40 protein-coding genes (1 of these 40 cut by a window edge) are annotated in these 42,889 nt (G+C 38.7%); 12 read left to right on the top strand and 28 right to left on the bottom strand.

Features of this window, described 5'->3' with window-relative positions; translation table 11 throughout:
• The 4 genes from BTO23_RS02645 to fabB all read right to left on the bottom strand — a co-directional run.
• Positions 1-2,356: FimV/HubP family polar landmark protein (locus BTO23_RS02645; protein WP_281260236.1), on the bottom strand; the 2,356-nt coding region annotated here is incomplete at its 3' end.
• 208 nt (positions 2,357-2,564) lie between these two features.
• Positions 2,565-3,578, bottom strand: coding sequence for an aspartate-semialdehyde dehydrogenase (locus tag BTO23_RS02640; RefSeq protein WP_061002867.1), 1,014 nt, complete (start codon positions 3,576-3,578; stop codon positions 2,565-2,567).
• Positions 3,578-4,708, bottom strand: coding sequence for a 4-phosphoerythronate dehydrogenase (locus tag BTO23_RS02635; RefSeq protein ID WP_105062887.1), 1,131 nt, complete (start codon positions 4,706-4,708; stop codon positions 3,578-3,580). The genes BTO23_RS02640 and BTO23_RS02635 overlap by 1 nt, the downstream gene beginning before the upstream one ends.
• Before the next feature lie 147 nt (positions 4,709-4,855).
• Positions 4,856-6,067 carry a beta-ketoacyl-ACP synthase I gene (gene fabB, locus BTO23_RS02630; protein WP_060991413.1) on the bottom strand — a complete coding sequence of 404 codons (1,212 nt, stop codon included), beginning with the start codon at positions 6,065-6,067 and terminating at the stop codon, positions 4,856-4,858.
• 120 nt (positions 6,068-6,187) lie between these two features.
• Between fabB and mnmC the strand changes: the two genes are divergently transcribed.
• Complete coding sequence (mnmC, locus tag BTO23_RS02625) at positions 6,188-8,230, top strand: bifunctional tRNA (5-methylaminomethyl-2-thiouridine)(34)-methyltransferase MnmC2/FAD-dependent 5-carboxymethylaminomethyl-2-thiouridine(34) oxidoreductase MnmC1 (RefSeq protein ID WP_060991414.1); 2,043 nt, start codon at positions 6,188-6,190, stop codon at positions 8,228-8,230.
• Between the two features lie 129 nt (positions 8,231-8,359).
• Here mnmC and BTO23_RS02620 read toward each other — a convergent pair whose 3' ends face one another.
• Together BTO23_RS02620 and BTO23_RS02615 are read right to left on the bottom strand one after the other, a co-directional pair.
• Positions 8,360-9,334, bottom strand: a complete 975-nt coding sequence (locus tag BTO23_RS02620) for a lytic murein transglycosylase (protein ID WP_060991415.1) — start codon at positions 9,332-9,334, stop codon at positions 8,360-8,362.
• Positions 9,334-9,618 (bottom strand): YcgL domain-containing protein, encoded by a 285-nt coding sequence (locus BTO23_RS02615; protein ID WP_060991416.1) that lies wholly within the window; start codon positions 9,616-9,618, stop codon positions 9,334-9,336. Before BTO23_RS02615 ends, BTO23_RS02620 begins: the two co-directional genes overlap by 1 nt.
• A gap of 183 nt (positions 9,619-9,801) precedes the next feature.
• On the opposite strand from BTO23_RS02615, the gene minC reads away from it, so the two are divergent.
• From minC to minE, 3 genes are read left to right on the top strand one after another with little or no spacing between them, the layout of a single operon-like run.
• A complete protein-coding gene (gene minC / locus BTO23_RS02610; protein ID WP_060991417.1) occupies positions 9,802-10,467 on the top strand; it encodes a septum site-determining protein MinC in 666 nt (221 codons plus the stop codon).
• Between the two features lie 24 nt (positions 10,468-10,491).
• A complete protein-coding gene (gene minD / locus BTO23_RS02605; protein ID WP_060991418.1) occupies positions 10,492-11,304 on the top strand; it encodes a septum site-determining protein MinD in 813 nt (270 codons plus the stop codon).
• Positions 11,305-11,306: 2 nt separating this feature from the next.
• Positions 11,307-11,567: a cell division topological specificity factor MinE gene (minE, locus tag BTO23_RS02600; protein WP_060991419.1), complete on the top strand. Its 261-nt coding sequence runs from the start codon at positions 11,307-11,309 to the stop codon at positions 11,565-11,567.
• A gap of 77 nt (positions 11,568-11,644) precedes the next feature.
• On the opposite strand, the gene rnd is transcribed toward minE, so the two are convergent.
• The 7 genes from rnd to yoaA all read right to left on the bottom strand — a co-directional run bounded on the left by rnd (position 11,645) and on the right by yoaA (position 19,257).
• Complete coding sequence (gene rnd / locus BTO23_RS02595) at positions 11,645-12,766, bottom strand: ribonuclease D (RefSeq protein ID WP_061030141.1); 1,122 nt, start codon at positions 12,764-12,766, stop codon at positions 11,645-11,647.
• 143 nt (positions 12,767-12,909) lie between these two features.
• Positions 12,910-14,592 (bottom strand): long-chain-fatty-acid--CoA ligase FadD, encoded by a 1,683-nt coding sequence (fadD, locus tag BTO23_RS02590; protein WP_105062886.1) that lies wholly within the window; start codon positions 14,590-14,592, stop codon positions 12,910-12,912.
• Positions 14,593-14,774: 182 nt separating this feature from the next.
• Positions 14,775-15,644: an alpha/beta fold hydrolase gene (locus tag BTO23_RS02585; protein ID WP_105062885.1), complete on the bottom strand. Its 870-nt coding sequence runs from the start codon at positions 15,642-15,644 to the stop codon at positions 14,775-14,777.
• Between the two features lie 5 nt (positions 15,645-15,649).
• Positions 15,650-16,198, bottom strand: coding sequence for a Slp family lipoprotein (locus BTO23_RS02580; RefSeq protein ID WP_060991423.1), 549 nt, complete (start codon positions 16,196-16,198; stop codon positions 15,650-15,652).
• 20 nt (positions 16,199-16,218) lie between these two features.
• Positions 16,219-16,533: a hypothetical protein gene (locus BTO23_RS02575; RefSeq protein ID WP_060991424.1), complete on the bottom strand. Its 315-nt coding sequence runs from the start codon at positions 16,531-16,533 to the stop codon at positions 16,219-16,221.
• A 53-nt stretch (positions 16,534-16,586) separates the two neighbouring features.
• A complete protein-coding gene (gene tsaB / locus BTO23_RS02570; RefSeq protein ID WP_060991425.1) occupies positions 16,587-17,288 on the bottom strand; it encodes a tRNA (adenosine(37)-N6)-threonylcarbamoyltransferase complex dimerization subunit type 1 TsaB in 702 nt (233 codons plus the stop codon).
• A 7-nt stretch (positions 17,289-17,295) separates the two neighbouring features.
• The gene (gene yoaA / locus BTO23_RS02565) at positions 17,296-19,257 is read right to left on the bottom strand and encodes a DNA repair helicase YoaA (protein ID WP_061002879.1); all 1,962 of its coding nucleotides are present in this window, start codon (positions 19,255-19,257) and stop codon (positions 17,296-17,298) included.
• A gap of 247 nt (positions 19,258-19,504) precedes the next feature.
• Here yoaA and purU point away from each other — a divergent pair, with 247 nt between their 5' ends.
• Positions 19,505-20,338 carry a formyltetrahydrofolate deformylase gene (gene purU / locus BTO23_RS02560; RefSeq protein ID WP_060991427.1) on the top strand — a complete coding sequence of 278 codons (834 nt, stop codon included), beginning with the start codon at positions 19,505-19,507 and terminating at the stop codon, positions 20,336-20,338.
• A gap of 66 nt (positions 20,339-20,404) precedes the next feature.
• Here purU and BTO23_RS02555 read toward each other — a convergent pair whose 3' ends face one another.
• From BTO23_RS02555 to BTO23_RS02510, 10 genes are all read right to left on the bottom strand, one after another.
• Positions 20,405-21,202 carry an alpha/beta fold hydrolase gene (locus BTO23_RS02555; protein ID WP_060991428.1) on the bottom strand — a complete coding sequence of 266 codons (798 nt, stop codon included), beginning with the start codon at positions 21,200-21,202 and terminating at the stop codon, positions 20,405-20,407.
• A gap of 132 nt (positions 21,203-21,334) precedes the next feature.
• The gene (locus BTO23_RS02550; protein WP_105062884.1) at positions 21,335-22,138 is read right to left on the bottom strand and encodes a hypothetical protein; all 804 of its coding nucleotides are present in this window, start codon (positions 22,136-22,138) and stop codon (positions 21,335-21,337) included.
• Positions 22,139-22,185: 47 nt separating this feature from the next.
• Positions 22,186-23,328 (bottom strand): beta-ketoacyl synthase N-terminal-like domain-containing protein, encoded by a 1,143-nt coding sequence (locus tag BTO23_RS02545; protein WP_105062883.1) that lies wholly within the window; start codon positions 23,326-23,328, stop codon positions 22,186-22,188.
• Positions 23,329-23,333: 5 nt separating this feature from the next.
• Positions 23,334-23,603, bottom strand: coding sequence for an acyl carrier protein (locus BTO23_RS02540; RefSeq protein ID WP_060991431.1), 270 nt, complete (start codon positions 23,601-23,603; stop codon positions 23,334-23,336).
• The gene (locus BTO23_RS02535; protein ID WP_060991432.1) at positions 23,600-24,766 is read right to left on the bottom strand and encodes an ABC transporter permease; all 1,167 of its coding nucleotides are present in this window, start codon (positions 24,764-24,766) and stop codon (positions 23,600-23,602) included. Before BTO23_RS02535 ends, BTO23_RS02540 begins: the two co-directional genes overlap by 4 nt.
• Complete coding sequence (locus BTO23_RS02530; protein ID WP_060991433.1) at positions 24,759-25,682, bottom strand: ABC transporter ATP-binding protein; 924 nt, start codon at positions 25,680-25,682, stop codon at positions 24,759-24,761. Before BTO23_RS02530 ends, BTO23_RS02535 begins: the two co-directional genes overlap by 8 nt.
• Positions 25,682-26,683 (bottom strand): BtrH-related acyltransferase DarH, encoded by a 1,002-nt coding sequence (gene darH, locus BTO23_RS02525; RefSeq protein ID WP_060991434.1) that lies wholly within the window; start codon positions 26,681-26,683, stop codon positions 25,682-25,684. The genes BTO23_RS02530 and darH overlap by 1 nt, the downstream gene beginning before the upstream one ends.
• Before the next feature lie 9 nt (positions 26,684-26,692).
• Positions 26,693-27,109: a DarG family dialkylresorcinol biosynthesis protein gene (locus BTO23_RS02520; protein WP_060991435.1), complete on the bottom strand. Its 417-nt coding sequence runs from the start codon at positions 27,107-27,109 to the stop codon at positions 26,693-26,695.
• Entirely contained in the window at positions 27,109-28,257 is a 1,149-nt protein-coding gene (locus BTO23_RS02515) for a beta-ketoacyl-ACP synthase III (protein WP_105062882.1), read from the bottom strand. The genes BTO23_RS02520 and BTO23_RS02515 overlap by 1 nt, the downstream gene beginning before the upstream one ends.
• A gap of 1 nt (position 28,258) precedes the next feature.
• Positions 28,259-29,173, bottom strand: a complete 915-nt coding sequence (locus BTO23_RS02510) for a hypothetical protein (RefSeq protein WP_060991437.1) — start codon at positions 29,171-29,173, stop codon at positions 28,259-28,261.
• Between the two features lie 241 nt (positions 29,174-29,414).
• On the opposite strand from BTO23_RS02510, the gene BTO23_RS02505 reads away from it, so the two are divergent.
• Positions 29,415-29,573: a YqaE/Pmp3 family membrane protein gene (locus BTO23_RS02505; RefSeq protein WP_081091588.1), complete on the top strand. Its 159-nt coding sequence runs from the start codon at positions 29,415-29,417 to the stop codon at positions 29,571-29,573.
• A gap of 94 nt (positions 29,574-29,667) precedes the next feature.
• On the opposite strand, the gene metE is transcribed toward BTO23_RS02505, so the two are convergent.
• Positions 29,668-31,992, bottom strand: coding sequence for a 5-methyltetrahydropteroyltriglutamate--homocysteine S-methyltransferase (gene metE, locus BTO23_RS02500; protein WP_105063506.1), 2,325 nt, complete (start codon positions 31,990-31,992; stop codon positions 29,668-29,670).
• Between the two features lie 221 nt (positions 31,993-32,213).
• On the opposite strand from metE, the gene BTO23_RS02495 reads away from it, so the two are divergent.
• Positions 32,214-33,125: a LysR substrate-binding domain-containing protein gene (locus BTO23_RS02495; RefSeq protein WP_060991438.1), complete on the top strand. Its 912-nt coding sequence runs from the start codon at positions 32,214-32,216 to the stop codon at positions 33,123-33,125.
• Between the two features lie 36 nt (positions 33,126-33,161).
• Here the strand turns inward: BTO23_RS02495 and BTO23_RS02490 are convergent, their stop codons facing one another.
• Together BTO23_RS02490 and BTO23_RS02485 are read right to left on the bottom strand one after the other, a co-directional pair.
• Positions 33,162-33,356 (bottom strand): DUF4250 domain-containing protein, encoded by a 195-nt coding sequence (locus tag BTO23_RS02490; protein ID WP_060991439.1) that lies wholly within the window; start codon positions 33,354-33,356, stop codon positions 33,162-33,164.
• A gap of 67 nt (positions 33,357-33,423) precedes the next feature.
• Complete coding sequence (locus BTO23_RS02485) at positions 33,424-34,131, bottom strand: hypothetical protein (RefSeq protein ID WP_060991440.1); 708 nt, start codon at positions 34,129-34,131, stop codon at positions 33,424-33,426.
• Between the two features lie 324 nt (positions 34,132-34,455).
• Here BTO23_RS02485 and dcuC point away from each other — a divergent pair, with 324 nt between their 5' ends.
• The gene (dcuC, locus tag BTO23_RS02480) at positions 34,456-35,823 is read left to right on the top strand and encodes an anaerobic C4-dicarboxylate transporter DcuC (RefSeq protein WP_060991441.1); all 1,368 of its coding nucleotides are present in this window, start codon (positions 34,456-34,458) and stop codon (positions 35,821-35,823) included.
• A gap of 340 nt (positions 35,824-36,163) precedes the next feature.
• Complete coding sequence (locus BTO23_RS02475; RefSeq protein WP_105062881.1) at positions 36,164-38,584, top strand: YgiQ family radical SAM protein; 2,421 nt, start codon at positions 36,164-36,166, stop codon at positions 38,582-38,584.
• A gap of 113 nt (positions 38,585-38,697) precedes the next feature.
• Here the strand turns inward: BTO23_RS02475 and tyrS are convergent, their stop codons facing one another.
• Positions 38,698-39,978 (bottom strand): tyrosine--tRNA ligase, encoded by a 1,281-nt coding sequence (gene tyrS, locus BTO23_RS02470; protein ID WP_105062880.1) that lies wholly within the window; start codon positions 39,976-39,978, stop codon positions 38,698-38,700.
• A 357-nt stretch (positions 39,979-40,335) separates the two neighbouring features.
• Here tyrS and BTO23_RS02465 point away from each other — a divergent pair, with 357 nt between their 5' ends.
• Positions 40,336-41,106 carry a nucleotidyltransferase family protein gene (locus BTO23_RS02465; RefSeq protein ID WP_060991444.1) on the top strand — a complete coding sequence of 257 codons (771 nt, stop codon included), beginning with the start codon at positions 40,336-40,338 and terminating at the stop codon, positions 41,104-41,106.
• A 61-nt stretch (positions 41,107-41,167) separates the two neighbouring features.
• Here BTO23_RS02465 and cydH read toward each other — a convergent pair whose 3' ends face one another.
• Positions 41,168-41,257, bottom strand: a complete 90-nt coding sequence (gene cydH, locus BTO23_RS02460; RefSeq protein ID WP_105062879.1) for a cytochrome bd-I oxidase subunit CydH — start codon at positions 41,255-41,257, stop codon at positions 41,168-41,170.
• Between the two features lie 161 nt (positions 41,258-41,418).
• Between cydH and BTO23_RS02455 the strand changes: the two genes are divergently transcribed.
• Together BTO23_RS02455 and BTO23_RS02450 are read left to right on the top strand one after the other, a co-directional pair.
• Positions 41,419-42,000: a porin family protein gene (locus tag BTO23_RS02455; RefSeq protein WP_061002905.1), complete on the top strand. Its 582-nt coding sequence runs from the start codon at positions 41,419-41,421 to the stop codon at positions 41,998-42,000.
• A gap of 356 nt (positions 42,001-42,356) precedes the next feature.
• Positions 42,357-42,889, top strand: the 5' end (the start) of a protein-coding gene (locus tag BTO23_RS02450; protein WP_060991446.1) for a sodium-dependent transporter. It continues 934 nt past the right edge of the window; the window shows 533 of its 1,467 coding nt (coding positions 1-533); it begins with the start codon at positions 42,357-42,359; its stop codon lies beyond the right edge, outside the window.

The following is a 42,889-nucleotide window of genomic DNA, read 5'->3' as shown; positions in this document are numbered from 1 at the left end:
GAGAAACATCATCTTGTTTTGTATCAGATTCAAATAATGGAATGTCATCATCTTCATCTTCGTCTGCTTCAATTAACCAATCTTCATCACGAGGTGCGTCTTCTGAAAGTGTCTCTGATACTGCTACACCTTCAGTATCATCGCCACTCTTTCCCGAGGTAGTTTCTTCCTCTTCAACATCATCGCCAAGCAATTCATCTAAAAGTACTGTGCTATCTTCACCTAATTCAATTGTTTCTTCTTCGTCCTCATCAGCTAAAAGCTCATCAAGAAGCGCTGTGCTGTCTTCATCTAGTTCAATATCATTATCGTCTTCACTCAGCTCTTCATCATCACCAAGTAATTCGTCAAGTAATGCGGTACTGTCATCTTCGATGTCTAAATCAATGCTATCTTCTTCGTTATCAGATTCATCTAATAGCTCATCAAGTAACGCTGTACTATCATCTTCAATATCGAGCTCAATACTCTCTTCATCATCAGATTCCTCAAGTACTTCATCTAACAATGTAGTGGCATCTTCTTCAGGCTCTAAATTGACGCTGTCTTCGTTTTGCTCACCAAACAAAGCGGCATCAATATCATCATTATCTAACTCGATGCTTTCTCCTTTATTTGGTTCTTCATCAAGTTTATTAGTGTCTTCTATTCCTGATAATAAAGTATCAAAATCCAACTCGTCTTCTACAGAATTAGACATAGGCTCAGGCGCTAGCTTAGTTTCTTCTTTTTCGTCTAGATCCCAACCTTGATCTAATTCAGAATCTTCTGAATCATCTTCCATATCCATTGACGAGAATAGATCATCTAACATTGATTGATCGAGCTCTCCACCTTCAAGATCTTCGTTATCATCAAGTTCTGGAGCCGATTTATCTAACGCGGATAATTCTGAATCATCTATAAGCGACAAATCAAAATCATCATCTTCTTCTTCTAAATCGCTTGCTGAGAATAAATCACTGTCAAAATCATTCAGTGCTTTTTCCATTTCCTCAAGGCCTAGTGCTTTTTCTTCTGCATCAACAGTTAACGCACTTGAAGACATATCAATATCGTCATCTAAACCATCAAGGTCTAAATCAAGATCAAGCTCTTCACCAGATAACATTGAATCTAGATCATCATTGTCTTCATCATCTAACGAAGCAAATGGGTCGTCGTTATCTGACGTGCTTTTCTCTGTTTCAAACTCAGCAAATAAGTCATCATTTGAATCAGAATCATCGTCACCAAATAAGAATTCATCATCATTTAAATCACCTAAAAGGTCATCATCGTCATCTAAGCTAATTTCAGGAATATCATCATCCATATTGAAATTATCATCAGGCATGATTAGTGCTGAAGGTTGCTCTGTTGCTGCACTTTCTGAGCTCTCTTCGTCTTCTTCTTTCTTACGGCGGAATAAGAAGAAAGCAATAAGACCAGCAATTAAAGCGCCAGGGATTAGAGCAAGCAAAGCAATTAAACCAGGGCTTGAGGCTAGATTATCCATTGCACTTGGTTCTGCTTTTTTCTCAGCGGCTGCAAGTTGCTTTTGTTCATTAATGAATTTTTCGACTTCACTTCGAATTCGATCTTCATCCCCTAATGAATTTTTTAGGTTGTCGACTTCATTTTGAACTTCAGCCAATCGAACACGCAATTGGTGGTTGTTTTCTTGTAATGCAGAGAACTCTTGCTCTGTAGTTTCTAATTCAGATTTCAATTCCACAGCAGAGGCAGAAGGCGTCGCCACTTTAATGATATCTTTAGTTGGTTTTGCCTCTACTGCCGATGGTTTTACTTTATTTACCGTCGGGGCTACTTCTTTTTTAACTGAAACAGGCGCTTTCTCTGTTGTCGTAGACCTTACTGTTTTTTGAGCTGATGCATGTTGAGCTGCTTGCTTCTTTTTATGAGCGATAAGTAGCTGTTTTGCATCATCTGTATTTTCACGACGAACTTGTTCTAGTGTCGGTAATCGCAAACGGCTATTTGGCTCTAATCCATGAATATTATTATTTTCAAAGGCTTGTGGATTTAAGCGATAAATGGCAAGTAAAGTTTGTTGAACCGATGTGGTATTCGATGGGTTAACACGGCTTGCAATAGACCATAAGGTTTCATCTTCCCTTGTTGGGCCGTAAACCTTTGTCGGAGCCGTCTTTCTTTCTTTTATTACCGTTGCTGTAGTCGTTGTGGCTCTCGCTGGTTGTGATTGTGTCACGACCTGTGAACTGACTGTTTGATCCTTTCCTTCTGGGCCTACGATTTGAATTGTACCTGCGGCATTAGCAACAGAACATTGTGATGCGACGAATAAGGCTAAAGGAGTTAGCGTTTTTAACAATTTTTTGGATGCGTCAGACACTAGAGATGCCTCTTTAATAAAATGAAAAATTAATATCTGTATAACTATATCGGATAATAATAAGAAAACTGTAGCTTTTAAGTAAAAACTGTGTGGTTTATGGAAGAAAAAAGCCTTAGCTTTCACTAAGGCTTTAAATTTCAGAGTTTATAACGTCCATTTATCAACGAATAATACCCTCTTAAATTATCAAGATTAATCGCTACTGTTAGTAATAATCGCGAATTAATACTTCTGCAATTTGAACTGCATTCGTTGCAGCGCCTTTACGTACGTTATCAGCAACAACCCACATATTTAGGCCCATTGAGTGACTGATATCTTCACGAATACGAGCAACCATTACATGATCTTTACCTGTCGCATCACTTACTTGTGTTGGGTAATCATTACCATGAAATACTTCAATTCCATCCGTTTCTTCAAGTAAACGAGTCGCTTCTGCTGCATCAATAGGTGCACGAGTTTCAACATGAACCGCTTCAGCATGGCCATAGAATACAGGAACACGTACACACGTTGGGTTTACTGTAATAGTATCGTCAGCAAAAATTTTCTGCGTTTCCCACACCATTTTCATTTCTTCTTTGGTGTAGCCGTTATCCATAAACTCATCAATGTGTGGTAAGCAGTTAAATGCGATTTGTTTATCGTATGCTTTGTTCTCTGCTGGTAGGCCATTTAATAACTTAGCCGTTTGACCTGCAAGCTCATCAATACCAGCTTTGCCTGAGCCAGACACTGATTGGTATGTTGATACGTTAATTCGGTCAATACCCACAGCATCATGAATTGGTTTTAATGCAACTAACATTTGAATCGTTGAACAGTTAGGGTTCGCGATAATGTTACGGTTACGGAAATCAACAAGTGCTTCTGGGTTTACTTCAGGGATCACTAATGGAATATCGTGATCGTAACGGAAGTGTGATGTGTTATCGATAACAACAACACCTGATTCCGCTGCAATTGGTGCCCATTTTGCAGAAAGTTCACTACCTGCAGAAAATAGACCAATTTGTACTTGGCTCCAATCGAACTCTTCTACGTTTTCAACGGTTAATGTTTTACCATTAAAACGAACTGTTTTGCCTTCGCTACGTTCAGAAGCTAAAAGATATAAATTACGTACAGGAAACTTACGCTCTTGTAATACACTTATAATTGCTTCGCCAACGGCACCAGTTGCGCCAAGAATGGCAACATCAAATTCTTGAGTCATTAGACTTCCTCGATTGTAAATCCAAGTTGTTGTAACGGGGTAAGACCACAGTTTTTATCGCCAGTGATCGTGATAGCACTGTATTCTCTTCTATCCCAATAATCCTTACGCATTTTATCAAATGCGCCGACAGTTGAGATCTCTTTTCTAAATACGGCATCATCTTTTCGCACATCATAGACTAACTGAATCAAATTGTGCAGTGTTGAATGATCCCATTGCTGATTTAGTGTCACATTAGGGATTGGGGCTACTGGCAATAAACTCTGTGGATCTGCTCGTTCTTCGCGATTTAAAAACTCACAATAAGAGTTAAAGATCATCGTCGTACCACGAGCTTTCCCCTCTAAACCATAGCCTGCAATATGTGGCGTTGCAAAAGAGAGTAATGGCAATAAATCCATATCTACTTGCGGCTCAAACTCGAAAACATCTAATACCGCTTTAAAACCGTCTTGCTTTAATAGACGCTGTTTTAATGCTTGATTATCAACAACTGGCCCACGAGCTGCATTAATTAAGATTTGATTATCTCGAAGTACTGATAATTGAGTTTTATCGATAAGATGATGAGTTGGAAATTCACCATCTTGGGTAATTGGTGTATGAAGAGTAATAACGTCTGAATGTTCCAATAGCTTATCTAAAGAAACAAATGCACGAGTATCTCCTTCTTGCTCTTTAATCGGATCATTCAATAAATAAGAAATGTCTAATGCACCTAGGCATTGTGCAAGATAAGAACCAACCTGCCCCGCACCAATAATCCCAAATGTTTTATCAAAGATAGAAAAACCATGCTGCTGAGCCAATACCATAATGCAACTTAGTACGTATTCAGCAACACCTACTTTGTTACAACCAGGCGCGGCTGTAAAATAAATTCCTTTATCTTTTAATAAAACCTGATCAACATGATCCATACCTGCGGTTGCTGTACCAACAAATTTCAGTTTATTGGCTTTACTTAATAACTCCGCATTCACTTTAGTCACAGAGCGGATCATTAACGCATCAACATCAATTAAATCATCAGCAGTTAACGTTCGCCCAGACTTAGCGATAACCTCACCTAATTCACTAAAGAGATCGGCCGCATAAGGCATATTTTCATCAATCAATATTTTCATATTTTCAATACCTGTCCTTTAGGTTTATAAATTCAGTGTATCACTGCGCTCTATTAAGCAACATCAGTATCGTCATAAAAAATAGATATAAAAAAACCCAGTCAATTGAATTAACTGGGTTTTTATTACTTATGCTTTACGCAAATATTACGCTTCGTATTTCTTAATTACTAGCGTTGCGTTTGTGCCACCAAAGCCAAAGCTGTTAGACATAACAGTTGTTAGTTTTTGATCACGTTTTTCAGTAACGATATCAAGACCTTCAGCTGCAGGATCTAATGTTTCAACGTTGATGCTTGGCGCGATAAAACCGTGCTCTAGCATTAGCGTTGAGTAAATAGCTTCATGAACACCAGCGGCACCTAGTGCGTGGCCTGTCATTGCTTTAGTTGCAGAGATTGCTGGGCTGTTCGCACCAAATACTTCTTGGATAGCACCTAGCTCTTTTGCATCACCAACAGGTGTTGATGTACCGTGAGTATTCACGTAATCAACGCTGTCTACATTTTGCATTGCCATCTTCATACAACGAACTGCGCCTTCACCTGACGGTGCTACCATATCGTAGCCATCTGATGTTGCACCGTAACCTACGATTTCACCGTAGATTTTAGCGCCACGAGCAAGTGCGTGTTCAAGTTCTTCGATAACAACCATACCGCCGCCACCAGAGATAACGAAACCGTCACGATCGGCATCGTAAGTACGAGATGCTTTTTCTGGTGTGTCATTGTATTTCGATGATAGTGCGCCCATCGCATCAAACATCATCGTTAATGACCAATCTAGCTCTTCACCACCACCAGCAAACATTACGTCTTGTTTACCTAATTGGATAAGCTCTACTGCGTGACCAATACAGTGTGCTGAAGTTGCACATGCAGAACTCATCGAGTAGTTAACACCGCGAATTTTAAACGGAGTTGCAAGACATGCAGAAACCGTAGACGCCATTGTACGTGGAACCATATATGGACCAACACGCTTAACGCCTTTTTCACGCAAGATATCTACTGCATTTACTTGGTTTAGTGATGATGCACCACCAGAACCAGCAACGATACCTGTACGGTCATTTGAAACTTGATCTTCTGTTAAGCCAGAATCTGCTACTGCTTGCTCCATTGAAATGTAAGCAAACGCAGCCGCATCACCCATGAAACGCATTTTTTTGCGATCGATGTGTTCTGCAGGGTTCATTTTCAAATCGCCCCAAACATTACTGCGCAGACCCTTTTCAGCGAACTGTTCAGAGAAGTTAATACCTGATTTACCAGCTTTCAGAGACTCTAATACTTCTTCTGCATTGTTACCGATACTTGAAACAATGCCCATGCCTGTAATTACGGCTCTTTTCATGATTCTTTCCTAATAAGTCATAAATCTTGGTAGATAATAGCGAAGATAGCACAACAAAGTGGTCAGCTTTCCTATAAGTCGTTAAAATCCGACGTAGATTATCTTTAATGGTACAAATTTATGTCACGTAACCACACTTTACCACAAAACAGCATCACAAATGCAGTCCTTGATTGGAATGAGTCTGGCACGCCGGTCTCTAATGATTTTGGTGATGTCTATTTTTCTAACGATAATGGGTTAGAAGAAACACGATATGTTTTCTTGCAACAAAATCATCTACCACAAAGATGGCAAGAATATGACCAACGTCGTTTTGTTATTGGTGAAACTGGATTTGGTACAGGATTAAACTTTCTTGCCGTGTGGCAATGGTTTAAAACCTTTAGAGAACAAAATCCTGATGCTCTACTTAAAGAACTTCATTTCGTTAGTTTTGAAAAATTCCCAGTGACCAAAGCAGATTTAATTAAGGCACATCAAGCGTGGCCTGAACTGGCCGAATTAGCGGAGCAGCTACAAGAGCATTATCCTGCTGCTGTGCCTGACTGTCATCGTTTAGTACTGGAAGGTGGCATGATAACACTCGATCTCTGGTTTGGTGACATAAAAGATTGCATGCCACAAATCTGGATGGACGATAATGGTGTGATTGATGCGTGGTTCTTAGATGGCTTTGCACCAAGTAAAAACCCAGAAATGTGGAATCAAGATTTGTTTAATAATATGGCAAGCCTTGCTAAAGAAAACTGTACATGTGCGACATTTACTGCTGCGGGTTTTGTTCGACGAGGCCTTATTGAAGCTGGCTTTGAGATGAAAAAAGTCAAAGGTTTCGCCCATAAGCGTGAAATGATCGCAGGCACATTAACTGAACGTAAAACAAAAGCAAATCACGCCGTTTGGTATGCCCGTTCAACTCCTGAAAATATTACTGATGTCGCTATCATTGGTGGTGGTGTTGCCAGTGCGACACTAGCAACAACATTACTTCGTCGTGGTGTTAGCGTGACCGTATATTGCAAAGATGAAAAAGCGGCACAAGGTGCTTCAGGAAACCAACAAGGAGCGGTATATCCTTTATTAAATGAGAAATATAATTCACTGTCTCGCTTCTTTGCTCCCGGTTTTATCTTCGCTCGCCAATTTATCGACCAAGTAGCACAACAGTTCCAGTTTGATCATGATTGGTGTGGTGTAACACAGCTAAAATGGGATGATAAATCAGAAAATAAACTCAATAAAATGCTAACAGCGAATTTTCCTAATGAGTTAGTTACTGCATTTAATAAAGAAGAAACCGCTCAACATGTTGGCTTACCAATCAATATGGAAAGCGTACATTACCCTCTTGGTGGTTGGTTATGCCCAAAACAATTGACTCGTGGTCTTTTTACTCACTTATCGAAAAATCCATTATTCACTCTGAATAATAACGCTGAAGTTACTCAATTAACTCAAATGGATGATAAGCAATGGAACCTTATTCTTGGTGAGAAAATAAATAAACATCAGGCCGTGGTTGTTGCAAACGGACACCGCTTCACTGATTTTGAACAAACTAAAGACATCCCTGCAACACCCGTTCGTGGACAGGTAAGTCATATCCCTACAACAGAATCATTAAAACAATTAAAAACCGTGCTGTGTTATGACGGGTACTTAACGCCTGAAAATACTAAGCATCAAACTCACTGTATTGGCGCGAGTTATGATCGTCGTGATTTAGACTTAGCGTTTAAAGAGTCTGACCAAATTGAAAATGGCGAACGCTTACATAAATGCATCCCTAATGAAGCTTGGGTAAAAGAAGCTGATACATCAAGTAATCAAGCCCGTGTAGGTATTCGCTGTGCCAGTCGTGATCATCTGCCATTTCTTGGTAATGTGGTTCGCTTTGAAGATATGCAAGAAGAATATAAATATATCTATAAAAAACGCCACTGGTTACGTGAAGCGAAAGATATTCCTGTTTATGAAGGTTTATTCTGTATGCTGACTTTAGGTTCAAGAGGATTAAGTTCTGCACCATTATTGGCAGAGACCTTAGCATCACAGATCATGGGTGACCCAATTCCATTACCAAATTCAGTACTTGAAGGCTTGCATCCGGGGAGATTATGGGTGAGAAGATTACTGAAAGGGAAACCGTTGGATATTTAAGAGAAAGTAAGAATAGGGACTAGGTCGATCGCCAACTCCCTTTCAGGTTTCAGGGGGTTCGTTGTAAGCGATAAACTCACAGCAAACTCCCCTGAATCCTTTAAGCGAAGCGATCTGAACTCTTATCTGTTACTTAATCGAATCTGCCAAATGGCTCACCGCTAACGCAAAGTAATGCGAACGGTTCCAATCCATTAAGACTTGGTAATTATTGTAAACAAGGTAAGCACGGCCGTCTTTGTCATCGGGTTGCACCAACCATGCTTCGATATCTACATCAGGTAACGCTTTACCAGTCAGACGACGAACACCAAGTTCTTGCCATTGAGCTAACGTCTTACCTTTTTCTTCAGACAACCCTTTTAGGCTCTCTGTATCCAAAGATTCAGGTAATTGAACTTGACGACCCCAAGTATAAGTATCATCCCAGCCCACTTGTTTTAAATAATTTGCAGCTGAAGCAAATACATCTGCTTCGGTAGTCCAAATATCTTTACGCCCATCATCATTACCATCAACGGCATAAGCTAAAAACGACGTCGGCATAAATTGACACTGTCCCATTGCTCCGGCCCATGAACCTTTCATGTTTTCAGGCGTAATATGACCTTGCTGTAAAATGGTTAATGCGGCCATCGTTTGTTTTTTGAAAAATTCTTCACGGCGACCGTCATAAGCTAGCGTCGTCAATGCTTCTATCACATTATATCCACCAGTTAACTTACCAAAGTTACTTTCAACCCCCCATAATGCAACAATAAAACGAGGTTGAACGCCATACTCGTTTCCAATACGGTTCAATTCTTTATAGTGTTTTTGATATAAATCGTTTGCTTGTTTGATTTTCCACTTCGGCACAGCGCGTGGAATGTACTCATCTAACGTTAATTTTTTTTCTGGTTGATTACGATCTGATTTGACCGCTTTTTCTTTGAATGCAATATCTTTAAATGCACGCTCAAGGATTGGTTCTGAAATTCCAATTTCTCTTGCTTCATTTTTTAATTCTACAATATAATCCTGAAATTCCCCTTCTGGAGTATTTGCTGTAACTGATGTTGCCATGAGCAGACTGACTATCCCTAGCAGTAATTTTTTCTTCATTATTCACTCTCTTTTCGTGCTGCTTTATCTTTTTTATATTTTTCAAGCAAATTTTCTGGCGGTGGTGGAAGCTGTAAAAAGAAACCTTCTTCCTTTATTGCTGTTTTCACCTTTTCAACATCAACTGAAGCCAATGTTCTACCCGCTAAATTTACCACCATAACCATGGTAGGAGTACCAAACATACCCATTAGTTCTTTAGGAACAGGAGTAAAGTCATCTTTTTTCTCAATATAAAGATAAGCACCCTGTTTTTTAGTACTTTTATAAACTGAACAGAACATTTTATAACCTATTTTTGAAAGGATTGATCCTGCTCTCAACTTAACACATTCAATCAATGTCTATTTGATGAGAGCCTTGCTAAAAAGTACACTTAAGACAATAAGATAACTTGCTGTGCGGTCAAACTGACTATAACATGGTATCAGATTTGTGGTATTAAATTTATCAAGATACAGAATAGCATGACAAAAACAGCCGATTTAAAGGGCAGTAATTTCACCCTTTCAGTATTACATTTACCTAATGATGACATCGCAAAAGCCCTAAGTATGCTTGAAGAAAAAGTAGCTCAAGCACCTTCATTTTTTGCTTCTGCGCCCGTTGTTGTCAATATTGAAAATGTATCGAATGAAATTAACTTTGTTGATCTAAAATCTGGTGTCGAACGCACTGGTATGATCCCTGTTGGGATCACAGGCTGCAAAGATAAAAACAAACAGGCTCAAGCAACCGCTGCTGGTTTTGCTGTGATGACCTCTTTTACACCTCAACAAGTAACACAAAAAGCCAATATGCGACCAACGATGGTAGTAAAAACACCAATTCGTTCAGGACAACAAGTGTATGCAAAAGATGCTGATCTTGTGATTTTAAATAATGTAAGTCCTGGGGCCGAAGTTATTGCTGATGGTAGTATACATATACATGGAACCTTGCGAGGCAGAGCGATTGCTGGTGCAAGTGGACAAACAGAAGCAAAAGTATTCTGTAAAAACTTACAAGCTGAACTGATTTCCATTGCAGGTAATTATTGGTTAAGCGACCAAATTGACAAAGAGTATTGGCATCAAAATGTCATGATCACTATGGTCGAAGACCGTATTCAGATCGATACCCTCACGTTATAGCACAACAGAAAAGGAATAATAAAAATGGCACGTATTGTCGTTGTGACTTCAGGCAAGGGCGGCGTAGGTAAAACTACTTCTAGTTCTGCTATTGCATCCGGTCTTGCGCTGGCTGGCAAGAAAACTGCAGTAATCGATTTTGATATTGGTTTACGTAACCTTGATTTAATCATGGGTTGTGAGCGTCGCGTTGTTTATGATTTTGTAAATGTAATCAATGGCGAAGCAACACTAAACCAAGCATTAATTAAAGATAAGCGTGTAGGTAATTTATTTATCCTTCCAGCTTCTCAAACTCGTGATAAAGACGCACTAACTAAAGATGGTGTACGTCGAGTTCTTGATGAACTTATCGCTATGAACTTTGATTTTATTATTTGTGATTCTCCAGCGGGTATTGAAGCTGGCGCTCTTATGGCATTGTATTTTGCCGACGAAGCAATTATCACAACAAACCCTGAAGTTTCTTCTGTTCGAGATTCTGACCGCATTCTTGGTATCTTAGATTCTAAGTCTCGCCGTGCTGAAGATGCTCTTGAACCAGTAAAACAACACTTATTACTCACTCGTTACTGCCCTGCTCGTGTAAACCAAGGCGAAATGTTAAGTGTGGGTGATGTAGAAGAAATTCTAAACATTCCACTTTTAGGGGTTATCCCTGAAAGCCAATCTGTACTGAATGCATCAAATAAAGGTGTACCAGTTATTTTTGATGAAGAATCAAATGCAGGCTCTGCGTACCAAGATGCAGTAGACCGTCTGTTAGGCAAGGAAGTTTCATTCCGCTTCTTAGAAGAAGAGAAGAAAGGTATCTTTAAACGACTATTTGGAGGTTAAGCATGGCATTGCTAGAGTTTTTCAGACCACAAAAAAAAGCCACTGCTAACATAGCTAAGGAAAGGCTACAGATCATCGTTGCAGAACGTCGAAATGGCGGCCCTGCTCCTTCATATTTACCACAACTAAAAGAAGATATTCTTAAAGTGATCAGTAAATATGTAAACGTAAGTCCTGATATGGTAACGGTGTCTCTTGAACAAAAAGAAGAAGACTTATCAGTATTAGAACTGAATGTGACTCTGCCAGAAGATGACCATTAATCTCCATGATTGATATCGCATATTAAAAAGGGTGACTATCGTAGTCACCCTTTTTTAATCAACATATATGCTTGGTATTATTTCTCAAGTACCGACATAAAACGAGCCTCTAATAATTTACCACGCCACCCTTGAACAACATCTGGCTTGCATTCTGGTGCACACCCTTTTTTCCACTTCCAAGATAATAACTGGTTTAGTTGCTTTTTAGACGCTAAAAACTCAGGCATTAGACCTGATTCTTCTGAAGCTTCTTTAACTTCATCTTTTAATAACTTAAATATTTGTTTATAACCTGGGTAATCCATTAAGCGCGTAATCACTTCTGGATACTCATCAGCAGGAAGATCATCAGCTAAGTAGGTAAAACGTAATAACTTCCCACCATGACGCTGCACTTCTCTTGGGTCAAAAGCTTCTTTTAGCATTTGCTCTTTACTGCGTAAGCCAAAACGCGCTAATTTCCATAAGCTCAGCTCATGAACAACAAAATTCACCGCTAAATCACGTTTTCTTGCTTCTTCTAAACGCCATTTTGCAGCCATTTTTAAGATCGCTAATTGCTTAGGGTTCAATTGCCACGCATTCTTTATATCTCGATACGCTTGCTCTGCATCCGGTTGCTTTTCACGTTTTCTTACGGCAAGAGTCGATTCTTGGTATGCTGCGTCAGTCCACTCTGTCTGAGCTAATTCTGCTTGTAGCTTTTCAAATAATGGGAATAAGTAATGTACATCTGCTGCAGCATAGTCCAATTGCTTATCAGATAAAGGACGAGCCATCCAATCTGTGCGAGATTCTCCTTTATCAAGCTCTACGCCTAAGTAATCAGAAACAAGTTTTGCAAAACCTGTTGATAGACCATAACCTAAAAATGCCGCCATAATTTGAGTATCAATCATTGGGGTTGGCATACAACCCGCATAATGTTGAAACACTTCTAAATCTTCACCACAAGCATGAAGTACTTTAGTTACACTTTTGTCTTTCAGTAAATCCCAAAGTGGTGTTAAGTCATCAATCTCAACTGGATCTACTAGCGCCAACGTTTCACCATCAAACATTTGAATCAAACCTAAACGAGCATACAAAGTTCTCGTACGTACAAACTCAGTGTCTAACATTAAAAAAGGTTTATGACTTGCTTGCTGGCAAATCTCAGCTAAACGCTGACTGTGCGTAACGATTTCAAATTCCACGATTCTTCCTTAAGAATGAATAAGGCAAGATAGCTTAACCTCTAAAAAAACTAAGCTATCTTGTCTCTATTATTTATATTTATTATAAAAATAATGCCAGCGATCATAGGCTGGCATTATCATGTTTCTATATAGTAACTAAATTATGCATTTTCTTCTGCTTTATATTCATCTCGCAGTTCACGACGCAAAATTTTACCTACGTTTGTTTTTGGAAGATCATCTCTGAACTCAACAATACGAGGGATTTTATAACCTGTCAGGTGTTTACGGCAGTGTGCTATAAGTTCATCTTTAGTAAGGCTTGGATCACGCTTAACTACACAAATTCGAACCACTTCACCCGATGTTGGGTGTGGTTTACCGACTGCTGCAACTTCTAAGACTTTACCGTGCAGAGCAACAACATCTTCAATCTCATTTGGATATACGTTAAAACCAGAGACTAAAATCATGTCTTTCTTACGATCGACGATATGTAAGAAGCCTTCATCATCAAATTTAACGATATCACCTGTGCTTACCCAACCGTCTTCTGTGATCATATCTTTCGTTGCTTCAGAACGATTCCAGTAGCCTTTCATCACTTGAGGACCGCGCACTTGCAGCTCACCCACTTGATCATTAGCAACCACATGACCTTCTTCATCCACCATTCGAACTTCAGTTGATGGAACCGGTAGTCCAATTGAGCCATTGTATGACGTTAGGTTGTGAGGGTATGCAGCAACCAGTGGCGAACACTCAGTTAAGCCATAACCCTCTAATAAGTAACAACCAGTATGCTGCTGCCATTTCTCAGCAACGGCACGTTGCACGGCCATTCCACCACCTACAGATAGGCGAAGGTTACTGAAATCTAACTCATGAAAATCTTCGTTGTTCACTAGAGCATTAAACAGCGTATTTACGCCAGTAATTGCAGTAAATGGGTATTTCTGTAGTTCTTTAATGAAACCAGGGATATCACGTGGATTCGTGATTAATAGGTTGCGACCACCCATTTCAATAAACAATAAGCAGTTTACGGTTAATGCAAATACATGATAAAGAGGCAAAGCCGTTACAATCAGCTCACGACCTTCAGTTAGAACTGGACCGTAAGCGCCTTTCGCCTGCATTACGTTAGCAATCATATTACGGTGAGTCAGCATTGCGCCTTTTGCTACGCCTGTAGTACCGCCAGTGTATTGCAGAAAGGCTAAGTCTTGGCTATCAATAAATGGCTTAATGTACTGCATTCTACGACCTTTACGTAATGCATTACGCATTGATGTCGCATCTGGCAGGTCATATTTTGGCACCATTTTTTTCACGTACTTAACAACGAAGTTAACAATTGTGCCTTTTGCACGAGGAAGTTGTTCACCTAAGTTAGTTAGAATTACATGTTTTACTGGCGTATTATCTACAATCTCTTCTAGCGTACTAGCAAAGTTTGACACAATAACAATTGCCGCAGCACCTGAGTCTGTTAATTGATGCTCTAACTCTCGCGGAGTATAAAGTGGGTTAACATTTACCGCTACCATACCTGCACGCAGCACACCAAATAATGCAATTGGGTATTGCAGTAGGTTTGGCATCATTAAAGCAACGCGATCGCCTTTTTTCAGTTTCAGTTCATTTTGTAAATAAGCAGCAAAAGCACGACTGCGCTCTTCTAACTTACGAAATGTCATTACTGAACCCATATTAATAAATGCTGGTTGATCGGCATATTTATGAACCGATTGCTCAAACATATCAACTAACGAGCTGTATTGATCAGGGTTTATTTCTGCTGGTACGTCTTCTGGGTAACGTGAAAGCCAAACTTTATCCACGCTTTTCTCCTATTCTATATGCGACTTATTGCTCTTTTAGCAATAGTTCAAAACAGTGATCATTATCACTTTTACGAGTAGACTATTTACTCTACAAGTATAGTCAACTAATTTTATTATCAATTCTCCATTCGGTTGTTATTTAACCATAAATGGAGACTTTTTTTAAATATGTGAAGCAGCTATGTAGTCACTTTGTTAACAAGAGCACCAATGTGAGTACTAATTTGATCTGGGTATTCTAAATGGCAATGATGCCCACCCTCTATTTGATAACATTCAAAATCTGAAATATAACGATAACGGTGAGATTTTTGCTTTAAATGACCATACCCATCATTGCCAATAACAGTCATTACCGGACACTCTATTTTTGAGAGTAATGATAAAGCATGCGCTTCACTCATTCGATATAAAGAATCACATTTTACTTTTGCATCCGTTGTCCATTTCACATAGCCATCTCTTGATGCTAATGAACGAACGACCATCGGCTCTATAAGATGCTCTGGAAGTTGATTAACTTTAGATCTCAATTCAATTGCAGACTGACGATCTTTTAATGTTCGTTGAGGTTTATTACGATAACGCTGACGACTTAAGATCCCTTGGCGTAACCTATCAGAAATTTCATTTTCTTCCTCACTCAATGGGCCTAATGCTTCAATCATCATTAATCCAGAAACTTTCTCAGGAAATACTGCACAATAAACACTGGCAATTAACGCCCCTAAAGAGTGTCCAATTAAAACCACTTTTTCTAATTTAATGTGCAAAATGATTTGATGAAGATCGTCAACATAGTCAAAGAAATGATAAAAGTTATCATTTCCTTTATGATCTGATAACCCATGCCCAAACCAATCAACAGCAATTAAATGATGTTGAGGATTGTGTTTCGCATACGCTTCCATTGTCGTTTTAAACGTTGCAGCATTATCTTGCCAACCATGCAAAAACACCAATGTCTGATCAATTTCTTTTGGCTTAATTTCCATTACGGCCAATAAGCCATGATGCAACGAAAAAGTAGACTCTTGAAATGAAATCATCGTACTTATTTCACTTCTTGTACGACTTTACCACGTCGGCTTTCAATACTACGTTGATGAAGACAGCGAGCACCAGTACAAGGCATATAACTCATATTGATGTCATTGCTAATTACGTACTCTTGAATTTGCCATAAGTGCAAAGCTGAGCCTTTTATCACAGGAAAAGAATACAGAAACTCTCCAACATTTGCCTTTTCAATCCCCCCTGACTGGCCTAAGACCGTCACTAATCGACCGACAGAATAAGTAACAGGATCGATAAAACCATTGAGATAGATAACAAAACGTCCATTTGGCTCTTGAGAGAGATCCGGTTTACCCGATGAAGAGATAGGAAGATTCACAATTTCAATGCGAGTCGTATCTTTTAGATTATCAATACGAGCAATAACACCACCTAAGCGAACTTCAGCAATGTCATCATTTTGAGCGGCAGTGACAAACGCATCATACTCAATTAGCGTATTAGCTTGAGATGATGCTAAATCTTTAGGAAGAGAGCTGCAACCAGCAAGAAGTAGAACACAAAGAAATAATAATGAAGATTTCATAAATATCCTTAATTTAATGTTTAGATATACAGATCGACACCAACGAGCTGTGCAAGTTCCTCTCTGCGTTTTTGCAACATAATGTCCATATACTCTTCCATCGCTTTACGATTTCCACCTTCTGGTAAATCATAATGGATACGGGAATTTGCGTATTCAGATGCGTTGAGTTGTTTTACTTGATTAGTGATCGCAGTAGCCACTTTGGATGGTTGAGCAACCATGGCCTTACTGCCACTTGTTTTCTTAACCTGACTTTTCTTTCCAACGGCTTGCTGCTTTTGTACCTTTTGATTCTGTACTAATGCTGGCGGTAGCCCATGAATTGATACCATAGTGACCTTTCTTTATTTATCAAAAAATGGGGAACTGCATCCCCATTTATTTATTATTCACGACCTGGAAGTTTTTTCCATGTCACAGTATCACGAACATAAACAGGCGCAGATTCTTCTGCTGGCAAGGCCAAACCTTGTTCAAACTTCTGCTGTGCAAGTAATGCCATGTCTTCAGCATCTGGGTAAAGCACATCTGATGCTTTACGCTCTAATGGTAATTCAACTAATGTTTCTGTGTAAGCATCCCAACCAGTACCAACAGTTAACCACTCACCTGATTGTTCAGGTAAATACATTGCAAGCCCTTCAGGAGCAGAAACCGTTTCAGCGACATTATAGGTCCAAGTACCATCATCGTTACGTTGATACATACCAAAATATACTTCACCCATACGCGCATCAATCGCCGCGGCAACTTGCGTTGCACCGTGCACTCGGTAACCAGCTTGAGCCATCGCTTCTAATGTAGAAATACCCACCATAGGTAAATCGGCACCAAACGCTAAACCTTGAGCAATTCCAATACCGATACGAACACCGGTAAAGCTACCAGGACCTTGACCAAATGCTAACGCATCTAATTCTTGTAAGCGCACACCCGCTTCTTTTAATACTTCATCAACAAAAGGAAGTACTTTAATAGTGTGCTCACGCGGTGCCACTGCACGTCGAGAATAGACTTTCCCATCAACAATCAATGTAACAGAACAGTTTTCAGTGGCGGTATCTACCGCTAAAATTTTTGCGCTCATTAATGCCTCAATCTTCTAAAATGGCTTCTTGTTTTTCTGATTCATTTTCATTGGTCTGATTCGCTTTTGCTAAAAACTCAGACACATTACGTAAATCTCGCGTTCGTGGTATTGGTGGTAAACTTTGCAAAAATATTGAACCATAAGGTCTTGTTACCAAACGATTATCACAAATCACCAATACCCCTTTATCTTTTGTATCTCGAATAAGTCGACCAACACCTTGTTTCAAGGTAATCACCGCATCTGGAATTTGAACTTGTGCAAAGGCATCACCTCCACTTAGCTGACAATCTTCAATACGCGCTTTTAATAGCGGGTCATCTGGTGCGGTAAAAGGAAGTTTGTCAATGATAACACAGCTTAGGGCGTCACCTCTAACATCGATGCCTTCCCAAAAAGCACCTGTTGCCACCAATAATGCATTACCTAATTCCATGAATTCAGACAGTAATTGCTGCTTAGTGGTTTCTCCTTGCACTAGCACTGGAAGATCAAGCGTTTGTCTAAATTGCTCTGCCAAATCACGCATCATTTGATGTGACGTACACAAGAAAAAACAACGCCCATTATTTTGTTTAATTACTGGCTGTAGCAATTCAACCAACTTATCAGCAATCCCGTAACTGTTTGGCTCTGGCAAAAATCTAGGCACACACAATAACGCTTGAGTTTGATAATCAAATGGACTTGGTAACGTAAACTGTTTTTTAGGAGATAACCCTAAACGTTGGGTAAAATGCGAAAAATCATCATTTACAGCCAACGTCGCTGACGTAAATATCCAAGCGCCTTCTTTCTCAGCTAAATGTTCTTTAAATTTATCAGCCACAGATAATGGCGTAATGTTCAAACTAAAATGACGAGGAGTACATTCATACCAATATGAATAACCACTAATCGTTGTATCACATACTCGCTCTAAACGATTTTTCAATAACGCACAACGGTCAAAAGCCGCATCTAACAACTGACTGCGACCTAATGCTAACTTCAATACATCATGAGCTAATTCAAAGGCATCATTAATTCGTACAATTTCACGCTGCACTGCTTGTGATTTTATTGCCTCACGCCAATTACCACGAAAACTGGTATCCCCTAAAATAATACGAAGATCCATCGCAGCACCGGCCAAACGCTCCGCCACTTTTTGTAACTGACGCATGTCTTTGGCTTCAGTGCGATAGCCGATCTCAATGTCTTTCGCTAATTCAGTTAATTGACGACTAGAAAGGTTCTGACCAAAATATTGGCTTGCGATGTCTGGTAACTGATGTGCTTCATCAAAAATAAAGATATCGGCTTCAGGGATTAATTCACCAAAACCGGTTTCTTTAATCGCTAAATCAGCCAAAAATAGATGATGATTAACCACCACGATATCCGCATCCATTGCTTTTTTACGTGCTTTCACCACAAAACAATCTTCAAAACTCGGGCAATCTTTACCTAAACAATTGTCATTGGTAGAGGTTATTGAAGGAATAATGGGGCTGTCTTCTGCAATAGCGGTGCAATCACCTAAGTCACCCGTTTTCGTTTCAGATGACCAAGATCGAACTTTCACTAACTGAGTTAATAGTTCAGGGTTAGCTTGTGGCGTATGGCTTTCAACTAACTGTTGATTTAAGCGCTCAGGACAAAGGTAATTTGAACGCCCTTTTAATAATGCAACTTGACCATAAAAACCAAGAGATGACGTCATTAAAGGGAGATCACGATGAAAGAGTTGTTCTTGTAGGTTTTTTGAACCCGTACTGATGATGGTTTTTTTTCCACTCACCAATGCAGGAACAAGATAAGCAAAAGTTTTACCTGTACCCGTACCAGCCTCAACAACAAGTTGAGTGCCATTTTTAATCGCGTCATGAACTGCATGAGCCATATCGAGTTGAGGTTGACGAGGTTGGAAACCAGGAATGGCTTTACCTAACGCGCCTGAAGAAGAAAAAATCTTGGCAATCATATCAACCTACATTCATCGTGAATTTAAAATAAGATTGGGATTATGCCAAGATTTTCGCAGAAACTAAACGTTAAGTTTCCTGAAGGATATTTATTAATATATCTATATAACCATAAGCTTTGATGAGTTTTCGTATTTATATTTTAAATTTTACTCGATGAAAAACGCTTTACCTATCCTTCTTTTATCGGTACAACCATAGGTATATCAAATTAATAGACAACACTTCGTGAGCACGAGAGATAAAATGGAAAAGAAAATATTACTAACGGATTGCCCTGATTCTCGTGGGCTAATCGCCAAAATAACGAACATTTGTTATAAGCATCAACTTAATATTGTTCACAATAATGAATACGTAGATAACGTTACGGGTCAGTTTTTTATGAGAACTGAACTAGAAGGCATTTTCAATGACGAAACCTTCTTACTTGATATTGACCAAGCTTTACCGGAAGGCAGCCATCGTAAATTAGTATCTGAACCTTGCAAGAAAGTCGTGATTCTAGTTACAAAAGAAGCACATTGTATTGGTGATATTTTAATTAAAGCTTATTCAGGTGCGATGAATATCGAAATTGCTGCGGTTATTGGTAATCACGACACGCTAGGTGGATTAATCGAAAAATTCGATATTCCTTTCCATCATGTTTGTCACCAAGGCTTATCTCGTGAAGAGCATGAAGAAAAAATGTTGGATGTGATTAATTCATACAACCCAGAATATGTCGTATTAGCAAAATACATGCGCGTATTAACACCAAACTTTGTTGCTCAATTCCCTAAAAAAATCATCAACATTCACCACAGTTTCCTACCTGCTTTTATTGGTGCAAAACCGTATCAGCAAGCGTATGACCGCGGTGTTAAAATCATTGGAGCAACCGCACACTTTGTTACTAATGATTTAGATGAAGGCCCAATTATTAAGCAAGATGTTATCCCTGTTGATCATAACTTCAGTGCAGAAGATATGGCAATGGCCGGTCGTGATGTAGAAAAGTCAGTATTAAGTAAAGCATTAGCGAAAGTATTAAATGACCACGTTTTTGTCTATGGAAACAAAACCGTTATCCTTTAACCTTCTCAAAAAAAGAAAGAAAAACGGCGATCATGATGATCGCCGTTTTTATATTAAATTCTTATTTTATTGAGCTGCAATAAAATCAATCGCATGCTTATTAAATTCTTTTGGTCTATCAATATTACACACATGCCCGCATTCAGGGATCTGTAATAATTGACTGTGTTTATGCACCGCGACCATTTCCTCTACTGGCTTCATAAATAAATAATCATTTGCTCCCATCACATACAATGTTGGAATCGCTAATTCTTTATCTTTAAAATATCGCATCAATGGATTGACATCAGCCGCCAATTTAAACCAACGTTTAAACTCTTTCTGGCATAATTTTTTGGCTTCACGAGTAAAAATATGACGTGATTCTTTCTGACTTTTCTGTGGCATTACAACATAAGAAAACAATTTATATAGCCACATATAAGGCATGATGTTTTTCGTCATATCCCCCATTTTAATTAAAAATTGAGAGCGAAAATTAAAACGAGTAATCGCACCAGCCAAAACCATAGAGCTTACTCTATCTTGAGCCAATTCTGCTAAGTTGCGAATGATGATCGTACCAAGTGACATTCCAACAAAATGGGCTGATTTGATATTTAAGTGATCAAGAACATCAATAATATCTTGGCTGACAACTTTAAAAGAGTACTGCTTATTAATGAACTCTTTAATCTGAGAGAAGTGGTTTGAACGACCATGCCCACGTAAATCAATAAGTAAGACATTAAAGTTCTTTCTAAAAGCGGCGATCTGTTTAAACCAGGTTGTTGAACTTCCCCCTGCACCATGAACAAACACAACCCATTTGGCGCTTGATTCATGCTCATAGGTTCTATGAAATAACAAAGAATTAGACATTCACTCTACTTTAATTAGAAAAGACATATAACGCAGACTATACCATCCTACATCGCCAATGAATACTCACAAAGAAGTAGTCGAACAAAAACCTGACATGCAGTAACAAAATGTACTTAAACTATTGATTTATTAGACGACATTAAGAGTTATTACTCTATAAATATCATTAAAATAGTCAATATAAGCCAAACAACCTTGCTTTGATTTTATGTAACTATTTAATACAAACAATCCATTAGTTTCATAAAAATCAGCAACTTCATTACATTCAAACGGCGGAATATTAATACTAGATAATATTAATTCAGAACAGGAATTAGGCATTCTCTGCCCAAATGCGACATGAGTTACCTCTACTTGATTATTAACGTATTCAATAACTCCAGTACTATCAAATGCTAACGTTAACACATCAACTGTTGCTAGTGCATCTTGCTTATTTGCACTCAGTAGCATCCAATTAGAACCTTCTCCCAGTGCGGTTTCGGTAGGTAAATCTAAATAGCCATGAGGGTTATTATTCACATCAACCCGTTCATCCACTCCACCAAGTAAAATGCGGTCTTCTCTCTTACTTGATAGATTTGCATTAGCTAATAGCAACGCATTTTCGATCACAAACCCTTGTTGGGCCAAATTAAGATTCTTACTTTCAAGATCTAGAAATTTTGCAATATAAAACCCTGCGGTATTACTTAACGAATTAATAAAATCAACAGGTTTAGGTGGTACTTCTTCTAGATAACGTTGTTGGCATAATCGGTTAAATACAGATAAATTCCCTTGTCCTGATATCATAAAAAGAGCAGTGTTCTTATCTAACGTTTTTTGCTCTTTAATACTTGCAGTACCAAGTAAACCGAGTTGAATAAAACGATCCGTTCGACGAACAAACGCAGGCGCAACCTTTTTACATTCAGCTTTTACATCCACGTTTTGATCCTGTCTTATATTGACACTGGCAGTGCAATGGATATACATCATGCTGACATTTTCTCCACAACAAGTACATTGTTGTTACCGCCAAAACCAAAACAATTCAAAAGGAACACACCCGAATCACAAGGAGTAAGATCACGGGTTGGACACCAATTAATATCATTATCTGGCGTGAAGAAATTAGGTGTTTTAGGAATGAAACCATCATTAATTGCATTCATCATAATAATTAATTCGCTGACACCACAACTACCAAGAGTATGTCCTATATAAGGTTTTAAAGAAAAAAATGACGGTGCTTGAGTGAATATTTGCTTCATTCCATTAATCTCAGCCAAATCACTTAAATAACTCGCTGTACCATGCGCTTTTACCGCAGTAATCTTTTCTGCACTCACATTACTATTACTTAATGCCTTTTCTAGCACCTGAGCAATCCCAGAGCCATCAGAGTTTACACCTGTGACGCTGTGTGTTTCGCATTGACTGCTGCCACCACAAAAATGCCAAGGTGATGCTTTAATATCATCTCGACTCATTAATAGCACACCGAGAGCTTCGCCTAACAATAGGCCATCTCTAGCGGCATCAAATGGTTTAGTTTGCTGCTGAGAAAGCAATTGCATAGAGACAAATCCCTCAAAAGAATGAGGAGCAAACATCTCCATACCAACAACAAGTGCATAGTCAATTACACCACTCTCTAACATGGTTGCTGCATCTAAAATAGCATTAGAACTAGAGGTGCAAGCAGTGTTATAAGTTAGACTAAACGAGTTCAAACCAAACTCAGCTGTCAACTTATCAGCATAAGTTCCATTGCCTACTCTGTTGTCCGAAAATTGGGGTCTCTGATTTTCTTTAATACTTGTCCCAAGTGGGATCATCAGGGAAATATCGTTCGCAGCACAGCCCAAAAACAAACCACAACGTTGGCGCTCTTGCTCAGAAAAATTATTCTGCTCAAATAGCGAAGAGACTAATCGAGTTAAGTGAGGAATGGGATCAAATAAAGGCTCAAAACCCCCTCCACCTTGAATTGCATAGTAAGGCAGTGTTTTTATTTGCTCAAATACATTAACCGATTTATCTAGGGTTTGATATTTACCCTCTTTCATTAACTGCAATTGCTGAGCTTTATTGCCAAGTGCGCTGAGTACTTCACCGCCAAGTATCGTAATCATGTGTATTATTCAGGTTGTAGGTGATCAGCAAGATGATTAATTGTCGTTACAACACGACGAAATTCTTTTGGATCAACCAAGCGTAAATTAAAATGACGTTGCAATAACATAGAGATCTGCAAACCATCAACAGAATCCAACTCTAATTCACTCTCATCCGAAAACAGTTCAACATCATCAGCTAAGTCATTAGCCGAGAACTCTTCTCTATCGCACTCTTCTAAGATCATTGTTTTTAGTTTTAATTTAAATTCAGTATCTAAAGAGCCTTTCATGAACTTTTCCTTTGTTTGTAGGTAAATATGACGCTTGCAATCAATAGAGAAATAAGGCCGAATAACATCAAAGCAATGGATTCATCAAGCACATCCATAACCGTTCCTCGACGTAGAAATATATCTAAGAAACCTTCTAATCCCCATGACATTGGAGAGATATTTGAAAAGTTTTGCATTACTTCTGGCATCACAAATTTAGGCACCATCACGCCACCAATCGCACCCAATAAAATATTAATAATGCCACCAATCGTGGTTGCCTGTTCAATACTATCAACAGCGGTAGCAACAAGAATAGATAATCCAATAGCAGATAAACTTAATGACAGTGAGACTAAAACTAAGCCTAAGACTGAACCGCCAATAGTTAATGGTGCCGCTCCAAATAGAGGCACTATATACATACCCACCCCAATCATCAGCCAAACCTGAACTTGGTTTATTAACATATAAGGCAAGATTTTCCCGCCAAATAACACAGGCAAGCTTAAATTCATGGTGCTTAAGCGCATTAAAGTATTTTGTTTACGCTCACTGATAAAGATGGTCGACATTGGAATAATGACAAAAAACAAACCAAACACGATCCAAGAAGGCACACTTTGTTGAGTTGAGGTTGGCTTTTCATCTTGTGTTAATTTAGCGTATTGAATTTCCATCAAGGCAGCTTCATCAAAAGAAGTCTCTGCCGTTCCCTCATCTAAAAAGCCAAAGCTGTCTTGGTTGGCAGAGTTGACCTCATCAAGCTTATTCCCCATCCAACTCAGCGCTATTTGGTTCTTAAAAATAGTCAATAGTGAGGGAGAAGTATCCGCAGCAACACTGATCTCTAGTGGTAATTCATCTTGATAAAAACCCTCAGGAATATCGATAATAAATTGAACCCCTTCCTCTTCTGGTGAGCGATATTCACTAGAATCCAATGAGTGTTTGGTTAATGTTGGTATATTGGATAGTTTATTTATTAATGCTTCACTGCCGCTACTTTGGTCGTTATCCACTAATGCATACGCCATTAATGATTTGTCTTCATTCATCACATCTTTAAGTGCTAAAGACATGATCAAGATGAACACCGCTGGCATAATAAATAAAGCAGCTAAGGCATGTTTATCTCGGCTAACTAACAAGAACTCTTTTATCAACATGGCTTTAAACATCAGTTCTTCCTTCTGATGTTAAGTTAATAAATAGAGACTCAAGCGTCGTTGCACCATAACGGATATGCTTTATTTTAATGTGCGACTTTTCAAGTAACGTTAAGACCTGAGCAACCAAAGCACTGTTTGAACTTGATAACATTAATGTTGTTTCATCAATTAAGTTCACCTCACTGCATTGAGTAAGAAGTGCATGCCACTGAGTTGAAGAACGAGGATAGAGTTCTATGATGACTTGTTGGCTTTCTTCGTTATTTACCATTGATGAAATTGAGCCTTGTTTCACCACTTGCCCTGCATTCATAATTGCTACTTCATCACAAATTTTTTCAATTTCAGGCATATAATGTGAGGTATAAATAACGGTTTTATTATCGGACTTATACGCTTTAATTGTATCGAGAATTTCATTACGAGATTCAGGATCAATCCCAACGGTTGGTTCATCAAAAAACAATACATCAGGGTTATTTAACAAACCAATCGCGATATTTAAACGGCGCTTTTGACCACCAGATAACGTTGATGATTTTTGATCCATCATGGCAGAAAGACGATTGGTTTCGACGGCATACGCCAAATTATCGTTAAGGATTTTACCCTTAATCTTTTGCACCCCAGCAAAAAAATTTAAGTTTTCTTTTACACTTAAATTTTCATAAAACGCCAAGGTTTGTGGGATTAAAGAACAGCGCTCTCTGATATTTTTTAGATTCTTCTTTAACGGCAAATCAAAAAAAGAAACCTCACCAGAATCAAATGAAATCAAACCATTAAGAATAGAAATTAACGTGGTCTTCCCTGCGCCATTAGGCCCTAATAAACCGTAAATGGCATTTTGAGGGATAGATAATGACAACCCATTCAAGGCTTTTTTATCGCCATAGGATTTATCTAACGCGTTAATTTTTATCATTAAAATGCTCGCAGTAACGATTGGTACAATTGCTTTTCTTGCTCGGCCACCGATTCTAACTTTGCTGCAATTGCATCAAATTCAATCGCTTTTTTATTTCTTGGGCGAATTGCTTTAGCAATCAATAACGCAAATTCACGCCACTCATCTCCAATTACCGTCATTTCAGAAGATGCAGTTTTTAGTTTATCGTTTTTGATTAGGTCTGATGCTTCTTGTAAAAAAGAGGCGTAGATATAACGAAAACCTGCGCCACCCGTACCAATCTCTTCTTGCATACGGATAATATGACCTAAAAACAATTTGGCGTAATGCTCATCTTTGTTTTCTAATTGACGAATATGCTTAGCTAGAAAGTGCATTCCTTTTAAGCCAGCAATAGGCACGGGTGTTTTCAACATTGTTTTCGCGGTTTTTTTGATACTTTTTTCGATGACTTTAGGGTAATCAATCGTTTCTGGAATATAGGTTGGGTAATACAATGAGCCTTTTGGGGCCATTACGCCTTTAACAAAACGGGCTTTTTGTAATGCTTTTTCTTCCGCTTCAACTAGGTGCTCAAACACAGGATCGCTGATTTTATAGCTATCATGTTTTTTACCTACGACGATCAAGTTATGCGCATTGAAATGAAAACGCATTTCTTCAGGGAAATAAGGCAACCAAAATACAGAAGTTTGCGCTCCAACTATTTTACCTTGTTCTAATAACTCATCGAGACGTTTTGTACCTTGCTCTGGTTTAGAAAATTTCTCTAACTTCATTTTCAAACCAATGTTTTTTTGTAAACCTTTCATTATCGATTTTGGCATCGAACGGTAAGCAATTAACGGCATGCCACTGAGTTTTACAAACGGAAGATACGCAAAGACTAACGCACTAGATAAACCAAACACCATTGGCTCTGATAATGGCAAACCATGATGAGTTAACATTGAGGACATCACGCCACTTTCACAATGTGCGTAATGTTGATGTTTAAATTGAGAATTATTAGTCATGAACACGCTTTATTTATTTTTATTCGAAAGATTAGGTAATTTAGTTAATTTTTTAACTGAAACACCTAATGCATCACTGTAGGCCGAAAGCTTCGCAGGTGATAATTTAGCAAAAACCTTCGGTGAGAAATGACGCTTAACACGCCACTGAAACCAACCAACCGATTGCGCTAGCACTATTAAATCCATGCGCTGAGCAAACATATGATAATACAAGGGTGACTTTTCCCCTGTTCTTACTAAGTCATACGCTACTTGTGCTTGTCGTTCAAATTCATTTAAGGCTTGCTTTGTCACTTCTTCTTCTACTTCCCAACCAGTAGAAGCAACAACCGAATAATCACCATTTTCATCCGTTGCATACACGGCTTTTGCGTTATTGGCATACGTAGATATATTATCTTGAGGTACTTTTGTCGCTTCCATTACACTACCTTTAATTGCATAAACGCAGTAGAGAATCGACCGCTTTCAGGAACGTAACAAAGTAAGGTATCACCCACTTTTAAATCACCTGAATGAAATAACTCTTCTAGCATAATATAAATTGACGCTGACCCCGTGTTCCCTTTGCTTGATAAATTAGTAAACCAACGCTCTTGGGGAATATCACAACCTGCATCAATCATTCCTTGATATAGGCGATCTCGAAAATAACCAGATGAATAATGCGGAACAAAATGGCTTATCTCATCCGATTTTACTTTGCCTTGCTCAACCAACTCTTTTAGTGGTTTAGTCACCGTGTATTCAACGATATTTTCGTTAAGCTGTTTGACGTCTTGCTTAACAGAGAAAATAGACTGAGCTAACCATTCTTGAGATTCATACTCACGCCAGCCTTTTAGACTACCGTCAGCTTGTTTATCACAACCTGCGTACATGCACGCCTCAAGCTCATTGGCATACGATTTTTGCATCATCCATTCAATTTCAAGGGAGATTGAATCAGGATTTGGTTGAGAGGTTAATAGTGCTGCACCCGCACCATCGCTTAACATCCAACGTAAGAAATCTTTTTCAAACGCAATTTCAGGTTGGCGTTCTAACTCATCAACAACGGTTTCAATTTCAGCTTCAAACTTGTTAGCACGCATCATGGCTGACGCATTTTCAGAACCAGTAACAATCGCATTGCTGCTTTGTCCACTTAAAATCGACATATAACCATACTTCAAAGACATAGTACCTGATAGGCAAATCCCTGACGTCGCAATCACTTCACAGCTAGGGATCCCTAATTCACCATGCACCATTAAGGCATGATTTGGTAAAATTTGATCCGCAATTGTCGTACCACAGGCTAATAACTCTGTCGTATTAATATTAAAAGAAGGCGAATTGAGCTTTCTAACCGCTTCTGCAGTTAATTCTGTATTCGTATGCGTAGTATCACCAGTATCAGGGTTAATCGCATAATATCGCAGCTTAATCTTATTGGATCGCAAAATAAGGTTTTTTGCACGAGAAGGTCGCGAACCAACTTGCCCAAGGACGTGTTCAATGTCTTTATTATTAACGGCCTCATTTGGCAAAAAAGCCTGAATATCGTTAATGTATACTTTGTTATTCATTCTAACGTCCTGATGGTTTTTCATAATAGGCGATGCTTTCTTCAACCGCTTTTTTTCTAAAAGGAGAAATTAATTTCTTCACTAATAAGTTTATCGGCACTAACGTCAAGACCATGAGAGCAAGAAAAATAGCATAAATAGTTATCACAATTTTGCGAGGGAAAGAACCCGGCTTACCCGATTTTTGAATCAGTTTTCCCCATACCATAAATGAACGTGTGGCTATTTTTTCAGAGCCTATCAATTTCCCATTAACCGTTACTGCGTTTAGGTTCTTTAATAACGGCTCTTTTTTCTTTTCTAATTCATTTTCTAATGCTGAAACTAAACGATCCCCAAAACGCTCACTCTCTTGTAAATCTTTTTCAGAAACCCCTGCGGCTGGAAATATCCAAAACGGGTCTTTTTTACCAGTAAGTAACCAACGAGGTGTCGTAATGAAGGCATAAATAGAACCTCCTTGATCGGTCAATACAGCATTATCAATTAATGTTCCACCTAACTCTGCAATAACGACTTTCATTTTTTCTTGTGCCATCACCCACATATCACGGCAAGCAATAAAAGTAACAACAGGTTTACCTTTAATAAGTGCTTTAGCTTGAGCCGTTTGTAAAAAGCCAGTAATAGGAATTGAAGGCGATAGAAACCAAACCGTATAACCTAGAATAATTAAGTCATACTCTTCTTCTAAATGTTCTGCTGGTTTCACTTCACAGCCATTCATATAAATCGCTTCAGGGAAAGCATCAAAGAAAGGATAAAACGACCAAGGATATGGGTATTTTTTAACCGGTTCAACACAGTGATAGTCGACTTGTATTGAATCAGCTTGGCGTAGAGGAGCCGTTGCTAAGTCTACAAATTTTGCTAATTGTCCACTTTGAGAGTGAGAAATAACGAGAACTTTTTTCATAAAAGAGACCTAAAACAACTTTAAGAGCTTATTAGTTGCGAGGTATTTTATAGCATCTATATTTAATATAAATACCTAATCATTAGATTTAACAAAATGTAAGTTACCATTTAGTTAATTGACTTAGAAAAAGGTTGATTGATGTTGCTTCAAGAAACAACATAACCTTTGCTATGTTATTTATAAAAAAGATAGCATACAAAGATTGTACATTTCTTTAACAAAAGTAATTAGGGATATCATGAATAAACTCGTATTAATTATTCTGTGTGTGTTATTGCCACCTGTTGGCGTTTTCTTTGCAAAAGGTGTTGGGAAAGATTTATTAATTAATTTTATCTTAACACTCTTTTTCTGGGTTCCGGGGATGATTCATGCCCTTTGGATTACGACTCGTTAAGGTCATAAAAAATAAAAAGCGAAATCCTAAATGAAGAGATTTCGCTTTATTACATTTAACGTAAATGAACGCTAATTACATGTATTATTTCACTTTAAGCTGCATTGACTTGCCATTTTTTTCGTAATGTTTTCGCGGCTTTTACCATGTTCTCTAATGCGGCTTCTGTTTCTTTCCAGTTACGAGTTTTAAGGCCACAATCTGGATTTACCCATAAACGTTCAACAGGTACTTTCGCTGCGGCCGTTTCAATCAAATCAACAATCCACTCTTCGCTTGGAATGTTTGGCGAGTGAATATCATAAACACCCGGTCCAATCTCATTTGGATAATTAAAATCTTCAAACGCTTTTAGGAGTTCCATATTTGAGCGAGAGGTTTCAATAGTAATCACATCTGCATCTAACGCCGCCACTGATTCGATAATTTCATTGAACTCGCTGTAACACATGTGGGTATGAATTTGAGTTTCTGATTTAGCGCTTGCCGCTGAGATCTTAAACGCTTCAACAGCCCAATCTAAATACGCTTTTTGATCGCTCTTTTTAATCGGCAAGCCTTCACGAATAGCTGGCTCATCAATTTGAATAATATTAATGCCCGCTTGCTGAAGATCAGATACTTCATCACGCAATACTAACGCTAACTGCTGTGCAATTTCTTTACGGGTAATATCTTCACGTGGGAACGTCCAGCCAAGAATCGTTACAGGGCCTGTTAGCATACCTTTCATTTGTTTGGTTGTTAGAGACTGTGCGTACTGAGTCCAATCGACTGTAATTGGAGCTTCACGCTCAATATCTGCCACCACGATAGCCGGTTTAACACAGCGAGAACCATAACTTTGAACCCAACCAAATCGTGTTGCTTGGAATCCATTTAGATTCTCCGCAAAATATTCAACCATATCATTACGTTCAGCCTCACCATGTACCAACACATCCAAATCTAAACGCTCTTGACGCTCAACTGCATCAGCAATATGACCTTTCATTGCTGCCACATAATCTTGTTCATTCAATTTACCTGCACGATACGCACTGCGCTGCTGACGAATATCTGAGGTTTGTGGGAATGAACCAATCGTTGTTGTTGGCAATAATGGCAAACCTAATTTTTCCGCTTGGTGTTGTGCTCGAACTGAATACGCATCTGCTCGCTCTGCTAACGCAGGAGTAATTGCCGCTAAACGTTGCTGTACCGCAGGCTTATTAATGTGCTCTGCCGTTTCACGTTCACGCAGTGGCTGACTGTATTGGTGACATGCTAGGATTGCATTTTGATTTCCATCCAGTGCACCACCTAACAAAGTAACTTCTTTTAGCTTTTGTTTTGCAAACGCAAACCACTGTGCCGTTTCTTGTGATAATTCCGTTTCTTGATCTAAATCTACTGGGCTATGCAGCAATGAACATGAACTTGCAATCCATAACTTATCACCCAGTTTTTCTTTCACTGGTTGTAATTTTTCATGTAAACGCTCTAAGTCTGCACGCCATACATTACGACCATTTACCGCACCAACAGACAATACCCACTCTTTTGGTAATGCATTCACAACGGTTTCTAGCTGCTTAGGATCTGCAGAGATATCAATATGTAGACCATTTATGGCTAACTCGGTGATCTTATCTAAATGATGCTCTACGCCATCAAAATACGTTGTTAATAGTAATTTCACATCGCTTTGAATAACTTGGTAAGCCAATTTGAATGAACCTGCCCATGCTTTGGGTAATTCCAGCGCTAGGATAGGCTCATCAATTTGTACCCATTCAACCCCAAGAGCTGATAACTTTGAGAAAATAGCTTGATATGCAGTTAAGAGGCGAGGAAGAAGAGATAAACGATCAAACCCTTGCTCTACTTCTTCATCATTCACTTCTTTACCTAACCACAAATAGCTTAATGGCCCAAGAAGTACTGGTTTAACTGTGTGACCTTGTTTTTGAGCTTCTGAAATTTCATCAAACAATTGTGACCAACTCACGTTAAATTTATCGTCTCTAGAAAATTCCGGTACGATATAATGGTAGTTAGTATTAAACCACTTAGTCATATCTGATGCCGCTTCACCACAACCACAACTGTTTTGTGATTGACCACGACCCACTTTAAATAACGTGTCTAAATCAGGGAAACCTTTATTATGACGGGCTGGTACATGACCTAAAAGAAGGCTAGTTGTTAATACATGATCGTACCAAGCAAAATCACCCGCAGTTACAAAATCTAATCCAGATGCTGACTGGTCGTTCCAATGACGCTGACGAAGCTCACTACCTACTGCCAATAATTCTTTTTGTCCAATCTCGCCACGCCAGTATTTTTCTTGTGCAAATTTAAGCTCTCGCTGAGCACCTACTCGTGGGTAGCCTAAAATATGAGTTACTGTTTTTACATTCAATTCTGTTGTCATTGCTCTAATTCCTTTAGCCGTTTGGATGGCTAAACAATGACGTATTTTCTTTTGTGCTACAACGGATAAATATTCACTTTGATTATGAATTTTTTTCAATAAGGCTAAATTTACAATCAAAATAATTAACACCATTTAGCCGTCTAGATGTTTACTTTATGAGTTAATCACTTTACTGTGAAGGTGATTAAACTTACTCAAACGGAACTTGAGGAATAATAATGATTGAATTAAAACACCTAAAAACCTTAGTCACACTGCGTGATACTGGCTCATTAACAGCCACAGCGAATGCTTTACATCTTACTCAATCAGCCCTCTCTCATCAGTTAAAAGACTTTGAAACTCGTCTTGGTAGTCACGTTTTTTTACGTAAAACTCGCCCAGTAAAATTCACTTCAGAAGGTGATATCTTATTAAAATTGGCTGATGATGTTTTACCGAAAATGACTCGAGCGGAATATGATATTGCAAGTTTGAAAGAAGATTTACACGGCCGATTACACATGGCGATTGAATGTCACTCTTGTTTTCAATGGTTAATGCCTGCAATTAAAGAATATCAAGTGAGTTGGCCTGAAGTTGAGTTGGACTTTTCATCTGGTTTTGGTTTTGAGCCTTTACCCGCATTAGTAAATGGTGATCTTGATTTAGTAATAACATCAGATATTCAACCCCGTGGAGAGGTTCATTATGAGCCGTTGTTTGATTTCGAGATGTGTCTTGTGATGGCAACAAACCACCCTCTTGCCAATAAAGAATATATCGAACCTGACGATTTACTCGATCAAACTATGCTGACTTACCCTGTGCAAAAACAACGTTTAGATGTTGTAAAACATTTCTTAGCGCCAAACAATGTTGAACCTGCCAAATGGAAACAAGCAGAAAATACACTAATGCTAATACAAATGGTGTCGGCAGGTTTAGGGGTTGCAGCATTACCTAATTGGGCAATCAGCGAATTTTCACGACAAGGATTAATTGAGAGTAAACCATTAGGGAAAGGATTGTGGCGAAGATTGTTCGCTGCCGTTAGAGACAGCGAACATGATAAAAAATATTTACAAGCATTTTTCTCTACTGCGAAACAGCAGAGCCAGAGTCATTTAGATGGAATTAAAATGACTTAAATCGAGGTATGTAGCTATTTAAATATTGGTTAAAAATTACGTATTCTTAAATTGATTCGTTAATGGGTCATATTGATAACCCAAGCCACTGAGCTTGTCTTGAACTCCTTGTGTATCAAGCTCGTACACGCTGGATAATTCTTCTAGACTGTGACATTCTAATCGCAATTTTTCATTAATGATGCCGAGCAGAATTCCACTTTCTAGGCCATGAGCATTACTTAAATCCAATCTTCACCCTCCATGTTGCTTAAGAGACATACTTAGAGTAGATCAGTTTTTAAAAGTAATGCGTGGCCTACATCACAAAAAACAACTGAAATTGATAATAACCAGAAATAGCCATAATTACGCTTGCTATAACTAGCATTTGCCATTTCACAGCTTGTTGTTTGAATAAGTGAAAACTCCACAAACCAATACTTAGTAGCATCAACCCTAATGCTATACCTAGCTTAACAGCCATTTTATCCAAAAATATCTCATGAACACTAAGAGTCTGACACAATAAGATAACTGACATTACAATCCCACTAACAATGCCACTGATCGGGAGTAATTTATGAAATGCCTGTAAGCGAGTTCGAGCTAAAGTCAAAAGAAGGTGTGTTAATAGCGCACCAAATAAGAATGGGCCAGTAACCGCAAAAAATAACTGCGTGAATGAACCAGAACCCAAAGCTAAATTAACAAAACTTGCCGCTGCAAAACCATTAGCTAATGCCATAACAATTAATGGCCCCTTGTCACGAGTTTTGCCTGTTTTTACACTCAAATAAAAACCAGCAATGGCAATTGCAGGAACAAAATTAATCGCAAAAATAGAAGCGTAAGTCATACCAACACCAGCAATAACACACCAGCCAAGGATTAATACGGGTAACCATTTATGGATGCGACCACGTTGACCGGGACAAATATCCCCTTTATGCAAAATTATCGTCAGTAGTATTTGCGCCCCTAGGAGTGCCGGAATAAGAATATATTGTAAGGTTTGAAAAAACATAGCTACGCCACCTAATTAGAATGACGCTAGTATAAACTCAATTTTCACTTCGTCTAGTGACGGTTAAAAAACAATCTATTTCTATCAATATCTCAAAAACACACGTAACACTTTCCAACTTATTATCCTTTTGTCGCAACAAGAACAACAGTTGCGCATCATCTTATTAACAGAATTATTTTTTATTTGTTTTAGATCATAATGAGGTTAAGTAGCAGATGTGCTACAGGTAAAAGTTAGGTAAGTTTCTATTACGAAATGTGTAAGAATATGTATGTAAGTTACACAATTTTTGTATTTTGAAATCTTATAGGGGAAAATTCCATGTTGGAGTTAATGATTGGTTTGGTAATCACCGTTTTGGTTGGTTACTTTATCGTAAAAGGATACAAGGCGGCTGGTGTACTACTAACTGCTGGTTTAACACTACTTATTATTGCCGGTTTATTAGGTCACACTGTTTTACCTGCAAAAGTTACCGCGACAGGTAACTTACTGACTGATGCTCTAGAATATGTGAAATACATGCTGCAGTATCGTGGGGGCGGCCTAGGTATGCAAATCATGCTACTTTGTGGTTTTGCTTCTTACATGACTCACATTGGTGCAAACAATGTCGTTGTTAAACAATTTTCTAAACCATTAGCATTTATTAAATCACCTTACGTTTTACTTGTTGCGGCTTATATCGTGGCATGTTTAATGTCTCTTGCAGTTAGTTCTGCAACGGGTCTAGGTGTGCTGCTAATGGCTACACTTTTCCCAATGATGACTGCGATGGGTATCTCTCGTCCAGCTGCAGTAGCAGTGTGTGCATCTCCAGCGGCTATTATTCTTTCGCCGACTTCTGGTGACGTTATTGTTGCCGCAGAAAAATCAGGTCTTCCTTTACATACGTTCGCAGTTGAAACGGTATTGCCTGTTTCTATTTGTGCAATCATCGTAATGGCAGCAGCGGCTTTCTTCTGGAACAAATACCTAGATAAGAAAGAAAATACACCAATGGAGAAAGTTGATATTTCTGCAATGGAAGTAAATGCACCATCTTATTACGCGATTTTACCTTTCTTACCAATCGTAGGTGTTTTTGTCTTCAATGGCGAAACTATCCCAGGTTTATCTCTAGATATTTATACTATTGTTGTTGGCTCAATCTTCATTGGTGCAGTCATTAACTTTATTACTAATAAACTAGACGGCAGAGCTACATTAGAAGATCTAGAGTCTTGCTATGCAGGTATGGCTGATGCATTTAAAGGCGTAGTAATGCTATTAGTTGCGGCTGGTGTATTTGCACAAGGCCTAATGTCTGTTGGCGCGATTGATAACCTACTTCACCTTGCAGATTCTGCTGGTGCTGGTGGTATGGCGTTAATGCTTCTTCTTACTGGTCTAACAGTAGCAGCAGCTATCGCAACAGGTTCTGGTAATGCACCTTTCTACGCATTCGTAGAATTAGCGCCACAACTTGCTGGTAAAATGGGTCTTAGCCCTGCCTTCCTTATCATTCCAATGCTTCAAGCGTCTAATCTTGGTCGTACAATTTCACCAGTATCTGGTGTTATAGTTGCAACATCTGGTATGGCTAAAATCAGTCCATTTGAAGTAGTAAAACGTACCTCTGTTCCTGTTATCTGTGGCCTAATCACGGTAATCGTGGGCACTATGGTATTAGTTCCAATGTACGCTTAATAGTAAAAATACCAACGCCAGCGGCATAAACCGCTGGCGTTTTTATTTAATAGGCAAGTTACTTGCAAAGAATTTACAATCTGCTCACCAAACCATGTTAATAAAAATATATATTTGTTCGATAAATAAATTTCAAATTAATAGGTAAATTAGTAATGATTAAGCAAACCACCATCATCGTTGTACTCTTCCTTTCTGCAACTTCTATTGCTTATTTATACCGCCTATTTTTATAATCAAAAATAACCATCATTTATCCTACTTAGAGTAGGGCCTTTCTTTTCTGGTTAATCTTCTCTCAAATCGGTATAATTCGGCCTCCAAATTCTGAGGTGAACTAATGCACAACGTAACTCCAATAAACGAATACCCGAAATTCTGGGCAGAATGCTATGGAACAGCCCCTTTCTTTCCTACTTCGCGTAAAGAAATGGACCAACTTGGTTGGGATAGCTGCGACATTATCATTGTAACTGGGGATGCGTATGTGGATCACCCAAGTTTTGGTATGGCGATCATCGGACGTTTGCTAGAAGCACAAGGCTTCCGCGTTGGTATCATCGCTCAACCAAAGTGGGATAATAAAGACGAATTCATGGCTCTTGGTCAACCAAACTTATTCTTTGGTATCACCGCGGGTAACATGGATTCAATGATCAACCGTTATACCTCAGATAAAAAACTTCGTCACGATGATGCATATACTCCAAACAACGAAGGTGGTAAACGCCCCGACCGTGCTGTATTGGTTTATTCTCAACGTTGTCGTGAAGCTTTTAAAGATACGCCTATCGTATTAGGTGGTATTGAGGCAAGCCTTCGTCGTTTAGCGCATTATGACTACTGGTCTGACAAAGTTCGTCGCTCAGTATTGTTTGATGCAAAAGGTGACATTCTTCTGTTTGGTAATGCTGAACGTGCATTGGTTGAAGTTGCTCATCGCCTTGCCAATGGCGAAGATGTGAAAACAATGACTAATATCCGTGGTACTGCTGTGAATTTACCTGCAGAGCCTGAAGGATTTAAAATCATTGATTCTTCTCGTATTGAAAAACCGGGCAAAGTTGCTTTTGTTCCAATCAATCCATACGCAACAGAAGAGCAATGTGAAACCAACAAAGCAGAAGTAAAAGAAGAGCAGCCGCAAGTAATTACAGTAACGGCTTCTCGTCATGATTCAAAAACGACGGCGATTCGAATTCCACCATTTGAAAAACTAAATGGCGACCGTATTCTTTATGCCCACGCTAGTCGTATTATGCATTTAGAAACCAACCCATACTCCGGCCGAGCATTAATCCAGCGTCATGGTGACCGTGAATTATGGGTAAACCAAGCGCCTATCCCTCTGACAACAGAAGAGATGGATTTTGTGTTTGATCTGCCTTACGCTCGTGTTCCACACCCTATGTATGGCAAAGCGAAGATCCCTGCGTATGACATGATCAAAACATCAGTCAACATTATGCGTGGATGTTTTGGTGGGTGTTCGTTCTGTAGTATTACAGAGCACGAAGGTCGTATCATTCAAAACCGTTCTAAAGAATCTATTATTAGTGAATTAGAAGAAATTCGCGACAAAGTTCCTGGATTTACCGGTACGATCTCAGATCTTGGTGGCCCAACAGCGAATATGTACCGTTTAGGCTGTTCAATACCTAAAGCCGAAGCAACGTGTCGTCGACCTTCTTGTGTTTTCCCTAAGATCTGTGACAAGTTAAATACCGATCACGTACATACGATTGATTTGTACCGTGAAGCTCGTAAAGTTAAAGGCGTGAAGAAAGTATTAATTGCTTCTGGTGTTCGTTACGATTTAGCGATTGAGTCCCCAGAATACGTACGTGAACTAGTAACTCACCATGTTGGCGGTTATTTAAAGATTGCACCTGAGCATACCGAAAAAGGCCCATTAGATTTAATGATGAAGCCAGGTATGGGAACGTACGATCGCTTCAAATCTATGTTTGAAAAATACAGCCAAGAAGCAGGTAAGAAACAATATCTGATCCCTTACTTTATCTCTGCTCACCCGGGAACAGAAGACGAAGACATGCTGAACCTAGCGATGTGGTTGAAGAAGAACAACCTTGAGTGTGATCAGGTTCAGAACTTCTATCCATCACCAATGTGTAATGCAACCTCAATGTATTACTCAGAAACCAACCCACTGAAACGTGTGAAATATAAAAAGCGTGAAGATGTGACCGTTGCTAAAGGCGAGCGTCAACGTCGACTACATAAAGGTTTATTACGTTATCACGATCCTAAAAACTGGAAAATGATCCGTGAAGCACTAACAGAGATGGGCAAAAAGCACCTTATTGGTGACAAGCCGCACTGTTTAGTACCTGAAGATGATATCGATACGCAAACACCAGCGGAACGTCGTCAAACAGGACGTCACGGCGCGAAACGTTTTGCAACTAAGCATACTCAAGCACAGTTTGATGGTGACCCACGTAATAGTAACAACCGTGGCGGCCAAAATAAGAATAACCATAACGGTAAGCCTAGCTCTCAAGGTCAAGGTCAAGGTCAAAAACGCAATGGTAATGCTGGAAAACCTAGTGGAAATACGGGTTCAGATAAGCCAGCATCAAGCGGACAAAAAAATGGCGTTCGTAATGGTTACTCAAATAATAAACCAAGTGGTAATGGCAAACCTAAAGCGGCTGGCGGTAACAAGCCTACGGGTAATAAACCAACTGCGAATAAGCCAAGCGGTACTGGTGCTAAACGTAAACCAAAGCACCGTTAATTAAATAGAAAAAATTAACAAGCATAAAAAAAGCGAACCGCATTGGTTCGCTTTTTTATTATCTGAATATAAAGTAATGAAACAGAGTTCTCTACTCCATTACTAATTTATTCTTATTTCCAAACGTATAAATTAAACAGTTTTTTTCCACGTTTGATTACGCTGTATTTACCAAATAATGCGTCTTCTTTCTTAAGAACAACTTCAGAATCAGCAACTTTCTCGCCGTTTACTGAAACTGCACCATTACCAATAAATTCACGCGCCATCTTGTTTGATTTTGCTAATTCAGATTGAGTAAGTACTTCTACAATAGTCTGCTCAGAAGCCTCAAGCTCAGTCATTGGTAGACCATCTTGTGCTAATTGTGCTAAGTCAGTTTCTGTTAGAGAAGCTAAATCACCAGAGAACAATGCGTCAGTAATGCGGATAGAAGAAGCTAAACCTTCCTCACCGTGAACTAAGCGAGTCACTTCTTTAGCAAGTACGCCTTGACCAGCAGGACGGCCTTGAACACTCTTATCACTTTCTTCAATTGCAGCAATTTCGTCTACAGATAGGAAAGTGAAGAAACGTAAGAAGTTATATACGTCAGCATCCGCAGTACCCAACCAGAATTGGTAGAAAGCGTATGGTGATGTTTTGCTTGGGTCTAACCAAATTGTACCTGATTCAGTCTTACCAAATTTAGTACCATCTGATTTAGTTACTAGCGGTAACGTTAAGCCAAATACTTTATTACGGTTCATACGACGAGTAAGATCGATACCACCAGTGATGTTACCCCACTGATCAGAACCACCAATTTGAAGCGTACATTCTTTTGCTTTGTTTAACGCAGCAAAGTCATATGATTGAAGCAGCATGTAACTGAACTCAGTAAATGAGATACCAGAACCTTCACGGTCGATACGCTGTTTTACTGATTCTTTTTGGATCATCGCATTTACGCTGAAATGTTTACCGATATCACGCATGAATTCGATGACATTGATTTCACCAATCCAATCTAGGTTATTCACTATTTCTGCGCCATTTTTCTCTTCTGTAAATTCAACAAAAGCAGAAACTTGAGCGCGAATTTTATTAACCCAATCACCAACAACATCAGATGTATTTAATTGACGCTCTGCCGCTTTAAAACTTGGATCACCAATTAAACCAGTAGCACCACCAACAAGCGCTAATGGCTTATGGCCCGCTTGTTGAAAACGCTTAAGAACTAACAAAGGTACTAGGCTACCAATGTGTAGGCTGTCTGCTGTCGGATCGAAACCACAATAGAGAGTACGACAGTCAGTTGAAAGGTGCTCAGCTAATTCTTCGTCCGCTGTGCACTGTGCAATAAGCCCACGAGCTTTTAAATCCTGCAATAATTCATTTGTTGCTGTCATAGATAACCTACTTGTACTCTAAATTTCGGTATAAAAAAGAAGATTCGATTTTACACATTTACCCGCCAAATAACAGAGTTTGTGAGTAAAAAGGCACTCTGTTCTATCTTCTATTTCTTATCACTCTTTAATCTTGATTATTCCCGTTACGATTCCTTTCATTTTAGCTCTCGAAAAGTTCAAAAATTGACCTACATTTAACGTAAAGAAGTGTCATTTTGTGATGCTTAACTCAAAGAAAAACAATGTTATTTTTGAAAGGTTGAATCTGTTATCTACGCCCATACTTCCTTTATAGGTGTTGCTAAGATATGTTTACTTAGTTGCTATTTCTTTCTATCTTGCTAAGGAAAAAGAATGAAAAAGTTTGCCCGTGCCGCCGTCTTAATGGTCCTTGTCTTTGGACGACCTCAAGCACAAGCTTCCTCATTAATTGAGTTTATTGAACCTGATTATCAAGAAGCAAACCAATCAGAAATCGATCACCAACATGTCCTTCATAGTCTAAATGGCCTACTTTCAATTCAAAGTTGGAACCATTTCTCACACCAGCCTTATGATGATTTTGATATTTTGAACTCTAAAGCTCATCAAGCTCAGAGAGAATTAGAAAACATCTGCAAAGAGACAGCGTTAATGTCAAATGCTCAGCCTCAATTTGCGGGTGTAAAAAGCTCAGAACGTGCATTATTAAAAATTGAACAAGAACTCAATGGCCAAGTAAATAAACTAACTGATATAGCGAGAGCAACCGTTGTTGCCGATTCTATTCCTGATTTAATTACTGCTTACGAATCTATAAATAGAGAAACGACGGTACTCAGTGTCACCAACCGTTTCGCTCAGCCAGCCAAATCAGGCTATCGAGACATTAAATTGTTGGTCGAATTGCCAAAAACAAAACTAGTGGCTGAGATACAGCTTCATTTAAAAGATATCGCGATGGTAAAGAACGGTGCTGAGCATAAACTTTATGAAGAAATTCAAAATATTGAACGCTTAGCTTTAGTTGATAATCGAGAATCAACTCAATTTGAAAAAGCACGAATGAATAAGCTAAGAAGTTTATCTCAATCTCTATATTCTGACGCGTGGGAAGGCTATCTACCGGCTAAAGCACAAGCCTAAATAAAAAAGAGCAATCAACATTATATTGATTGCTCTTCTCATATACATATCTGCTATTTATTCATGCCATCAAAACTACACTTCCAAAGAAAGCCAATCCCGAGAACACAACTATAGTTGTAATTAAAGCAAACTTAAAATCACTATCCATAACGACTCCTTGGTTTTATAAGTAACAAAAATTTAACAGTAATTTGAAGTGTCTTCAAGGAATTGGGTTAACTAAGCCATCAAGTTGGTATTAACATCACAATGTCGACATAATACGTTAAATGTGAGTACAAAATATCATCACACAAATTAGGAGTTCAGATGAAACGGATAGCACTACTCGCCCTAATAGCAACAGCCTCTTTTCCTACTTTTGCTCAATTTTATATCACCCCTGCAATAGGGATGGCGGCTGGGGGAGAAGTTGAAAATCAAAACGGTGATACCTTTAAAATAAAGACCAATAATGCTTTATCATTTGCTTTAGAAACGGATCTAGATGCAGGTCGCATTGGTTTATTTTACAGTACCCAAAGCAGTGAAGTGAAAACATTAGGTAATAAAACTCGCTTTGATTATTTACACTTTCAAAGCGCCTTAGATTACCCATTAACAACACGTCTTAGTTCATTCTTCGGTTTAAGCATTGGTGCAACCTATACTGATGTTGATTGGAGTGAAGAAAACATTAACTTCTCTGCCGGTGCTTTTACTGGTTTGCAGTATCATTTTACTGATAATTTGGCATTACAGCTTGAAGCTCGCTGGCTGGGAACCGCTGTCGATAGTGATTTCGATAGCACTTGTGTCTCAACTCCAACACAAAGTGGCTGTGTTATTCGCTATGAAAGCAGTTGGGTAAATCAGGTACAAGGGAATCTTGGATTACGTTTCAGTTTTTAGCTTAATATGCATTTATTTTCTAATAATTCCAATTGAGGTGCTTATTTTCTCATCAATTGGAATTATTTATAAAAAATACAATCATTTAATTAACCTTATTTTAACAACATCACTATCCGCATAAGAAAGAGTCTTCAATACCTCTCCCTAGAAAAATAAAATAAATCAGAATAAAACCCTAGCAACACCACATTTAACTACCTTTATGTAATATTGCCTTAACAATTATAAATAGGTAATCTGGCTGTAATGCTTAGCTAATACCTCTAGTTTGAGCAAATTAATTTCAATTTAAATAGAGAATGATACTAAACAAGCTTCAATTCTCAGGGAAAAGTTTTTTAAAGGAGTGATTTATGAAGCGTGAACAATGGGGATCTCGTGCAGGATTTATTCTTGCAGCAGTAGGATCTGCTATCGGTCTAGGTAATATATGGCGCTTTCCATACATGGCGTATGAAAATGGTGGCGGTGCTTTCTTCATCCCTTATCTTTTCGCAATGTTAACTGCTGGTATTCCATTTATGATCATGGAATTTGGTATGGGTCATAAATTTAGAGGCTCTGCGCCACGAACATTTGCAAAACTAAATCAAAAATACGAATGGCTTGGTTGGTTCCAAGTACTTATTGCTGCGGTTATCGCAGTGTATTACGTTGCGGTTATTGGTTGGGCAATCTCTTACTTTAGTATGTCTTTTTCTCAAACTTGGGGACAAGATACTAACGCTTATTTCTTCAGTGAGTATCTAAAACTGGGAGATAATTCACCAACAAAACTAGGCAGCATTCAATGGCATATAGCAATTCCAATGGTTATTGCTTGGGCTATTACTTTTGCAGCTATTTTTGGTGGCGTGAAGCGTGGTATTGAACGTGCAAGTAAAAT

The organism is Aliivibrio sifiae (genome assembly GCF_002954715.1).
GTDB classification, from domain to species: domain Bacteria; phylum Pseudomonadota; class Gammaproteobacteria; order Enterobacterales; family Vibrionaceae; genus Aliivibrio; species Aliivibrio sifiae.
The sequence above is the reverse complement of the archived record's forward strand: the minus strand, read 5'-3'. Positions and strand labels throughout refer to the sequence as shown.

What these genes read in the sequence shown, in the direction of transcription:
- BTO23_RS02575 (WP_060991424.1), bottom strand. Translation starts at nt 16,533, where the DNA reads ATGGTATCAATTCATGGGCTACCGCCAGCATTAGTACAGAATCAAAAG.
- BTO23_RS02580 (WP_060991423.1), bottom strand. Translation starts at nt 16,198, where the DNA reads ATGAAATCTTCATTATTATTTCTTTGTGTTCTACTTCTTGCTGGTTGC.
- BTO23_RS02635 (WP_105062887.1), bottom strand. Translation starts at nt 4,708, where the DNA reads ATGAAAATATTGATTGATGAAAATATGCCTTATGCGGCCGATCTCTTT.
- minC (WP_060991417.1), top strand. Translation starts at nt 9,802, where the DNA reads ATGACAAAAACAGCCGATTTAAAGGGCAGTAATTTCACCCTTTCAGTA.
- yoaA (WP_061002879.1), bottom strand. Translation starts at nt 19,257, where the DNA reads ATGATTGCCAAGATTTTTTCTTCTTCAGGCGCGTTAGGTAAAGCCATT.
- tyrS (WP_105062880.1), bottom strand. Translation starts at nt 39,978, where the DNA reads ATGACAGCAACAAATGAATTATTGCAGGATTTAAAAGCTCGTGGGCTT.
- metE (WP_105063506.1), bottom strand. Translation starts at nt 31,992, where the DNA reads ATGACAACAGAATTGAATGTAAAAACAGTAACTCATATTTTAGGCTAC.
- dcuC (WP_060991441.1), top strand. Translation starts at nt 34,456, where the DNA reads ATGTTGGAGTTAATGATTGGTTTGGTAATCACCGTTTTGGTTGGTTAC.
- BTO23_RS02495 (WP_060991438.1), top strand. Translation starts at nt 32,214, where the DNA reads ATGATTGAATTAAAACACCTAAAAACCTTAGTCACACTGCGTGATACT.
- BTO23_RS02585 (WP_105062885.1), bottom strand. Translation starts at nt 15,644, where the DNA reads ATGATTTCATTTCAAGAGTCTACTTTTTCGTTGCATCATGGCTTATTG.
- BTO23_RS02620 (WP_060991415.1), bottom strand. Translation starts at nt 9,334, where the DNA reads ATGAAGAAAAAATTACTGCTAGGGATAGTCAGTCTGCTCATGGCAACA.
- BTO23_RS02465 (WP_060991444.1), top strand. Translation starts at nt 40,336, where the DNA reads ATGAAAAAGTTTGCCCGTGCCGCCGTCTTAATGGTCCTTGTCTTTGGA.
- darH (WP_060991434.1), bottom strand. Translation starts at nt 26,683, where the DNA reads ATGACTAATAATTCTCAATTTAAACATCAACATTACGCACATTGTGAA.
- minE (WP_060991419.1), top strand. Translation starts at nt 11,307, where the DNA reads ATGGCATTGCTAGAGTTTTTCAGACCACAAAAAAAAGCCACTGCTAAC.
- minD (WP_060991418.1), top strand. Translation starts at nt 10,492, where the DNA reads ATGGCACGTATTGTCGTTGTGACTTCAGGCAAGGGCGGCGTAGGTAAA.
- BTO23_RS02545 (WP_105062883.1), bottom strand. Translation starts at nt 23,328, where the DNA reads ATGATTACGATACTTGGCGGTGAAGTACTCAGCGCACTTGGCAATAAA.
- BTO23_RS02535 (WP_060991432.1), bottom strand. Translation starts at nt 24,766, where the DNA reads ATGTTTAAAGCCATGTTGATAAAAGAGTTCTTGTTAGTTAGCCGAGAT.
- BTO23_RS02555 (WP_060991428.1), bottom strand. Translation starts at nt 21,202, where the DNA reads ATGTCTAATTCTTTGTTATTTCATAGAACCTATGAGCATGAATCAAGC.
- BTO23_RS02540 (WP_060991431.1), bottom strand. Translation starts at nt 23,603, where the DNA reads ATGAAAGGCTCTTTAGATACTGAATTTAAATTAAAACTAAAAACAATG.
- BTO23_RS02615 (WP_060991416.1), bottom strand. Translation starts at nt 9,618, where the DNA reads ATGTTCTGTTCAGTTTATAAAAGTACTAAAAAACAGGGTGCTTATCTT.
- BTO23_RS02505 (WP_081091588.1), top strand. Translation starts at nt 29,415, where the DNA reads ATGAATAAACTCGTATTAATTATTCTGTGTGTGTTATTGCCACCTGTT.
- BTO23_RS02485 (WP_060991440.1), bottom strand. Translation starts at nt 34,131, where the DNA reads ATGTTTTTTCAAACCTTACAATATATTCTTATTCCGGCACTCCTAGGG.
- mnmC (WP_060991414.1), top strand. Translation starts at nt 6,188, where the DNA reads ATGTCACGTAACCACACTTTACCACAAAACAGCATCACAAATGCAGTC.
- BTO23_RS02520 (WP_060991435.1), bottom strand. Translation starts at nt 27,109, where the DNA reads ATGGAAGCGACAAAAGTACCTCAAGATAATATATCTACGTATGCCAAT.
- BTO23_RS02510 (WP_060991437.1), bottom strand. Translation starts at nt 29,173, where the DNA reads ATGAAAAAAGTTCTCGTTATTTCTCACTCTCAAAGTGGACAATTAGCA.
- purU (WP_060991427.1), top strand. Translation starts at nt 19,505, where the DNA reads ATGGAAAAGAAAATATTACTAACGGATTGCCCTGATTCTCGTGGGCTA.
- BTO23_RS02515 (WP_105062882.1), bottom strand. Translation starts at nt 28,257, where the DNA reads ATGAATAACAAAGTATACATTAACGATATTCAGGCTTTTTTGCCAAAT.
- tsaB (WP_060991425.1), bottom strand. Translation starts at nt 17,288, where the DNA reads ATGAGCGCAAAAATTTTAGCGGTAGATACCGCCACTGAAAACTGTTCT.
- BTO23_RS02640 (WP_061002867.1), bottom strand. Translation starts at nt 3,578, where the DNA reads ATGACTCAAGAATTTGATGTTGCCATTCTTGGCGCAACTGGTGCCGTT.
- fabB (WP_060991413.1), bottom strand. Translation starts at nt 6,067, where the DNA reads ATGAAAAGAGCCGTAATTACAGGCATGGGCATTGTTTCAAGTATCGGT.
- BTO23_RS02530 (WP_060991433.1), bottom strand. Translation starts at nt 25,682, where the DNA reads ATGATAAAAATTAACGCGTTAGATAAATCCTATGGCGATAAAAAAGCC.
- cydH (WP_105062879.1), bottom strand. Translation starts at nt 41,257, where the DNA reads ATGGATAGTGATTTTAAGTTTGCTTTAATTACAACTATAGTTGTGTTC.
- BTO23_RS02475 (WP_105062881.1), top strand. Translation starts at nt 36,164, where the DNA reads ATGCACAACGTAACTCCAATAAACGAATACCCGAAATTCTGGGCAGAA.
- BTO23_RS02455 (WP_061002905.1), top strand. Translation starts at nt 41,419, where the DNA reads ATGAAACGGATAGCACTACTCGCCCTAATAGCAACAGCCTCTTTTCCT.